At 60.7% G+C, this 45,550-nt stretch carries 44 protein-coding genes and 1 riboswitch; of the genes, 19 read left to right on the forward strand and 25 right to left on the reverse strand.

The annotated features are described in order from the left end of the window. Window positions 1–107: 107 nt before the first annotated feature. The 3 genes from prpC to CEC48_RS24440 all read right to left on the reverse strand — a co-directional run bounded on the left by prpC (window position 108) and on the right by CEC48_RS24440 (window position 3,013). Complete coding sequence (gene prpC, locus CEC48_RS24430) at window positions 108–1,235, reverse strand: 2-methylcitrate synthase (protein WP_088426074.1); 1,128 nt, start codon at window positions 1,233–1,235, stop codon at window positions 108–110. Window positions 1,236–1,409: 174 nt separating this feature from the next. Further along, window positions 1,410–2,303: a methylisocitrate lyase gene (gene prpB, locus CEC48_RS24435; RefSeq protein WP_088426075.1), complete on the reverse strand. Its 894-nt coding sequence runs from the start codon at window positions 2,301–2,303 to the stop codon at window positions 1,410–1,412. Next, window positions 2,300–3,013: a GntR family transcriptional regulator gene (locus CEC48_RS24440; RefSeq protein ID WP_088426076.1), complete on the reverse strand. Its 714-nt coding sequence runs from the start codon at window positions 3,011–3,013 to the stop codon at window positions 2,300–2,302. The genes prpB and CEC48_RS24440 overlap by 4 nt, the downstream gene beginning before the upstream one ends. Window positions 3,014–3,283: 270 nt before the next feature. Between CEC48_RS24440 and CEC48_RS24445 the strand changes: the two genes are divergently transcribed. The 6 genes from CEC48_RS24445 (at window position 3,284) to CEC48_RS24470 (ending at window position 8,651) form a co-directional block, all read left to right on the forward strand. Then, the gene (locus CEC48_RS24445; RefSeq protein WP_088426077.1) at window positions 3,284–3,817 is read left to right on the forward strand and encodes an ATP-dependent zinc protease; all 534 of its coding nucleotides are present in this window, start codon (window positions 3,284–3,286) and stop codon (window positions 3,815–3,817) included. Between the two features lie 5 nt (window positions 3,818–3,822). Next, complete coding sequence (locus CEC48_RS24450) at window positions 3,823–5,355, forward strand: inactive transglutaminase family protein (RefSeq protein WP_088426078.1); 1,533 nt, start codon at window positions 3,823–3,825, stop codon at window positions 5,353–5,355. Continuing rightward, on the forward strand, window positions 5,355–6,341 hold the full coding sequence (locus CEC48_RS24455; RefSeq protein ID WP_088426079.1) for an alpha-L-glutamate ligase-like protein: 987 nt from the start codon (window positions 5,355–5,357) through the stop codon (window positions 6,339–6,341). Before CEC48_RS24450 ends, CEC48_RS24455 begins: the two co-directional genes overlap by 1 nt. Before the next feature lie 80 nt (window positions 6,342–6,421). After that, window positions 6,422–7,765: an aminodeoxychorismate synthase component I gene (pabB, locus tag CEC48_RS24460; protein WP_088426080.1), complete on the forward strand. Its 1,344-nt coding sequence runs from the start codon at window positions 6,422–6,424 to the stop codon at window positions 7,763–7,765. A gap of 227 nt (window positions 7,766–7,992) precedes the next feature. After that, a complete protein-coding gene (locus CEC48_RS24465; RefSeq protein ID WP_088426081.1) occupies window positions 7,993–8,295 on the forward strand; it encodes a type II toxin-antitoxin system HigB family toxin in 303 nt (100 codons plus the stop codon). Continuing rightward, window positions 8,295–8,651 (forward strand): type II toxin-antitoxin system HigA family antitoxin, encoded by a 357-nt coding sequence (locus CEC48_RS24470; protein ID WP_088426082.1) that lies wholly within the window; start codon window positions 8,295–8,297, stop codon window positions 8,649–8,651. Before CEC48_RS24465 ends, CEC48_RS24470 begins: the two co-directional genes overlap by 1 nt. 116 nt (window positions 8,652–8,767) lie before the next feature. Here CEC48_RS24470 and thrH read toward each other — a convergent pair whose 3' ends face one another. Beyond that, window positions 8,768–9,385 carry a bifunctional phosphoserine phosphatase/homoserine phosphotransferase ThrH gene (thrH, locus tag CEC48_RS24475; protein WP_088426083.1) on the reverse strand — a complete coding sequence of 206 codons (618 nt, stop codon included), beginning with the start codon at window positions 9,383–9,385 and terminating at the stop codon, window positions 8,768–8,770. A 152-nt stretch (window positions 9,386–9,537) separates the two neighbouring features. Here thrH and CEC48_RS24480 point away from each other — a divergent pair, with 152 nt between their 5' ends. From CEC48_RS24480 to CEC48_RS24490, 3 genes are all read left to right on the forward strand, one after another. Continuing rightward, window positions 9,538–10,272 carry a phosphoadenylyl-sulfate reductase gene (locus CEC48_RS24480; RefSeq protein ID WP_088426084.1) on the forward strand — a complete coding sequence of 245 codons (735 nt, stop codon included), beginning with the start codon at window positions 9,538–9,540 and terminating at the stop codon, window positions 10,270–10,272. A gap of 352 nt (window positions 10,273–10,624) precedes the next feature. Continuing rightward, window positions 10,625–12,154 carry an NCS1 family nucleobase:cation symporter-1 gene (locus CEC48_RS24485; RefSeq protein WP_088426085.1) on the forward strand — a complete coding sequence of 510 codons (1,530 nt, stop codon included), beginning with the start codon at window positions 10,625–10,627 and terminating at the stop codon, window positions 12,152–12,154. Window positions 12,155–12,167: 13 nt separating this feature from the next. Continuing rightward, a complete protein-coding gene (locus CEC48_RS24490; RefSeq protein ID WP_088426086.1) occupies window positions 12,168–12,896 on the forward strand; it encodes an aspartate/glutamate racemase family protein in 729 nt (242 codons plus the stop codon). Between the two features lie 113 nt (window positions 12,897–13,009). Here the strand turns inward: CEC48_RS24490 and CEC48_RS24495 are convergent, their stop codons facing one another. Further along, window positions 13,010–13,933 carry a LysR family transcriptional regulator gene (locus CEC48_RS24495; protein ID WP_088426087.1) on the reverse strand — a complete coding sequence of 308 codons (924 nt, stop codon included), beginning with the start codon at window positions 13,931–13,933 and terminating at the stop codon, window positions 13,010–13,012. A gap of 114 nt (window positions 13,934–14,047) precedes the next feature. Between CEC48_RS24495 and CEC48_RS24500 the strand changes: the two genes are divergently transcribed. Then, window positions 14,048–14,794, forward strand: a complete 747-nt coding sequence (locus tag CEC48_RS24500) for a 3-oxoacyl-ACP reductase family protein (RefSeq protein WP_088426088.1) — start codon at window positions 14,048–14,050, stop codon at window positions 14,792–14,794. A gap of 120 nt (window positions 14,795–14,914) precedes the next feature. Continuing rightward, window positions 14,915–18,385, forward strand: coding sequence for a PAS domain-containing hybrid sensor histidine kinase/response regulator (locus CEC48_RS24505; protein ID WP_088426089.1), 3,471 nt, complete (start codon window positions 14,915–14,917; stop codon window positions 18,383–18,385). 1 nt (window position 18,386) lies between these two features. On the opposite strand, the gene rmuC is transcribed toward CEC48_RS24505, so the two are convergent. Together rmuC and CEC48_RS24515 are read right to left on the reverse strand one after the other, a co-directional pair. Continuing rightward, window positions 18,387–19,751 carry a DNA recombination protein RmuC gene (rmuC, locus tag CEC48_RS24510; RefSeq protein WP_176438778.1) on the reverse strand — a complete coding sequence of 455 codons (1,365 nt, stop codon included), beginning with the start codon at window positions 19,749–19,751 and terminating at the stop codon, window positions 18,387–18,389. A gap of 175 nt (window positions 19,752–19,926) precedes the next feature. After that, a complete protein-coding gene (locus tag CEC48_RS24515) occupies window positions 19,927–20,250 on the reverse strand; it encodes a hypothetical protein (protein ID WP_026078187.1) in 324 nt (107 codons plus the stop codon). A gap of 844 nt (window positions 20,251–21,094) precedes the next feature. On the opposite strand from CEC48_RS24515, the gene CEC48_RS24525 reads away from it, so the two are divergent. The 3 genes from CEC48_RS24525 (at window position 21,095) to CEC48_RS24535 (ending at window position 23,509) form a co-directional block, all read left to right on the forward strand. Continuing rightward, window positions 21,095–21,319: a hypothetical protein gene (locus CEC48_RS24525; protein WP_003214941.1), complete on the forward strand. Its 225-nt coding sequence runs from the start codon at window positions 21,095–21,097 to the stop codon at window positions 21,317–21,319. Window positions 21,320–21,584: 265 nt separating this feature from the next. Then, window positions 21,585–22,067, forward strand: a complete 483-nt coding sequence (locus CEC48_RS24530) for a hypothetical protein (protein WP_088426091.1) — start codon at window positions 21,585–21,587, stop codon at window positions 22,065–22,067. Window positions 22,068–22,213: 146 nt separating this feature from the next. Then, a complete protein-coding gene (locus CEC48_RS24535) occupies window positions 22,214–23,509 on the forward strand; it encodes an OmpP1/FadL family transporter (protein WP_088426092.1) in 1,296 nt (431 codons plus the stop codon). A gap of 65 nt (window positions 23,510–23,574) precedes the next feature. Here CEC48_RS24535 and CEC48_RS24540 read toward each other — a convergent pair whose 3' ends face one another. From CEC48_RS24540 to cobO, 13 genes are all read right to left on the reverse strand, one after another. After that, complete coding sequence (locus CEC48_RS24540; protein WP_088426093.1) at window positions 23,575–24,126, reverse strand: glutathione peroxidase; 552 nt, start codon at window positions 24,124–24,126, stop codon at window positions 23,575–23,577. A 150-nt stretch (window positions 24,127–24,276) separates the two neighbouring features. Continuing rightward, on the reverse strand, window positions 24,277–25,476 hold the full coding sequence (locus CEC48_RS24545) for an MFS transporter (protein WP_176438779.1): 1,200 nt from the start codon (window positions 25,474–25,476) through the stop codon (window positions 24,277–24,279). Window positions 25,477–25,538: 62 nt separating this feature from the next. Next, the gene (locus CEC48_RS24550) at window positions 25,539–25,943 is read right to left on the reverse strand and encodes a MarR family winged helix-turn-helix transcriptional regulator (RefSeq protein WP_088426095.1); all 405 of its coding nucleotides are present in this window, start codon (window positions 25,941–25,943) and stop codon (window positions 25,539–25,541) included. Between the two features lie 42 nt (window positions 25,944–25,985). Then, window positions 25,986–26,714 carry an adenosylcobinamide-GDP ribazoletransferase gene (locus tag CEC48_RS24555; RefSeq protein ID WP_088426096.1) on the reverse strand — a complete coding sequence of 243 codons (729 nt, stop codon included), beginning with the start codon at window positions 26,712–26,714 and terminating at the stop codon, window positions 25,986–25,988. A gap of 2 nt (window positions 26,715–26,716) precedes the next feature. After that, the gene (gene cobC / locus CEC48_RS24560) at window positions 26,717–27,292 is read right to left on the reverse strand and encodes an alpha-ribazole phosphatase family protein (RefSeq protein WP_088426097.1); all 576 of its coding nucleotides are present in this window, start codon (window positions 27,290–27,292) and stop codon (window positions 26,717–26,719) included. Next, the gene (cobT, locus tag CEC48_RS24565; RefSeq protein WP_088426098.1) at window positions 27,289–28,344 is read right to left on the reverse strand and encodes a nicotinate-nucleotide--dimethylbenzimidazole phosphoribosyltransferase; all 1,056 of its coding nucleotides are present in this window, start codon (window positions 28,342–28,344) and stop codon (window positions 27,289–27,291) included. The genes cobC and cobT overlap by 4 nt, the downstream gene beginning before the upstream one ends. Then, on the reverse strand, window positions 28,341–28,862 hold the full coding sequence (cobU, locus tag CEC48_RS24570; RefSeq protein WP_088426099.1) for a bifunctional adenosylcobinamide kinase/adenosylcobinamide-phosphate guanylyltransferase: 522 nt from the start codon (window positions 28,860–28,862) through the stop codon (window positions 28,341–28,343). The genes cobT and cobU overlap by 4 nt, the downstream gene beginning before the upstream one ends. Window positions 28,863–29,666: 804 nt before the next feature. Continuing rightward, on the reverse strand, window positions 29,667–31,118 hold the full coding sequence (locus tag CEC48_RS24585; RefSeq protein ID WP_088426101.1) for a cobyric acid synthase: 1,452 nt from the start codon (window positions 31,116–31,118) through the stop codon (window positions 29,667–29,669). Continuing rightward, window positions 31,115–32,104 (reverse strand): threonine-phosphate decarboxylase CobD, encoded by a 990-nt coding sequence (cobD, locus tag CEC48_RS24590; protein WP_088426102.1) that lies wholly within the window; start codon window positions 32,102–32,104, stop codon window positions 31,115–31,117. The genes CEC48_RS24585 and cobD overlap by 4 nt, the downstream gene beginning before the upstream one ends. After that, on the reverse strand, window positions 32,097–33,005 hold the full coding sequence (gene cbiB, locus CEC48_RS24595) for an adenosylcobinamide-phosphate synthase CbiB (protein WP_088426103.1): 909 nt from the start codon (window positions 33,003–33,005) through the stop codon (window positions 32,097–32,099). Before cbiB ends, cobD begins: the two co-directional genes overlap by 8 nt. Continuing rightward, the gene (gene bluB, locus CEC48_RS24600) at window positions 33,002–33,652 is read right to left on the reverse strand and encodes a 5,6-dimethylbenzimidazole synthase (RefSeq protein WP_088426104.1); all 651 of its coding nucleotides are present in this window, start codon (window positions 33,650–33,652) and stop codon (window positions 33,002–33,004) included. Before bluB ends, cbiB begins: the two co-directional genes overlap by 4 nt. Next, on the reverse strand, window positions 33,649–35,058 hold the full coding sequence (locus CEC48_RS24605; RefSeq protein WP_088426105.1) for a cobyrinate a,c-diamide synthase: 1,410 nt from the start codon (window positions 35,056–35,058) through the stop codon (window positions 33,649–33,651). The genes bluB and CEC48_RS24605 overlap by 4 nt, the downstream gene beginning before the upstream one ends. Continuing rightward, window positions 35,055–35,666: a cob(I)yrinic acid a,c-diamide adenosyltransferase gene (gene cobO / locus CEC48_RS24610; RefSeq protein WP_088426106.1), complete on the reverse strand. Its 612-nt coding sequence runs from the start codon at window positions 35,664–35,666 to the stop codon at window positions 35,055–35,057. Before cobO ends, CEC48_RS24605 begins: the two co-directional genes overlap by 4 nt. Window positions 35,667–35,745: 79 nt before the next feature. After that, a riboswitch (cobalamin riboswitch) is annotated at window positions 35,746–35,983 on the reverse strand. 99 nt (window positions 35,984–36,082) lie between these two features. Here cobO and CEC48_RS24615 point away from each other — a divergent pair. After that, window positions 36,083–37,396: a sorbosone dehydrogenase family protein gene (locus CEC48_RS24615; protein ID WP_088426107.1), complete on the forward strand. Its 1,314-nt coding sequence runs from the start codon at window positions 36,083–36,085 to the stop codon at window positions 37,394–37,396. A 152-nt stretch (window positions 37,397–37,548) separates the two neighbouring features. On the opposite strand, the gene CEC48_RS24620 is transcribed toward CEC48_RS24615, so the two are convergent. The 5 genes from CEC48_RS24620 to CEC48_RS24640 form a co-directional block, all read right to left on the reverse strand. After that, on the reverse strand, window positions 37,549–38,091 hold the full coding sequence (locus CEC48_RS24620; protein WP_088426108.1) for a C40 family peptidase: 543 nt from the start codon (window positions 38,089–38,091) through the stop codon (window positions 37,549–37,551). Between the two features lie 144 nt (window positions 38,092–38,235). Next, window positions 38,236–38,880, reverse strand: coding sequence for a C40 family peptidase (locus CEC48_RS24625; RefSeq protein ID WP_088426109.1), 645 nt, complete (start codon window positions 38,878–38,880; stop codon window positions 38,236–38,238). A gap of 213 nt (window positions 38,881–39,093) precedes the next feature. Further along, the gene (gene hda, locus CEC48_RS24630) at window positions 39,094–39,798 is read right to left on the reverse strand and encodes a DnaA regulatory inactivator Hda (RefSeq protein WP_010176467.1); all 705 of its coding nucleotides are present in this window, start codon (window positions 39,796–39,798) and stop codon (window positions 39,094–39,096) included. Between the two features lie 217 nt (window positions 39,799–40,015). After that, window positions 40,016–41,089 carry an AI-2E family transporter gene (locus CEC48_RS24635; RefSeq protein ID WP_088426110.1) on the reverse strand — a complete coding sequence of 358 codons (1,074 nt, stop codon included), beginning with the start codon at window positions 41,087–41,089 and terminating at the stop codon, window positions 40,016–40,018. A 53-nt stretch (window positions 41,090–41,142) separates the two neighbouring features. Next, window positions 41,143–42,183 carry a DUF2066 domain-containing protein gene (locus tag CEC48_RS24640; protein WP_088426111.1) on the reverse strand — a complete coding sequence of 347 codons (1,041 nt, stop codon included), beginning with the start codon at window positions 42,181–42,183 and terminating at the stop codon, window positions 41,143–41,145. A gap of 359 nt (window positions 42,184–42,542) precedes the next feature. Here CEC48_RS24640 and purM point away from each other — a divergent pair, with 359 nt between their 5' ends. From purM to CEC48_RS24660, 4 genes are all read left to right on the forward strand, one after another. Continuing rightward, window positions 42,543–43,601: a phosphoribosylformylglycinamidine cyclo-ligase gene (gene purM / locus CEC48_RS24645; protein WP_088426112.1), complete on the forward strand. Its 1,059-nt coding sequence runs from the start codon at window positions 42,543–42,545 to the stop codon at window positions 43,599–43,601. Then, window positions 43,601–44,251, forward strand: coding sequence for a phosphoribosylglycinamide formyltransferase (gene purN, locus CEC48_RS24650; RefSeq protein ID WP_088426113.1), 651 nt, complete (start codon window positions 43,601–43,603; stop codon window positions 44,249–44,251). The genes purM and purN overlap by 1 nt, the downstream gene beginning before the upstream one ends. A gap of 8 nt (window positions 44,252–44,259) precedes the next feature. Further along, a complete protein-coding gene (locus CEC48_RS24655; protein ID WP_088426114.1) occupies window positions 44,260–44,973 on the forward strand; it encodes a DUF3108 domain-containing protein in 714 nt (237 codons plus the stop codon). A 253-nt stretch (window positions 44,974–45,226) separates the two neighbouring features. Then, complete coding sequence (locus tag CEC48_RS24660; RefSeq protein ID WP_088426115.1) at window positions 45,227–45,415, forward strand: hypothetical protein; 189 nt, start codon at window positions 45,227–45,229, stop codon at window positions 45,413–45,415. Window positions 45,416–45,550: the final 135 nt, after the last annotated feature.

A 45,550-nucleotide genomic window follows, 5' to 3' on the forward strand; every position in this document is an offset into this window, starting at 1 on the left:
GGCGGTGTGACAGTCGCCATGTGTGTTGAATGACACACCGCTTTCGCGAGCAAGCCCGCTCCCACATTTTTGATCCGGTTTCACTCCGGGATCAGCGGTTTCTCCACTCAGCGACGTTCGATTGGCACGAACTTGCGCTGTTCAACGCCGATGTACTCGGCGCTCGGACGGATGATGCGGTTGTTGGCGCGCTGCTCGAACACGTGGGCCGCCCAGCCGGTCAGGCGAGAGCAGACGAAAATCGGTGTGAACAGCTTGGTCGGGATGCCCATGAAGTGGTACGCCGAGGCATGGTAGAAGTCGGCGTTGGGGAACAGTTTCTTCTGCTCCCACATGGTCTTGTCGATGGCTTCGGAAACCGGGAACAACACCGTGTCGCCCACCTCGTCTGCGAGTTTTTTCGACCAGCCCTTGATCACTTCATTACGCGGGTCGCTGTCTTTATAGATCGCGTGGCCAAAGCCCATGATCTTGTCCTTGCGCGCCAGCATGCCGAGGGTGCCTTCCACCGCTTCCTGGGCGGAAGAGAAACGCTCGATCATCTCCATCGCCGCTTCGTTGGCGCCGCCGTGCAGCGGGCCGCGCAAGGAACCGATGGCGGCGGTGACGCAGGAATACAGGTCCGACAGGGTCGACGCACAGACACGCGCGGTGAAGGTCGAGGCGTTGAATTCGTGTTCGGCGTAGAGGATCAGCGACACGTTCATCACCTTGACGTGCAAGTCGCTGGGCTTCTTGTCGTGCAGCAGGTGCAGGAAGTGGCCGCCGATGGATGGCTCGTCGGTCACGCAGTTGATGCGCTGGCCGTCGTGGCTGAAGCGATACCAGTAGCACATGATCGCTGGGAAGGCGGCCAGCAGGCGGTCGGTGACATCGCGCTGCACCGAGAAGTCTTTCTCCGGCTCGATATTGCCCAGGAACGAGCAACCGGTGCGCATCACGTCCATCGGGTGGGCGTCGGCGGGGATACGTTCCAGCACTTCTTTCAGCGCCTGGGGCAGGTCGCGCAGTTTGCCGAGCTTGGCGGTGTAGGCGGCCAGTTCGTCTTTGGTCGGCAGTTCGCCGTAGAGCAGCAGGTAGGCGACTTCTTCAAACTGCGCGTCGGCGGCGAGTTCACGCACGTCGTAGCCACGATAGGTCAAGCCGGCACCGGCCTGGCCCACGGTGGACAGTGCGGTCTGCCCGGCAACCTGGCCACGCAGGCCAGCTCCACTGAGTACTTTTGCTTCGGCCATGGTTCTCTCCAATCTTGTATTTATTAGGGAAGCGTCTCGCTGAAGCTTCACACCACCCCTTGCAGGAGCGAGCTTGCTCGCGAAACACTTCAGGGCGCCGCGTTCATTCAGGCTAAGCGCGTTATCGTTAACGATCTTCGCGAGCAAGCTCGCGCCTACAAGTATCAGGGTGCGTTATTTTTTGGCGGCAAACAGCGCGTCGAGCTTCTGCTCGAAGGTGTGGTAGTCGATGCGATCGTAAAGCTCCATGCGGGTTTGCATGGTGTCGATCACGTTCTGCTGGGTGCCGTCGCGACGGATCGCGGTGTAGACGTTTTCGGCGGCCTTGTTCATGGCGCGGAAGGCCGAGAGCGGGTACAGCACGATGGAAATATCCGCAGATTTCAATTGGTCGACTGTATAGAGAGGCGTCGCACCGAATTCGGTGATGTTGGCCAGGATCGGCGCTTTCACACGGGAGGCGAACAGCTTGTACATCTCAAGCTCCGTGATGGCTTCCGGAAACACCATGTCGGCGCCGGCCTCGATGCAGGCCGCGGCGCGTTCCAGGGCCGATTCCAAGCCTTCCACGGCGAGCGCATCGGTGCGGGCCATGATCACGAAGCTGTCATCGGTGCGCGCGTCCACGGCGGCCTTGATGCGGTCGACCATTTCCTGCTGGGACACGATCTCTTTGTTCGGGCGATGGCCGCAGCGCTTGGCGCCCACCTGGTCTTCGATATGGATCGCCGCCGCGCCGAACTTGATCATCGACTTGACGGTGCGCGCGACGTTGAACGCCGAGGAACCAAAACCGGTGTCCACGTCCACCAGCAGCGGCAGGTCGCACACGTCGGTGATGCGGCGCACGTCGGTCAGCACGTCATCCAGGCCGGTAATCCCCAGGTCCGGCACGCCGAGGGAGCCGGCAGCCACCCCGCCCCCCGACAGGTAGATCGCCTTGAAACCGGCGCGCTTGGCCAGCAGCGCGTGGTTGGCATTGATCGCGCCGACCACCTGCAACGGCTGTTCACTGGCAACCGCGTCACGGAAACGCTGGCCGGGAGTAGTGTTGTTCTTGGAACTCATGACTCACCTCGTGATTGGGGAGCGCCGTCCGGGAAGTGACGGGCAATGTTGCGTTTGGAGGCGCCGATATGACGGCGCATCAACAACTCGGCCAGTTCACCGTCGCGATCGGCAATCGCGTCAAGAATGCGGTGATGCTCGGCAAAGGCCTGGCGTGGACGATTGGGGGTGGCGGAGAACTGGATGCGGTACATGCGCACCAACTGATACAGCTCGCCGCACAACATTTGGGTCAGGGTGCGGTTACCGGCGCCTTGAATTATTCGGTAATGAAAATCGAAGTCGCCTTCTTGCTGGTAGTAGCCGACACCGGCCTGGAAGGCCGCATCGCGCTCGTGGGTGTGCAACACCTGGCGCAACTCCTCGATCTCAGCGTCGGTCATGCGCTCGGCGGCCAGGCGGCAGGCCATGCCTTCCAGGGATTCGCGGATTTCGTAGAGTTCGATCAGCTCTTCATGGCTCAAGGACACCACTCGCGCGCCCACATGGGGGATGCGCACCAGCAGGCGCTGGCCTTCCAGGCGGTGGATCGCCTCGCGCAACGGGCCACGGCTGATGCCATAGGTGCGCGCCAGCTCCGGCTCGGAGATCTTGCTGCCCGGGGCGATCTCGCCCTTGACGATGGCGGCCTGGATGCGCCGGAAGACGTTCTCGGACATGGTCTGGGAATCGTCTTGGGCTATCACTGGGGTTTCCAGTTGATCCAGCATATTGTCGACACCTTTAAAAGCAATGCCGCAAAAACTAGCCAATCAGCTCCAGATAGTCAAAGAATAAATACACATTGTCGACAATCGTCTAATAACCAGCCTTGCACCCTATCGGGGCATGGCCGGCTGCCAGCGCTGGCGTCAGAAAACCTTCATGTTAGAATGCCGGCCACTTTTGCCTGCCATCCATGGATGAAAAGGCGCACCAGAGATTGCGCAGCAATGCCAGTCGCCTTGAATTGAACATCGCACGGCGCCGCGTCAGGATTTATGAGACTCAAGCCCTTCCCCCTTTTGCTTCTACTGTTGATACCGGGCCTTGGCGTTGCAGCCGAGAAGACCGTGTATGGGCTCAATGAATACGCCAAGTTGGCCGGCATTGACCTGGAAGTGGCTGCCAAACTCGACACCGGGGCCAAAACCGCGTCCTTAAGCGCCCGCGACATCAAGCGCTTCAAGCGTAACGGCGAGTCCTGGGTGCGCTTTTATCTCGCCATCGACACCGCCCATTCCCACCCCATCGAGCGTCCCCTGGCCCGCGTGAGCAAGATCAAGCGTCGCGCCGGTGACTACGACCCCGATGAAGACAAGAACTACACCGCCCGTCCAGTGATTGCCCTGGACATCTGTATGGGCACGGCTTTACGCAGTATCGAAGTGAACTTGACTGACCGCAGCGCCTTCCAATACCCGCTGCTGATCGGCTCCGAAGCGCTGAAACGCTTTGATGCGCTGGTCGACCCCAGTCTTAAATACGCGGCGGGCAAACCTGCCTGCGCCACCGACGCTCATACCGCTGAGTAATTTGAATGCGCTCTCTTAATCTGCACCTGAAAATCCTGATCGCCGTTTTGGTGGTCCTGGGCATTTCGGTCACCGCCTATCAGATTTTCGTGCTGGGGATTCCCGTCACCGAGGACGCCACCGACGACCTGTGGAACATCGACGCCAAGGTCGAGTTCGTCGCCAACGCGAAGGACCCGGTGAAAATCCAGATGTTCGTGCCGCCCCTGAGCCGCGACTTTGTCAGCCTGAATGAAAGCTTTATCTCGAATAACTACGGCGTGAGCGTCAACCGCCTCGACGGCAACCGCAAGGTCACCTGGTCGGCACGCCGCGCCAAGGGCAACCAGACCCTCTACTACCGCCTGGTGCTGACCAAGCGTTACAGCGGTGAAAAGGTCAAGGTCAAGGGCCCGACCTTCCGCGACAGCATCGCCGTCGATGGCCCGGAAAAACTCGCCGCCGAAGCCCTGTTGGCACCGATCCGCCAGCACTCGGCCGACGTCGAGACCTTTATCAGCGAAGCCATAAAGCGCACCAACAACCTCAACGACGACAACGTGAAGCTGCTGCTGGCGGGCGACCCGTCGACGCCGCACAAGGCCAAGATCGTCGAGTTGCTGCTGTCGATCGCCCACGTGCCGGTGGAAAAGGTCCACACCATCCGCCTGGTGGCCGACCAGCCGCAAACCCCGGAACTCTGGCTGCGCAGCTTCAACGGCAATGACTGGCTGTACTTCAACCCCGACACCGGCGAACAAGGCCTGCCGACCGACCGCCTGCTGTGGTGGACCGGCGATGAAAACCTGATCACCGTCGATGGCGGCAAAAAGGCCATGGTGACCTTCAGCCTCAACAACAGCGAAATGAACGCGATTCGCCTGGCCAAGCTGACGGACGAAAACACCGACGCCAACTTCCTCGAATACTCGCTGTACGGCCTGCCGCTGCAAACCCAGCAGACCTTCATGATCATGGTGATGATCCCGATTGGCGTACTGGTGATCCTGATCCTGCGCAACCTGATCGGCCTGCAAACCCTCGGCACCTTTACGCCGGTGCTGATTGCCCTGGCGTTCCGAGAGACGCAGTTGGGCTTCGGGATTGTGCTGTTCACCATTATTACGGCGCTGGGGTTGTCGCTGCGGTCTTACCTGGAACACTTGAAGCTGCAGATGCTGCCGAGACTGTCGGTGGTGCTGACCTTCGTGGTGGTGCTGATCGCCGCCATCAGCCTGTTCAGCCACAAGCTGGGCCTGGAGCGCGGGCTGTCGGTGGCGCTGTTCCCGATGGTGATTCTGACCATGACCATCGAACGCCTGTCGATCACCTGGGAAGAGCGCGGTGGCGGCCATGCGATGAAAGTTGCAATCGGTACGCTGTTCGCCGCCTCCCTGGCCCACATCATCATGAGCGTGCCGGAGTTGATCTACTTCGTGTTCACCTTCCCGGCGATCCTGTTGATCCTGGTGGGTTTCATGCTGGCCATGGGTCGTTATCGCGGCTACCGCCTCACCGAACTGGTGCGTTTCAAGGCCTTCCTCAAGGCTGACTCGTAATGTTCGGCTTCTGGAAGACCTGGAAGGCCCTGGAAGCGCGAGGGATCATGGGCATCAACCGGCGAAATGCCGACTACGTGCTCAAGTACAACAAGCGCAGCCTGTACCCGATCGTCGATGACAAGATCATCACCAAGGAACGGGCGATGGCGGCCGGTATCCATGTGCCGGAGATGTACGGGATCATTTCCACCGAGAAGGAAATCGACAAGCTCGACGAGATTATCGGCGGGCGCAGCGACTTCGTGATCAAGCCGGCCCAGGGCGCTGGCGGCGACGGCATCCTGGTGATCGCCGACCGCTTTGAAGGGCGCTACCGCACGGTCTCCGGCAAGATCATCAGCCATGAAGAGATCGAGCATCAGATTTCCAGCATCCTCACTGGCCTGTATTCCCTCGGCGGCCACCGTGACCGGGCGCTGATCGAATACCGGGTGGTGCCCGACCAGATCTTCAAAAGCATCAGCTACGAAGGTGTGCCGGACATCCGCATCATTGTGCTGATGGGCTACCCGGTAATGGCCATGCTGCGCTTGCCGACCCGGCAGTCCGGCGGCAAGGCCAACTTGCACCAGGGCGCGATTGGCGTCGGCGTCGACCTGGCCACCGGCCTGACCCTGCGCGGCACCTGGCTGAACAACATCATCACCAAACACCCCGACACCACCAACGCAGTAGACGGCGTGCAACTGCCCAACTGGGACGGTTTCATGAAGCTCGCCGCTGGTTGTTACGAGCTGTGCGGCCTGGGTTACATCGGCGTGGACATGGTGCTGGACCAGGAGAAAGGCCCGCTGATCCTGGAGCTTAATGCCCGCCCGGGGCTGAATATCCAGATCGCCAACGACTGCGGCCTGACCTTGCGCACCCATGCGGTGGAGGCTCGGCTGGAAGAGCTGAAAGCAGCCGGCGTGACGGAAACCCCGCAAGAGCGGGTGAAGTTTGTGCAGGAGATGTTTGGGCATATTCCTGCGGTTGAAGTCTGATACCTCTGCCCATCCCCTCTAGGAGCAAATCCTACAGGGGACTACAATCCCTTCCCCGCGTACCGATGGCTCCGCCCCGCATGTCGACCTGTTCCGTACACCCGCTGCCCTACCGGGCCAACCCTGCCGAGTATTTTGCAGCGATTCGCCATGCGCCCGGCGCCGTGCTGCTGGACAGCGGCCGACCGGCCGCCGAGCGTGGCCGGTATGACCTGCTGAGCGCGTGGCCCGAGACGACACTGACGGTGTGGCCCGACGAAAGCGGCAGCGATTTCCTGCAACGGCTGCGGGAAAACCTGACGTTGTTGGGAGACGCCACGATTCCCGCGCCTTACGAACTGCCGTTTGCCGGTGGCCTGATGGGCTATCTGAGCTACGACTTCGGTCGCCATCTTGAGCAACTGCCACACCTTGCGGTGGATGACCTGCACCTGCCGGACGCGCGCTTTGGTTTGTACGCCTGGGCCTTGATCAGCGATCACCAGGCACAGACCAGCCAACTGGTGTTCCACCCCAAACTGCTGGACAGCGAGCAGCAACGCCTGATCAGCCTGTTCAGTCAGCCGGCCATCAGCGCATCGGCAACCTTCAAGCTGCAAGGCACGATGGCCCCGGACATTACAGCCGAAACCTACGAACACGCCCTCGCCCGCATCCAGGATTACATCCAGGCCGGCGACTGCTACCAGGTCAACTTCGCCCAACGCTTCCGCGCCCCGTGCAGCGGCGATCCGTGGGTAGCCTACTGCGCCTTGCGCGAAGCTTGCCCGACGCCGTTTTCCGGGTTCCAGAGCCTGCCGGGCGAAGGTGCGGTGTTGAGTTTGTCGCCGGAGCGCTTCGTCAAAATCAGCCAGCGCCAGGTGGAAACCCGCCCGATCAAGGGCACCCGGCCACGGGGTGCAACGCCTGCGGAAGATGCCGCGAACGCCGCCGAACTGCTGGACAGCCCCAAGGATCGTGCCGAGAACCTGATGATCGTCGACCTGCTGCGCAATGACCTGGGTCGCACCTGCCGCACGGGTTCGGTGAAGGTGCCGGAGTTGTTCAGCCTCGAAAGTTATCCGAATGTGCATCACCTGGTGAGCAGCGTCACTGGCGAGTTGGCTGACGACAAGGACGCCCTCGACCTGATCGCCGGCAGCTTCCCCGGCGGCTCGATCACCGGTGCCCCGAAGATACGCGCCATGCAGATCATCGACGAGCTGGAGCCAACCCGACGCGGGCTGTATTGCGGCTCGTTGTTGTACCTGGACGTGCGCGGCGAGATGGACAGCTCCATCGCCATTCGCAGCTTGCTGGTCAAGGATGGGCAGGTGTGTTGCTGGGGCGGCGGCGGGATTGTGGCGGATTCGCAGTGGCAGGCGGAGTACCAGGAGTCGCTGACCAAGGTGCGGGTGTTGTTACAAACGTTGGAAAGCCTGTAGCGCACAACCCCTTCTGGCTCTCGGACGGGGAGCCAAGCAGCAGAAAAAACCTGAATCAGTACCGAAGTAGACGCAGTTGAAGGCGCAGGATAGCGTCCGGCTTCGACCGTCCACCAGCCGTCTGTGAAGGATCACATGAAACGACTGCCTACTCGTCAGAAAAGATTTCCGAGATTGCATCTCACCTCAAGCACACCTATCATCTCCCAAACTGGGAGGTTTCAGCGATGCGGATAATCGCTCTATCTACCTTACGAATATTCTGGGAAAGCCATCCCGGCTGTATGGATGCCAAAACGCCGCTGGTCGAGTTGTATCGCCATATGGAAAAAGCCATTTACCCAACGCCACAGGCCCTCAAGGCAGAGCTAAGAACCGCGAGCATTCTCAAAGGCGGCAGGGTTGTGTTCAACATAGGCGGCAACAAGTATCGAGTGATCATGGCGATCAATTATCAGCGACAGCTTGCCTTCATACGTTTCGTGGGGACCCATGCGCAGTACGATCAGATCAATGCGGAGACCGTGTGATGAACATCAAACCTATTCATTCCCAGGAAGAACTGGCCGCTGCGCTCGCGCGCGTCGAACAGATATGGGAAGCGCAAATCGGTTCGCCAGAGGGTGACGAGCTGGAAGTTCTCGCAATACTTATCGAAAAGTACGAAGCAGAGCACTATCCAATGCCGCCTTCGGACCCCATAGAAGCGATTAAATTTCGAATGGAGCAGTTAGGCATGACCGCCCGTGACCTGGAACCTTTTATAGGTCCGAGCGGGCGGGTTTCTGAAGTGCTGAATCATAAGCGTAAGCTGAGCTTGTCGATGATCAAACGCCTGCATGAAGGCTTGCGCATTCCTTATGAGAGTTTGCTTGCAGGGGTTTAGGCTGTGCAGTGGCCACACCGGCCCAATCGCGGGCAAGCCCGGCTCCCACATGGACGCGCGGTCAACATGTGGGAGCTGGCTTGCCTGCGATGAGGCAATCAGCCCCGCTAAATAACTTACAGGCTCAACGGCCGATTCGACGCCTTGATGAACTCTTTCTTCAGATCCTCAAACGTATGCACCGCCGGGAACTGCGGGAACTCGCGAATCACGTTCTCCGGCGCATGGAACAGAATCCCGCGGTCTGCTTCACCCAGCATGGTGGTGTCGTTGTAGGAATCTCCGGCTGCAATCACCCGGTAGTACAGGGTCTTGAAGGCCAACACCGACTGACGCTTGGGATCTTTCTGACGCAGCTGGTAGCTCACCACCCGGTCGTTCTCGTCGGTGATCAGCCGATGGCACAGCAGCGTCGGGAAGCCCAGTTGGCGCATCAGCGGCTGGGAGAACTCATAGAACGTGTCCGACAGAATCACCACCTGGAAACGCTCGCGCAGCCAGTTGACAAACTCGATGGCGCCGTCCAAAGGCTTGAGGGTGGCGATCACTGCCTGGATATCCGACAGCTTCAGCCCGTGCTCATCCAGAATGCGCAGGCGCTGTTTCATCAGCACGTCGTAGTCGGGAATGTCCCGGGTGGTGGCCCGCAAGGACTCAATACCGGTTTTTTCGGCGAAGGCGATCCATATTTCCGGGACCAGCACCCCTTCCAGGTCGAGACAGGCAATTTCCACAAGACACTCCCATTTGAAGTTATTGAGTTGAGCGAGCAAAAGGACTGCCGAACTCTAGCGATTCACGCTGGCCGCCGCAACGCAGGCGGGATTTTGTTACCATCGCCCCCCTATAGAGCGCTAAGCGCCATTGACCTGTAGGAACCGTCCTGATGAACCAAGCCTTCGACGTCGCTGAACTCGCTGCGACTTACGCCAACAAATCCGCCCAGGACATTCTCAAGCTGGCTTTCAGCCAGTTTGGCGACGACCTGTGGATCTCTTTCAGCGGCGCCGAGGACGTGGTGCTGGTAGACATGGCCTGGAAGCTGAACAAGAACGTCAAGGTGTTCAGCCTCGACACCGGCCGCCTGCACCCGGAAACCTACCGGTTTATCGAGCAGGTACGTGAGTTCTATAAGATCGACATCGAGCTGATCTCGCCGGACCAGAGCAAGCTGGAACCCTTCGTCAAGGAAAAGGGCCTGTTCAGTTTCTACAAGGACGGCCATGGCGAATGCTGTGGCGTGCGCAAGATCGAGCCGCTGCGCCGCAAGCTTTCCGGCGTGAGCGCCTGGGCCACCGGCCAGCGCCGCGACCAGAGCCCCGGCACCCGCAGCCAGGTGGCCGCGCTGGAAATCGACACCGCCTTCTCCACCCCGGAACGCACCCTGTACAAGTTCAACCCCCTGGCGCAGATGACCAGTGAGGAAGTCTGGGGTTACATCCGTATGCTGGAGCTGCCGTACAACAGCCTGCATGAGCGCGGTTTTATCAGCATTGGCTGTGAGCCATGCACCCGTGCGGTGTTGCCGAACCAGCACGAACGCGAAGGCCGTTGGTGGTGGGAAGAAGCAACCCAAAAGGAATGCGGGCTGCACGCCGGGAACATCATCAGCAAGGCGTAACACCAGGGCCTAAAACCTGTACACAGAAATGTCACCATCGGTGCCATTTTTGTGTGCACTTATCAAATCCTGCACCGAAAAGTTACATCCTCTCTCGCTGCACCTCTTCTTCAATCCTCTCCCATCTCTGCGCTACAAAATAAATAGCTGTTCAAACGGTCAATTTATATCGCTTTAAATTCAGCCGGTTATTTCCAATCACTCTAAAAACAAAATCCTCAGCCGATTTCCCCGGCGAAAATCTGGCACGCATGTGGCTTAAGGCAAAACACACTTTGTATACAATCAATAAAAAATATACATACACTTTGACGTCAGCCGCTCTCCTGCTGATGTCCAGGAGCCTGCCGGAATGCGTACAAGTCTCCCCAATAACATCGCACTGGATCTGCCCTCCTCCCCCCTGCCCCCCGAGGCCGCGAGTCCCGGCCCGTTGGTACTCAGCCCACGCCTGCACAACAAGGACCTGGCGCCCACCAAGGCCGAAGGCCGACGTTGGGGCCGCTATAGCATCTTTGCCTTGTGGACCAACGATGTGCACAACATCGCCAACTATTCCTTCGCCATCGGCTTGTATGCATTAGGCCTTGGCGGCTGGCAGATTCTGCTGTCCCTGGGGATCGGCGCGGCGCTGGTGTACTTCTTCATGAACCTGTCGGGCTATATGGGGCAGAAGACCGGCGTACCGTTTCCGGTGATCAGCCGCATCAGTTTCGGCATCCACGGCGCACAAATTCCGGCGCTGATTCGCGCGGTGATCGCGATCGCCTGGTTCGGGATTCAGACCTACCTCGCCTCGGTGGTTTTCCGCGTGCTGTTGAGCGCGGTTCATCCAGGTTTTGCCGACTACGACCACAACTCGATCCTCGGCTTGTCGACCCTCGGCTGGGCGTGTTTTGTGGCGATCTGGTTGGTGCAGCTCGCCATCCTCGCCTACGGCATGGAGATGGTGCGCCGCTATGAAGCTTTCGCCGGGCCGGTGATTTTGCTCACGGTGGCGTCCCTGGCCGGTTGGATGTATTTCCAGGCCGACGGCCATATCGCCTGGTCGATCCGCGAGCCACTGACCGGTGGTGAGATGTGGCGCAATATCTTTGCCGGCGGCGCACTGTGGCTGGCGATCTACGGCACGCTGATCCTGAATTTCTGCGACTTCGCCCGCTCCTCGCCATGCCGCAAAACCATCAAGGTCGGCAACTTCTGGGGCCTGCCGGTGAATATTCTGGTGTTCGCCGCCATCACGGTGCTGCTGTGCGGCGGGCAGTTCCACCTCAATGGCCGGGTGATCGAAAGCCCCACGGAAATCATCGCGGCAATTCCCAATACGTTCTTCCTGGTGTTGGGCTGCCTGGCGTTCCTGATCGTGACCGTGGCGGTGAACATCATGGCCAACTTCGTCGCACCGGCTTTTGTGTTGAGCAACCTGGCGCCCAAGTACCTGAACTTCCGCCGCGCCGGGCTGATCAGCGCCACCGTGGCGGTGCTGATCCTGCCGTGGAACCTCTACAACAGCCCGCTGGTGATCGTGTATTTCCTCTCGGGGCTGGGCGCTTTGTTGGGGCCGTTGTACGGGGTGATCATGGTCGACTACTGGTTGATCCGCAAAAGCCAGGTGGATGTGCTGCAGCTGTATAGCGAAGACCCGAAGGGTGTTTATTACTACAGCCGTGGCGTCAATTTGCGCGCCGTAGCGGCCTTTATTCCTGCGGCGGTGATCGCCATTCTCCTCGCCCTGCTGCCCGGTTTCGCCCATGTCTCGCCGTTCTCCTGGCTGATTGGCGCCGGTATTGCAGGGCTGCTGTACCTGCTGTTCGCCAAGCGCCAGCCGTATTACGCCGACGTGAGCGGCGAAAGCATTGCAGTCGATAACGTCAGTCATTAAGTAAGGACATTCCATGCGCATCCTTGTGGTCAACGTCAACACCACCGAATCCATCACCGAGGCCATCGCCAAACAGGCGCGGGCGGTGGCCTCCCCAGGCACCGAGATTGTCGGGCTGACCCCGTTTTTTGGTGCCGAATCGGTGGAAGGCAATTTTGAAAGCTACTTGGCGGCCATCGCGGTGATGGACCGGGTAATGGCCTACGACCAGCCGTTCGACGCGGTAATCCAGGCCGGTTACGGCGAGCATGGCCGCGAAGGCTTGCAGGAGTTGCTCAACGTACCGGTGGTGGACATCACCGAAGCGGCGGCCAGCACCGCGATGTTCCTCGGGCATGCCTACTCGGTGGTGACCACCCTGGACCGCACCGTGCCGCTGATCGAAGACCGGCTGAAGCTGGCCGGTTTGTATCAGCGCTGCGCGTCGGTGCGGGCCAGCGGCATGGCGGTGCTGGAACTGGAAGAAGACCCGCTGCGGGCCATGGAGGCCATCGTGCGCCAGGCCGAACTGGCGATCAGCGAAGACAAGGCCGAAGTGATCTGCCTGGGCTGCGGCGGCATGGCCGGGCTGGATGAACAGATTCGCTACCGCACGGGTGTGCCGGTGGTGGACGGTGTGACCGCAGCGGTGACGATTGCCGAGGGATTGGTGCGGCTGGGGCTGTCGACCTCGAAGATCCGCACGTATGCGACGCCGAGGCCGAAGAAGGTGATTGGCTGGCCCGGAAAGTTCGGACACTGAAGATCCGAAATGTGGCGCTTGCTCGCGAAGGCGGTGTGACAGTCACCAGATGTATCGACTGATCCACCGCCTTCGCGAGCAAGCCCGCTCCCACATTTTGATCCCCGCAAGGATCAAATAGCACTGAACCGCTGCCCCAGCTCGCGCTCGACAAACTGCTCCAGGATGAAATCCACAAACGCCCGGGTCTTGCCGGGCAGCAGTTTGTGTTCGGCGTAGTACAGCGAGATGTTGCCGTCGTCGACGTACCAGTCGGGCAGCACTCGCACCAGTTGGCCGCTGTCGAGGAACGGCACCGCCATCGGCATGCTGACCAGCGCAATCCCCAGGCCTTGGGCGCTGGCGCAGCAGGCGGCGCCGGAGTCGCTCATGGTCATGCGCGGTTTGAGCACCAGCGGGCGCTGTTCGCGGCTGCGGTGGGTCAGTTGCCAGGAACGCACGCGCCCGGTTTGCGGAGAGCGGATCAGGATGCCGTTGCACAGCGACAAGTCTTCGGGCGCGAGCACCGGCTTGCGTTTGGCCAGATACTCCGGTGAGGCCAGCAGGATCCGGTGCGCCGGTGCCAGCTTGCGCGCGACCACGCCTTGGGGCAGCTCAAAACCACCGCCAATCGCGGCATCGAAGCCTTGGCCGATCAGGTCCACCTGACGGTTATCGAAATGCCAGTCGGGATTGATGTCGGGAAAACGCTTTAGAAACTCCCCAAGCAACGGCACCACGTAGCGGGTACCGAACACGGTGCCCATGCTCACTTTCAGCGTGCCTACGGGCCGCCCTTCGGCGCTGGCCAGATTCGCCACGGCGTTTTGAATGACCGTGAGGCTGGCGCTGACTTCTTCCAGGAACAGCTTGCCGGCTTCGGTCAGGGTCAGCCGACGAGTGCTACGCTGGAAAAGCCTTACACCGAGCCGCGCCTCCAACTTGGCCACGCTCTTGCCCACGGCCGCCGGGGTCAGGCTCAGGTGCCGGGCGGCTTCGGCAAAACTGCCACCTTCGGCGCTGCGCACGAAGCATTCGATACTGCCAAAGCTTTCCATATCGCCTCATTCTAAACTTTTGGTTTACACAGACTATAGCAATCACGGTCTACCGGGGGCGCCGAGGGAGGTCGATACTCGACCCCAACCTCAACACACCTTTTGGAGAACGACATGACCACACAGAACCTCAGCGGCAAAGTCGCCTTGATCCAGGGCGGTTCCCGCGGTATCGGCGCCGCCATCGTCAAGCGCCTGGCCGCACAGGGCGCAGCTGTTGCCTTTACCTACGTCAGCTCGGCCGCCAAGGCTGAAGAATTGCAGAACAGCGTGATCAGCGAAGGCGGCAAAGCCCTGGCGATTCATGCCGACAGCGCCGACGCAGACGCCATCCGCAGCGCCGTCAACGCCACCGTCAAGGCATTCGGGCGCCTGGATATCCTGGTCAACAACGCAGGCGTCTTGGCCGTCGGCCCGCTGGAAGATTTCAAGCTGGAAGACTTCGACCGCACCCTCGCCATCAACGTACGCAGCGTGTTTGTGGCCACCCAGGAAGCCGCCCGGCACATGGGCGAAGGCGGCCGCATCATCAACATCGGCAGCACCAACGCCGAACGCATGCCGTTTGCCGGTGGCGGCCCGTACGCCATGAGTAAATCGGCGCTGGTAGGCCTGACCAAAGGCCTGGCGCGCGACCTGGGGCCACGTGGCATCACCATCAATAACGTGCAGCCAGGCCCGGTGGACACCGACATGAACCCGGCAAACGGTGATTTCGCCGAGAGCCTGATCGGCTTCATGGCCGTGGGCCGTTATGGCCACGTGGAAGAGATCGCCAGTTTCGTGGCTTACCTGGTGGGCCCTGAAGCCGGCTATATCACTGGCGCCAGCCTGACCATCGACGGTGGCTTCAGCGCCTAAGCGTGCGCTGCGACAACACACCGCGCTCCGACCTTGGTCGACACTGACTAACGTCAAGCATCATGCGAGACTGTTCGCCCGGGCCGGGAATGCCCGGGCGTTCTTATGTCTGGAGTTCTCATGACGCTGTCCAGCGGGCTGATCGCCGCCGTTGCCCTGGCCTATATGGCCATTATGTTTGCCATCGCCTTTTACGGTGACCGTCGCCATGCGCCGTTGCCACCGCGGATGCGTGCCTGGGTGTATAGCCTGTCGCTGGCGGTGTACTGCACCAGCTGGACCTTCTTTGGCGCCGTAGGTCAGGCGGCCGAACAGTTGTGGGCGTTTTTACCGATCTACCTGGGACCAGTGCTGCTGTTGGTGCTGGCGCCGTGGGTGCTGCAGAAGATGGTGCTGATCAGCAAGCAGGAAAACATCACCTCCATCGCCGACTTTATCGCCGCCCGTTATGGCAAATCCCAATCGCTCGCGGTGGTGGTGGCGCTGATCTGCCTGGTGGGCGTGCTGCCTTATATAGCCTTGCAGCTCAAAGGCATCGTGCTGGGGGTGAACCTGCTGATCGGTGCCAGCGCCGACACCACCGGCACCCGCTCCCAGGACACGGCACTGATCGTGTCGCTGGTACTGGCGCTGTTCACCATTGTGTTTGGTACGCGCAACCTGGATGCCACGGAACACCACCGGGGCATGGTGCTGGCGATTGCCTTTGAATCCTTGGTCAAGCTGTTCGCGTTTCTCGCCGTCGGTGCGTTTGTGACCTACGGCCTGTACGACGGTTTCGACGATTTGTTCAGCCAGGCAATGCTCGCTCCCCGGCTGGAGGAATACTGGAAAGAGACCGTCAACTGGCCTTCGATGGTGGTACAGACCGGCGTCGCGATGATGGCGATCATCTGCCTGCCCAGGCAGTTTCACGTGACGGTGGTGGAGAACATCGACCCGCAGGACCTGCGCCTGGCCAAGTGGGTGTTCCCGGCGTACTTGATCCTCGCCGCACTGTTCGTGATCCCGATTGCCCTCGGCGGGAAGATGCTGCTACCGGGTTCGGTATTGCCGGATTCCTACGTGATCAGCCTGCCGCTGGCCGAAGCCCATCCGGCCCTCGCCGTGCTGGCGTTTATCGGTGGCGCTTCGGCGGCCACGGGCATGGTGATCGTCGCGAGCATCGCGCTGTCGACCATGGTCTCCAACGACATGCTGCTGCCCTGGCTGCTGCGCCGTTCCAGTGCCGAGCGGCCGTTTGAGGTGTTTCGTCACTGGATGTTGTCGGTGCGCCGGGTGAGCATTGTCATCATCCTGCTGCTGGCTTACGTCAGCTACCGGCTGCTGGGTTCCTCTGCGAGCCTTGCAACCATTGGCCAAATTGCCTTTGCTGCCGTGACCCAGCTGGCACCGGCGATGCTCGGCGCGTTGTATTGGAAACAGGCCAACCGACGCGGGGTATTTGCCGGGTTGGCGGCGGGGACGTTCCTGTGGTTCTACACCTTGGTCCTACCGGTCACCGCGAAAAGTCTCGGTTGGTCATTCAGCCTTTTCCCCGGCATGACGTGGCTGCATTCGCACCCGTTGGGCTTGTCCGTCACGTCTCTGACGATGGGCACCGTATTTTCCCTGGCGGGTAACTTCACGCTGTTCGTGTGGGTCTCGATGTTGTCGCGTACACGGGTGTCGGAGCATTGGCAGGCCGGGCGTTTTATCGGCCAGGAGACCAGCCCACGGGCCAGCGCCCGCTCGATGCTCTCGGTGCAGATCAACGATTTGCTCAGCCTGGCGGCGCGGTTTGTCGGCGAAGAACGGGCCCACCAGAGTTTTGTGCGCTTCGCCTATCGCCAGGGCAAAGGCTTTAATCCTAACCAGAACGCCGACAACGATTGGATCGCCCACACCGAACGCCTGCTGGCCGGTGTGCTGGGTGCATCGTCGACCCGGGCGGTGGTGAAAGCCGCCATCGAAGGCCGGGAAATGCAGCTGGAGGATGTAGTACGTATCGCCGATGAAGCGTCGGAAGTACTGCAGTTCAACCGGGCATTGCTGCAAGGCGCTATCGAAAACATCACCCAGGGCATCAGCGTGGTGGACCAGTCCCTGCGGCTGGTGGCGTGGAACCGGCGGTACCTGGAGCTGTTCAATTACCCCGAAGGCTTGATCAGCGTGGGCCGGCCGATTGCCGACATCATTCGCTACAACGCCGAGCGCGGGCTGTGCGGCCCGGGCGAGGCCGAAGTGCACGTGGCGCGCCGCCTGCACTGGATGCGCCAGGGCCGCGCGCATACGTCTGAGCGGCTGTTTCCCAATGGCCGGGTGATCGAGCTGATCGGCAACCCGATGCCGGGCGGCGGGTTTGTCATGAGCTTCACCGACATCACCGCGTTCCGCGAAGCCGAGCAGGCGCTGACCGAGGCCAACGAGGGCCTGGAACAACGCGTGACCGAGCGCACTCATGAACTGTCGCAACTCAATGTCGCCCTGACCGATGCCAAAGGCGTTGCCGAGACGGCCAGCCAGTCGAAAACCCGGTTCCTCGCGGCGGTCAGCCACGACTTGATGCAACCTTTGAATGCGGCGCGGCTGTTCTCCGCCGCCCTCTCCCACCAGAACGAAGGCATGTCGCCGGATGCCCGGCAACTGGTGCAGCACCTGGACAGTTCGCTGCGTTCGGCGGAAGACTTGATCAGCGACCTGCTGGATATTTCGCGACTGGAAAACGGCAAGATCAATCCGCAGCGCCAGCCCTTCGTGCTCAACGAACTGTTTGATACGTTGGGCGCCGAGTTCAAGGCGCTGGCCCAGGAGCAGGGTTTGCGCTTCCGGCTGCGGGGCAGTCGTTTGCGGGTCGACAGCGACATCAAGTTGCTGCGGCGGGTGTTGCAGAATTTTCTCACCAATGCGTTCCGGTATGCCGACGGACCGGTGCTGCTGGGTGTCAGGCGTCGCCGCGGTGAGCTGTGCCTTGAGGTGTGGGACCGTGGTCCCGGCATTCCCAAGGACAAGCAGAAAGTCATCTTCGAGGAATTCAAACGTCTGGACAGTCACCAGACCCGTGCGGAAAAAGGCCTGGGCTTGGGCCTGGCGATTGCCGACGGCTTGTGCCGTGTGCTCGGACATCGCTTGAGCGTGCGTTCATGGCCGGGCATGGGCAGCGTCTTCAGCGTAAGCGTGCCGTTGGCGCGCACTCAGGTCAGCGCACCCGCCAAGCCAGTACTGGAAAACGGCCAACCGTTGAGTGGCGCGCAGGTGCTGTGTGTGGATAACGAAGAAAGCATCCTGATCGGCATGCGCAGTTTGCTGACGCGCTGGGGTTGTGAGGTCTGGACCGCTCGCGACCAGGCGCAATGTGCCGCGCTGCTGGCTGAAGGTGTGCGGCCGCAGTTGGCCCTAGTGGATTACCACCTCGACCACGGCGAAACCGGCACCGAGTTGATGGGCTGGCTGCGGGCGCAACTGGCGGAGCCGATTCCGGGCGTGGTGATCAGTGCCGACGGTCGGCCAGAGATGGTGGCTCAGGTGCATGCGGCGGGGTTGGATTACCTGGCCAAGCCGGTGAAGCCGGCGGCATTGCGGGCCTTGTTGAGCCGGCACCTGCCGCTTTGATTCAGTCAGGCAACTGCGCCACGCCGTCTTCATCGGTCATCGCCCGTTCCAGCAGGTCGGCCGGCAGGCTTTTGCTGGCGCGAGCGCCGAGCAGCTTCAATTGTTCGGTACGGCTGACCAGGTTTCCGCGTCCATCTGTCAGCTTATTGCGCGCTGCACTGTAAGCCTTATCCAACTGTTGCAGACGGTTGCCCACCTCATCCAGGTCCTGGATAAACAGTACGAACTTGTCGTAGAGCCAACCGGCGCGCTCGGCGATTTCCCGGGCGTTCTGGCTTTGCCGTTCCTGCTTCCACAGGCTGTCGATTACCCGCAAGGTAGCCAGTAGCGTGGTCGGGCTGACGATCACGATATTGCGGTCGAAGGCTTCCTGGAACAGGTTCGGCTCGGCTTGAAGGGCCGCCGAAAATGCAGCTTCGATGGGCACGAACAGCAATACAAAATCCAGGCTGTGCAGGCCTTCCAGACGTTTGTAATCCTTACCGGCCAGGCCTTTGACGTGGTTACGCAAAGACAGCACGTGCGCCTTCAGGGCGGCTTGGCCGATCGCTTGGTCATCCTCGCAAACATACTGTTGATAGGCGGTCAGGCTGACCTTGGAATCCACCACCACCTGCTTGTCACCCGGCAACATGATCAACACGTCGGGCTGGAAACGCTCGCCGTCCGGGCCCTTGAGGTTGACCTGGGTCTGGTACTCGCGACCCTTCTCCAAACCTGCGTGTTCCAGCACCCGCTCCAGAATCAATTCGCCCCAGTTGCCTTGGGTTTTCTGGCCCTTGAGGGCGCGCGTCAGGTTGGTGGCTTCGTCGGACAGGCGCAGGTTCAGCTGTTGCAGGCGCTCCAGTTCCTTGGCCAGGGAAAACCGCTCACGGGCTTCGCTCTGGTAGCTTTCTTCGACACGCTTTTCGAACGACTGTATGCGTTCCTTGAGCGGGTCGAGCAGCTGGCCGAGGCGCTGCTGGCTGGTTTCGGCGAAACGCTGCTCGCGCTCGTCGAAGATCTTCCCGGCCAGTTCTGCGAACTGCGCTCGCAGTTCGTCGCGGGAGCCTTGCAGGTCACTGAGGCGTTGCTGATGGCTTTCCTGCTGCTCGCGCAGTTCGGCGCGCAAGGACGCAGACAAGGCATCCAGGCGGCGCAGTTCGGTTTCTTTGGCAGAACGGTCGAGGTTCCAGGCGTGGGCGGCGTCGCGGGCGTTGTCGCGGTCGATCTGCAGCAGCTCGACTTCGCGGCGCACGGCAGCCAGGTCGGCTTGCTTGACGGCGTTGGCTTGGCTCAGGTCGCTGATTTCGTCACGGCTGGCGTCTAACTGTGCGGCGAGTCCTTCCTGGGCCAGTTGCGCGGTGGCCAGGCGCTCCTCTAACAATTCCCAGCCGGCCAGCCGCGCAGTCAGTTTTCGCTGAATCTGCCAGCACAGGCCCAATAGCGGCAATCCAGCACCGGCGAGACCCAGCACAACACTGGTCCAGTCAAAAGCCATAGCGATTCCTGCCGTCACCCGAAAAGAAGAAGGTTAACCAAGCCTGCGCATTGAGGACAGCTCAGTCTTCGATCTGGCCCAGTTCCCGCTGGGCGATGCGGTCGCCGGCGCGGGCGGCCTGGCGCAGCAGGTCGTGGCCGATGCGGCGGTCGCGGGCGTTGCCGCACTCGCGGCACATCAACTGGCCCAGGCGGCTTTGCGCCACCACCACACCCGCGCGCGCCGGTTGCTTGAGCAAATGCCCGGCGAAATGCTTGACGTTGGGGCTGTGGCCCAGGCGCGGGCTATCGAGCAACCACAAGGCAACTTTCAGGGAAAAACGCTTGGGTGCGGTAACAACCTGAGGGCTGTCGGTAACAGAAGGTGATACTGAGCGAAACTTCATAAAGCACTGTGGGACAGAACGGAAGGCGCGCCACTCTACTCTTTTTTTCGTACAGGTAAAGCTGAAAAAACCCTGCACGCCCGTTCTAGAGCAAGCGCTTGGGACAATCCACAGAAGCTGTGGATAACTCAGTGGACAACCGTTCTGTAACTCCCGCAAAGGCCCATGGAACGGGGGCCGCAGTCAAACTGACGATTTTTTCACCAATAAAAAAAAGCTCGATTTTTCATTGACTTAAATTTTAGTTACAGGCACCCGGGAGCCTTGCAGGGCGTATGTCAGTGCGGTTACACAGGGCGCAACCAATGTGCACAACTGCTCCTCTTGCGGTTATATCAACCGTGCTTTTTGGCAGATCGGCCTCCTGGGAATGTTACCGCCGCGCCGGGGCCTGAAAGTTTTTTGACTAGCACACTTCCTTTCCACGTTTCAATCCGTTACTATCCGCAGCGTTAGTACCAAGCTGAAAGTCAATTCTGGTCGAACAACTCCCTCACGGCACCGCCGACAAAAAGGGATCGACCACCTCGAAGGTTTCCAGGTATCACTTGCGACGACACTGCCTTTGAAGAAGCAAAGGGTGTCGCGAAGTTTCCATACTCTGACCGAACCAACCTGCAAATTGATCAGGATCTTCACCCTGGGCCCAGAACCTTTGCCCCTGTTGTGTTGCCTGCCCTCCTAAGTACCTACCTGCCAGCCCAAGCGCGCCAACTTATTAGCGCTTCAAACTGGCTGCTTTGTTCCAGTCGGGTTCTTCGTTCGATCAATGGTGATCAACGTCACTGGAACGTTTTAACGTTGCACGGTTCTTAACCGTGTCATTTGTAGGAACACCAATAATATGTCCACTCAAATCCACACTCAGGATGCCATTCGCACCCTCACCAACGCTTTTGCACCAATGAACTGCCTGATCATGGCCGCTCGCAAAGGCTGCTTCAGCTTTACCCTGGTCAACGAACACGGCATCGCTCGTCACAGCGAACGCCTGTACCCCGATCAATACTCCAGCGCAGAACCGCTGCAGGCCGTGATCGATCGTACTCGCCAGGCACTGGTTGCCTGATCGACCCGGATCGCTGAAACACAAAAACCCCGGTTAAAACCCGGGGTTTTTTATTGCCTGAAATTCAGGCGCGCTAAGTTTAAATTGATATAAACGATATAACTAAATGATGAAAATATTTTAAAAACAGTCCTTTACGTCGTAAATATGACACTACACTTCAACTCAAGCGGCATGATCCGCTTCCGGCGCGCCTGAGATCCGATTCACTGCTGCCAAGCCCCCTCTCAGGTATCGCCGACCAATTTCATGGATTGAGGCTTTTATGGGCATCGCCGCCAGCGAATTGTGTCGTTATGTGATCCGGCCCACCCTGCTGTATCTGGGCCGCCATAACCCGACTGCTGAATCCCTGCTGCTGGGCATTGCCGCCAGCCAGTCGGCACTCGGTTCAGCCTTGCACGACCGCCGCGGCCATGGCCTGTATAGCATCACCGAACCGCGCCACCGTGCACTGTGGGATGACTACCTGGCGCTGGACCCCGAGCGCGCCAGCCTGGTTCGCGGCCTCGCCAGCCAGCATGCCTTCCTCAGCGGGCCGCAGCTTGAGTTGACCGTCAACCTGCGTTACGCCACCGCTATTGCCTGGCTGTTAGTGGAACAACATCGTCCTTCCTTGCCACCGGCCGACGATGTATTGGCGATGGCGCGTATCTGGAAAGAAATATTTCACCCGCAGGGCCGGCTCCGGGATTTCACCCAAGCCTGGCAAACCTGTGTTTCACCCATGAATCATGTCGCTTGTTGACCGGGCGATTTGCAAGATTCGGCTAAAAACGTTGATTTTGGTCGGATTGTCCTACAAAACCGCTCTATCTCCTATGTTTCAGCCTATAGCGCAAACATAAAATTATTGTTACTTTCCGCAGCGGTGATCACCACGGAGTTCTAATAATGAAAAAAGTAATGCTCAAGACGACACTTAGCCTCGCCGTTGCAATGGCATCCTCCCACGTGTTCGCGAGCGGCTTTGCCCTCAACGAACAAGACGTTGCCGGGATGGGTACCGGTTTTGCGGGACGTTCCTCATCTGCCGATAACGCAAGCACCGTTTATGGTAACCCTGCCGGTATGGCTCGCCTTGAAGGCCAGCAGATCACGGGTGGTGTTGCCGCTATCGATGCTACGTCCAATATCAAAGACACGGGCGGGCGCTCCAGCGGTTCCAACAAAGGCGACATGGTCCCTTTCACCGCGGTGCCTTTCGGTTTCTACACCAACAAACTTAACGATCAATGGGCTGTGGGCTTCGGTGTTTATGCACCGTTCGGCCTGAAGACCGACTACGAGCGTGGCTTCCAAGGCCGTGCTTTTGGCAGCAAGAGCGAAGTGGCTGTGATGACCTTCCAGCCGACGGTCAGCTACGCGTTCAATGACCGGGTCTCGATCGGTTTTGGTCCGACCATCAACCGCATCAGCGGCACCCTGGAATCGCAAACAAGCCTTTCGGGCCTGCCAGGCGTAACAGGTAGCGGTGACGCCAAAGTCAAGGTTAAAGGTGATGACACCGCCCTTGGTTTCAACGCCGGCATCCTGGTGCAAGCCACCGACACCACCCGCGTGGGCCTGACCTATCACTCGAAAGTGAAGTACAAGCTCGAAGGCCACACCGATGTAACGCCAAGCGCCGGTATTCCAACTGCCTACCTGGGCGCCGGACGTTACGATGCATCGCTGAAGGTTGACACTCCTGAATCCTGGGACCTGTCGGTCACTCAAGACATGAATGACGCCTGGAAGCTGTATGCCGGTGCGACCTGGACTCGCTGGAGCCGCCTGAAAGACATCACCGTCAATAACGAAGGCGTGACCACCGCCGGTGGCGGACTTGCACCGCGGATCGTCGGCACCATTACCGAGCCGCAGAACTGGCACGACACCTGGGCCTACGCCCTGGGTACTTCGTACCAAGTTACCAAGCAGGTGGTACTGCGCACCGGCCTGACCTTCGACCAGTCGCCAACCAACAACACTGATCGTTCGCCACGTATCCCTACCGGCGACCGGACCATCTTCAGTGTGGGCCTGGGCTATGCCGTGATGGATAACATGACCGTCGACCTGGCTTATTCCTACCTCAAGGAAGAGCCCGTCAAGGTTAATAAAACGAACGCGCTGGGCTCGTCCTACCTGGCGAAGTACGAAAACAGCGCCAACGGTTTCGGCCTGGGTGTGACGTACAAGTTCTGATGTAAAGCGACATAAAAAAGCCCCGCTCTCTTGCAAAAGAGGCGGGGCTTTTTAGTGGGCTTTGATCAGGGCTTTGAAGCCAGCGCCTCTTCCACCGCCTTGATCAAATCCGGGCTATCCGGCTTGGTCAGGCTGGAAAAATTGGCGATCACCTTGCCCTGGCGGTCCACCACGTACTTGTAGAAATTCCACTTCGGCGCGCTGCTCTGCTGCGCCAGGATCTTGAACAGATGCACCGCGTCCGGGCCCTTGACCTTTTGTGGCTCGGTCATGGTGAAGGTCACGCCGTAATTCACGTAACACACCTTGGCGGTTTCTTCACCGGTCTTGGCTTCCTGCTTGAAGTCATCGGATGGCACGCCGATCACTTCCAGCCCCTGGCCCTTGTAGCGCTGGTACAAGGCTTCAAGCCCTTTGAACTGCGGCGCGAACCCGCAGAAGCTGGCGGTATTGACGATCACCAGCGGCTTGCCGGCAAAGCGCTGGCACAGGTCGATGGACTCTTTGGCGCGCAGCTTGGGCAGTTGGCCTTCAAGCAACGGCGGGCAATCGGCGGCCATGGCGACACCGCCAAAAGCCACCATCAGAGCGGGTACTGCAAGCCAACGCATCTGCATGTCAGGTGTCCTTGAAAAGTCTCAGACACAGAACTTAACAGATCGCCATGCCCAACTGCATCAATGCCAGGCCGCCCTGTTGCCAGCCCCACCACGCCAGAAGCAGCAAGACGGCTGCGCCTGCTGCGCCGAGCCAATGCCAGGTCGAATTCATGCCACCCCCATTTGCGCCTGCAAACGTGCCACCGGGCGCTCGCGCACCGGCCAGTTCAAGGCCGCTGCCACCAGGCTCAGGACGATTGCCACCTGCCAGATCAGATCGTAACTGCCGGTTCGATCATAGACCACCCCGCCCAGCCAGCCACCGAGGAACGAACCCAGTTGGTGGAACAGGAACACGATCCCACCGAGCATGGAAAGGTTTCTGACACCAAACAAGGTCGCGACTGTGCCGTTGGTCAGCGGCACCGTGGACAGCCACAAAAAGCCCATCGCCATGCCAAATAGATAGGCGCTGGTTTGCGTCACCGGCGCCCACAGGAAGATCACAATCACCACCGCCCGCAACAGGTACAAACCGGTCAACAAACGTGGCTTGGACATGCGCCCGCCAAGCCACCCGGCGGTATAGGTGCCGAAGATATTAAACAAGCCGATCAATGCCAGCACCGTGGTGCCCACCGAGGCTGGCAAATGCTGGTCCACCAGGTACGACGGCAAGTGCACGCCGATAAACACCACCTGGAAACCGCAGACAAAAAAGCCGAACGCCAGCAGCCAGAAGCCGGAGTGGGAACAGGCCTCCTTCAGTGCTTCACGCAAGGTTTGCTGGCCTGCCATGACCGGCAACGGCCGGTCCTTGAGCATAGCGACCAGCGGCAAGATCAGCGCCACCATCAAGCCCAACGCCAGCAGTGCAGCCGACCAGCCCAGCCAACTGATCAGGCCCAAGGTGCCCGGGACCATGGCGAACTGGCCGAAAGACCCGGCGGCACTGGCGATGCCCATGGCCATGCTGCGCTTTTCCGGCGGCACAGCCCGCCCGACTACACCGAGAATCACCGAGAACGAGGTGCCGGACAAGCCAATCCCGATCAACAAGCCCGCACTCAGCGACAACGACCACGCGGAATCAGACATGCCCATCAACACCAGGCCGGCGGCGTACAGCACCCCGCCGACCAGTACCGCTTTGGTCGCCCCAAAGCGGTCGGCAAGGGCGCCAGTAAACGGCTGCGCCAGGCCCCAGATCAGGTTTTGCAGGGCAATGGCAAAGGCAAAGGTTTCACGGCCCCAGCCGAACTCGGCACTCATGGGCGCCAGGAACAGGCCAAAACCGTGCCGCACGCCCAAGGACAACGCGAGGATCAGCGCACTCCCCACAAGAATCCAGCCGCTGGTGCGCCACATCGAGGTCATTTGTTATTCTCCGCTTACGGGTATATACCCGCTTATCATCGAACAAGCTCGCATCAAGCGAGTTCATCCAGCAAGGCCAACAGGGTTTCGCGCTTTTCGGCGCCCAACTTATCAATCAATTTCTGCTGCGCCGCTTCCCAGGCCGGCAATGCCGCGGCAAGCCGTTCGTGACCCGTCTCGGTCAGCAACACCAGGCGGTTGCGCAGGTCATCACCCTCGACCAGTTGCACCAGGCCTTCGCCCTCCAGTACCCGCAGGTTGCGCCCCAGCGTGCTGCGATCCAGGCCCATGGCATCGGCCAGGCTGGAAATGCTCGGTTGATCGAGGCGCTGCAAATTACACAGCAAAGAATACTGGGCAACGTTGATCCCGAAGCCGTCGAGAGCGCCGTCGTAATGCCTGCTGACGCCACGAGCGGCGCGACGCAGGTTTGTGCATAAACATTGGGAGGCAAGCATGGAGCGTGTATATACCCGGGATTAATGAAATGCAAGAAACTGTTACAGCGCCAGACCGATCAACACTGCTACTTCGAGTAGCTCCAGCAGCGCGCCGGCGGTGTCGCCGGTAGTGCCACCGAGGCGATTGACCATCAATTGGCGCAAGCCGATAAAGCACAGGGCCGCCAGCAACACGGCAATACCGCCGCTGAAACCGCCGATCAAGATACACGCCAAACCGCTGAGAATCAGCACCTGTTGGCCGACGATACGTGGCAAATGATCCGCCAGTGCCTGCCCCAACCCACCGGCGCGTACATACCGCGTGGTGAGAAACAGCGCCAGCATCGACGCGCGGCCAATCAACGGTGCCAGGATCAGCGCGGCGCCGTTGTGTTGCTCGATCAGTGCCACCAACGCGGTGAACTTGAGCAGCAGCACCAGGCCCAGGGTGACCACCGCGATAGGCCCGCTGCGTGGGTCTTTCATGATGGTCAGGGTGCGCTCGCGGTCGCCGAAGCCACCCAGCCAGGCGTCGGCGCTGTCGGCCAGGCCGTCCAGGTGCAGGCCGCCGCTGAGCAACACCCACGCGGTCAACAACAACGCTGCGTGCAGCAACAAAGGCGCGCCCATCAACACCGCGTTCAGGCCCCACAACAGCAGCCCGAACAGCAGCCCCACCAGCGGATAAAACAGCAACGACCGCCCCATTTCCTGTGGCTGCGGCATACCCGGCAAGCGAATCGGCAGGCTGCTGAGAAACTGCAAGGCGATCCAGAACGGCAACATGCTCAGAGTCCTTCCCTTAATACACCATCCGCCTCTACCTGCAGGCTGAATAGACCACCATGGCCGACTTCCACATTCAACAATTGCTCACGGGGCAAACCGCGCGCCTGGGCCAGCAGTAAACGCATGACCCCGCCATGGCTGATCAGCAGCACTCGCTGGCCGTCATACGCCTGATGCAAGCGCGCGACAGTGCCCAACACCCGCGCAGAAAACTGCGACACCGGCTCGCCCTCGGGCGGCGTGAAGCTGTAAGGGTCGGCCCAAAACAGACCCAACGCGTCGGCATCGGTCTCCATCAAGGCTGCTGCACTTTGCCCTTCCCAGGCGCCGAAATGCAGCTCCTGCAAGTCCTTTTCCAGGGTGACCGACAGGTTCAGGCGCGCGCCCAGCTCATCGGCAAACCGCGCGCAACGTTGCAGCGGCGAGCTGACCAGACGGTCCCACGGGCCCTGCTCCACCGCCGCCGCACGCATCTGCTCCCAGCCCTTGGCGGTGAGCGCATCGTCCAGGCTGCCGCGTAGGCCGCCGCCCAGTTCGGTTTCGCCATGGCGCAGCAGGTCCAGATGCAAGGTCATGCCGGACGGTCCGCCACAGCCGCTTCAGCGAAGGTCGCCATCTGCCCGTGCAGCGCGCAGGCCAGGCGCAGCAACGGCACGGCCAGCGCAGCGCCACTGCCTTCGCCCAGGCGCAGGCCGAGTTCCAGCAGCGGTTCGGCGCTGAGGCTTTGCAGCACGTGACGGTGGCCGGGCTCGGCACCGCGGTGGCCGAACAGCAGCCATTCGCGGCAGGCCGGGTTAAGGCGCGTGGCGACCAGCGCGGCGACGGTGCAGATAAAGCCGTCGACCAGCACCACTACGCCCTCTTGGGCACAGGCCAGGTAGGCGCCGACCAGCGCGGCAATTTCAAAGCCGCCGAGGTTGAACAGGGTTTTCAGTGCGTCGTCACGGTCGCCTGCGTGCAGTGCCAGGGCACGTTCGATGACGGCGACTTTGTGGCTGACGCCCTGGGCGTTCAGGCCGGTGCCGGGGCCGGTCAGGTCGCTGACCTGGCAGTGCAGCAGTGCGCAGGCCAGGGCGCTGGCGGCGGTGGTGTTGCCGATGCCCATCTCGCCGCCGATAAACAGCTGCGCGCCGCTCGCAATGGCGCGGTGCACGCTGTCGCGGCCGGCTTGCAGGGCTAGTTGGCCTTGGGCTTCAGTCATTGCCGGGCCGTTGACGAAGTTGGCGGTGCCGGGGCCGATGTTGAGGTGGCGTACGCCGGGCAGGTTCAATGTTGGGGTGATGGTGCCCAGGTCGACCACTTCCAGTTTCGCGTCGAGTTGGCGCGCCAGCACGCTGATGGCGGCGCCGCCGGTGACGAAGTTGTGGAGCATCTGGCCGGTGACTTCCTGGGGGAAGGCGGAAACACCTTCGGCGACGACGCCGTGGTCGCCGGCGAAGATGGCGATCCACAGGTGGTCGACGCTGGGTTTGACCTGGCCCTGGAGGGCGGCCAATTGGACTGCCACGGCTTCCAACCGGCCGAGGGAGCCGGCGGGTTTGGTCAGTTGCTGTTGACGGGCCAGGGCTTGTTCGTGGGCTTGGGTGTCGATTACTTTGCAGGGGTTGAGCCACCAGATGTCGGTCATAACGCAGTACCTTTTAAAGTCAGGGGCAGGCCGGCGACGGTCAGGACGACGCGCTGACAACGTTCGGCCAAGGCTTGATGGAGCCATCCGGCTTCATCGACATAGCGGCGAGTCAATTCGCCCAGCGGGACGACACCCAGTCCGGTCTCGTTGCTGACAAAAATGATTTCTCCTGGGAGGGTGGCCAGGGTTTGTAGCAGTGCCTCGCGCTCTTCCTTTAGACGGTTGGGGTCTTCGAGCATGAGGAGGTTGGTGAGCCATAGGGTGAGGCAGTCGATCAGCAGGCAGCGGTCGTTCGCGGCGTTTTCGCGCAGGGTGCGGGCGAGTTCGAGGGGTTCTTCGATCAGGGCCCATTCGGCGGGGCGGCGTTGGCGGTGGATTGCCACGCGGTCGTTCATTTCGCCGTCCAGGGGTTGGCTGGTGGCTATGTAGGTGACGCTTAGGCCGCTGTCGGTGGCGAGTTTTTCGGCCAGGCGGCTTTTGCCGGAGCGGGCACCGCCGAGGATCAACTGGAGCATGGGTTTTGTCTCTGTTTTTGACGGTGTGTATATCCGTTGTTTTGGTAACGGCTTCGATTGGTTCCGCTCTTACAGCGGCTCACTTTTGAACAGCGCAAAAGTAAGCAAAACGCTCTTGCCCCACCACTCGGCACCTCGCTTGGGCTCGGTGTGCCCTCAGCTCCGGTAGTACTACGCGGGCCGCCGCGACGGGGCGTCCCTGCCCCGTCGCGGCTAAACCGGCGTCCTGCCGGTTTACCCGCTCCGTACTACCTGCGTTCGGCCAGCGTGGTTTAACGGGGCGCCTAAGATCAAGATCAACAGCAGATCAAGAACACAGCGGCCTACCGGCCGGCTTGAGTGGTGTAGAGCAACAGCAAAATCAAAAGTAAAAGCGGGCACGGTCCAAATGTGGGAGCGGGCTTGCTCGCGAAGGTCGTTAACGATGACGATGGTTTTCTGATTCAACGCGGCGCCCTCACGTTTTTCGCGAGCAAGCCCGCTCCTACAGACCCGCTCCTACAGAAAAGCAGCTCTGCTTTCGCTCTGGACCTTGCCCTTGCTTCTAACACTCAGGTCGGCTTTCAGGCCACCGTGCTCTTGATCTGCTGTTGATCTTGATCTACGGGCCCCGTTAACCACGATGGCCGGAATGCGGGCATGCCGAGCCTAGGCGAGGCACCGAGTGGTGGGGCAAAGACCTTTTGGTTACTTTTGGCTGGGCCGGCATTCCGGGCGTTTGCCAAAAGTGACACGCTGTAAGAGCGGAACCCTAAGTAGCCGTTACCGCAGCAACGGATATGTACACAGTCCAATACCAACCACTCATACCCCACACAACGAACGCAACAAACCCGTATCCAAATGCCGCTCTACCAGATCCGCCAACCGCTCAATATCCCGCTCCCGCAACCCGTGATAATCCACCTCTTGCACATCCTCCAACCCAGCCCACCGCAACAAGGCACTGCAAGCCGCCGGTGTCTCAAACACCCCATGCAAATAAGTCCCGAGAATCTGCCCATCCTCACTCTGCGCCCCATCCATGCGCCCATTGTCCAACCGAACCGCAGGCCGCAATAGGCCAGCGCCACTGGTTACGCCAGCGTGGATCTCATACCCACTCACCTCGGCATCCTCCAGCAACAACCGCCCGCGCACATTGCGCAGCTGCTTCTCCTCCTCCAGCGTCGTACTGAACGCCAACAACCCCAACCCGACGCTCGAACCGCAAGGCCCTTCCAACCCAAGCGGGTCATGCACCTGCTCCCCGAGCATCTGCAACCCACCACAAATCCCCAACACCTTCCCGCCATAACGCAAATGCCGAGCCACCGCCGTATCCCACCCATTGGCCCGCAAATACGCCAAATCACTGCGCACACTCTTCGAGCCCGGCAAAATAATCAGATCCGCCGCAGGAATCGCGTGCCCCGGCCCAACAAACTGCAAATCCACCTGCGGATGCAACCGCAACGGATCAAAGTCCGTGTGATTACTGATCCGCGGCAACACCGGCACCACCACCTTGAGCACCTGCGCCGCCTTATCGATCTGGCGCTGGTCGATACCGTCCTCAGCCTCCAGATGCAAATCCATCACATACGGCAACACACCCACCACCGGCTTACCCGTACGCGCCTCCAGCCAATCCAGCCCCGGCTGCAACAGCGCAATGTCCCCGCGAAACCGATTGATGATGAACCCTTTGACCCGCGCCTGTTCAGTCGGCGACAACAATTCCAGCGTGCCCACCAAATGCGCAAACACCCCACCACGATTGATATCGGCAATCAGCAACACCGGGCAGTCCACCGCCTCGGCAAAACCCATGTTGGCAATGTCATTCGCCCGCAGATTGATCTCGGCAGGCGAACCCGCGCCCTCGACCATCACCACCGGATACGCCGCACTCAACCGCGCATGGGAGGCCAACACCGCCTGCATCGCGATGGCTTTGTAATCGTGATAAGCCACGGCATTCATGGTGGTCACGGCGCGCCCGTGAATAATCACCTGGGAACCGGTGTCGCTGTTGGGCTTGAGCAGCACCGGGTTCATGTCGGTGTGGGGCGCCAGGTTCGCCGCCTGGGCCTGCACCGCCTGGGCCCGGCCGATCTCGCCACCTTCGGCGGTCACGGCGCTGTTGAGCGCCATGTTCTGAGGCTTGAAGGGCACCACCGGGATGCCCTGGCGCACCAGCCAGCGGCAGAGTGCGGTCACCAGGGTGCTTTTGCCTGCATCGGAAGTAGTGCCCTGCACCATCAAGGTACTCATGCGGCTTCCTTGTAGGTGCTCAGCGCCTGTTCCAGCCGCAGCCAGTCGGCTTCAGTGTCCGGCAGGCCGAACCGCAGGCTGCTGTTGTCGACAAACAGGCGCAGCAGAATGCCGCGCTGGGCCATGAATTCATGCAACTGCTCCGCCCGGTCCGTGATCATCCACTGGAACAACGCGCAGCCACCGTGGGGCCGCAGGCCATGGCGTTCAAGCACGTCAAACAGGCGCCGGCTGGCCGACTCGCAACGCAGCCGCTGTTGCGCATGGCCGCCGGTATCGCGCAGGCACACTTGCCCAAGCACCCGCGTCGGCCCGCTGACGGCCCATGGCCCCACCTGTTCGGCGAGCAGCTTGAGCAGCTTGCGCTCGGCCAGCACAAAACCCAACCGCACCCCGGCCAGGCCGAAGAATTTGCCAAACGAGCGCAGCACAATCAGGCCGACTTGATGGGCCTGGCTCGCAAGACTCAACTGCGGGGTGATGTCCATGAAGGCTTCGTCCACCACCAGCCAGCCACCACGCTGGGCCAGGCGTGCATGCCAGTCCAGCAGGCGTTGCGGCGCAAGGCTCAGGCCGGTGGGGTTGTTGGGATTGACCACCACCAGCACGTCGAGGCTGTCGAGGAAGAAGTCGACTTCCTGCTCCAGCACTTCACGCACGATGTAGCCGGCGCGGCGCCAGGCTTCGGCGTGTTCGGCGTAACACGGCGACAGCACGCCAACCTTGCCCGCCCGACGCAGGCGCGGCAGTAACTGGATCGCGGCCTGGGAGCCGGCCACCGGCAGCACATGGGTCGCGCCGTAATACTCGCAGGCAGCCTGTTCCAGGCCGTCATCGGTTTCAGGCAGGCGTGCCCAGGCCCGCAGCGGGATTTCCGGGACCGGGAACGGCCACGGCGCCAGGCCACTGGACAGGTCCAGCCAATCGGCCTCAGGAATGCCGTACTGCATTGCCGCCTTGCGCAAGCGGCCACCGTGCTCAAGCATAAAATTCAGCCCCCACACACAGGATCAGCAACCACAGCCACACGCCGCGTTGCACCAGTTGCCAGCCACGCTCGATGGAATCGGCATCCGCGGGTGGGCCTTCGCCCAGTTGCGGGCGCTGGTGCAGTTCGCCGTGATAAATCGCCGCGCCGCCCAACTCCACGCCAAGGGCGCCCGCACCTGCCGCCATCACCGGGCCGGCGTTGGGGCTGTCCCAGGTCGGGCCCTGGGTGCGCCAGCATTTGAGCGCCAGGCGGGTTTTTCCCAGCAGCGCGTAGGTCATTGCCACCAGGCGTGCCGGAATGTAGTTGAGCACGTCGTCGATCTTTGCCGCCGCCCAGCCGAAACGCTCAAAGCGTTCATTGCGGTAGCCCCACATGGCATCCAGGGTGTTGCTCAGACGATAGAGCACCACGCCGGGCACGCCGGCGACCACAAACCAGAACAGTGCGGCGAATACCGCATCGCTGCCGTTTTCCAGCACCGACTCGGTGGCCGCGCGGGCGACTTCTGTTTGGTCCAGTTCACTGGTCTGACGGCTCACCAAGTAGCTGACGCGTTTGCGCGCCTCGTCCAGGTCATCGCTGCGCAGCGCTTGTGCTACCGGCAGCACGTGTTCGCCCAGGCTGCGCATGCCAACGGCGCAATACAGCGCGAGGATTTCCACTACCCAACCGATGTAGGGCGCCCACGACAGGGCCGTGGCCAGCAGGGTCAACGGCACCACCGCGATCACCCACGCGGTGACGCCATGACTGCGCCAGCCACGGCCGCCGGAGTTGAAACGCTGCTCGATGCGCCCGGCAAAATTGCCGAACGCCACCAGCGGATGCCAGCGCCTGGGCTCGCCCAGCAGCGCATCCAGCGCTACGGCAGCGACACTCAGCAAGGCCACACTCATTGACTCACTCCCCAAAAATTCTCATACAACATGTCACTTAGCGGACGTGGTTCGGTCCAGCCTTCGAGCTGCAACATCGGTGCCGGGTAGAACTCGGTCACCGGGCCCAGGCACAACACAGCCAGTGGCTTGGCACCGGGCGGCAGGCCGAGCAGGTCGGCCAGGGCCTGGGGTTCAAACAGCGAGACCCAGCCCATGCCCAGCCCTTCGACGCGGGCCGCCAGCCATAGATTCTGGATCGCACAGGACAACGACGCCATGTCCATTTCCGGCAAGGTGCGGCGACCGAAGATATGCCGCTCGCGGTCGTCCATCAGCGCAGCCACCAGCACTTCGGCGCAGTCGTTGATGCCTTCGACCTTGAGCTTCATGAACTGGTCGGAGCGCTCGCCGAGCGCCTCGGCGGTGCGCACGCGTTCTTCTTCCACCAGTTGCTGGATTTGGCCGCGCAGGTTGCGGTCGCTGATGCGGATAAACCGCCACGGCTGCATCAGCCCGACACTCGGCGCCTGGTGCGCAGCTTGCAGAAGGCGCTGGAGCAATTGCGGCGCGACGCTGCCGCCACTGAAGTGGCGCATGTCACGGCGTTCGGCGATGGCGCGGTAGACGGCGGCGCGGTCGGCTTCGGGAAAGGCGTTGTCAGTCATGGCCTCTTCGCGAGCAAGCCCGCTCCCACATTAGAGTTTTGGTGTGCAGCAGACTGGGAGTCGACTCGGTTCAATGTGGGAACGGGTTTGCTCGCGAAAGCGGTTTCCTGGTCCGGCGCAAACAGTGCAGCCACCGCTGTCGGGTTGGACGGGAAATAAAAGTGCACGTAGGACGCCGTCATCCGGCCCTGACGGTAAACCGCCTCGGCGCCGCGCCCGCCATTCGGGCTCAGGCCCCGGGCAATCGGCTGCCATTCGGTGCTGGTCAGCGAATGATGGTAGGTGTGGCCGCGCAACAGGCCTTCGGGCAGTTCGACATTTTGCAGGGCCAACGCCGCCAGACGTTTCTGCATTACGGCATCGCCCTGGAGCAAGCCGACCAGTTCAGCACGGGTGCCGTCGACATCGGTGAGCGAGTCCAGCAGATAGAGCATGCCGCCGCATTCAGCCAGCAGCGGTTTGCCGGCGGCGTGATGAGCGCGGATGGCGTCGAGCATCGGGGTATTTTCCGACAGCGCCTGGTGATGCAATTCCGGGTAACCGCCGGGCAGGTACAGGCTGTCAGCTTCGGGCAACGCGCTGTCACGAATCGGCGAGAAGAAGCGCAGTTCGGCGCCCATCGCCCTCAGCAGGTCAAGGCTGGCGCCATAGGTAAAGGCGAAGGCTTCGTCGCGAGCCACCGCAATGCGTACGCCGGCCAGCAACGGTTGGGCCTCGATCACTTCAGGCGCGGCGAATTCCACCGGCGGTGGCAGCGCTACCTCGCAGCTGCTGCCCAGGGCTTGGGCGGCAGCATCGAGGCGTAAGTCGAGGTCGTTCAGTTCACTGGCTTGCACCAGGCCAAGGTGGCGGCTGGGCAATTCAATGCCGGTCTCCCGGGACAGTGCGCCGTACCAGCGCAGGCCTTCGGTAAGGCTGCCTTCGAGCAATTGCGCATGGCGCAGCGTGCCGACGCGGTTGGCCAGTACGCCGGCAAACGGCAGGTCCGGCTGGTAGCGCGCCAAGCCCAACGCCAGGGCGCCAAAGGTCTGGGCCATGGCCGTACCGTCGATCACCGCCAGTACCGGCACGCCAAAGTGCCGCGCCAGGTCGGCGCTGGACGGTGTGCCATCGAACAGGCCCATCACGCCTTCGATCAGGATCAGGTCGGCTTCCCCCGCCGCTTCCCACAGCAACCGGCGACTTTCCTGCTCGCCCACCATCCACATGTCCAATTGATACACAGGCGCACCACTGGCGCGCTCGTGGATCATCGGGTCGAGAAAGTCCGGGCCGCATTTGAACACTCGCACCTTGCGCCCCAGGTTGCGGTGCAAGCGGGCGAGCGCGGCGGTGACGGTGGTTTTGCCCTGGCCGGATGCCGGTGCGGCGATCAGGACAGCAGGGCAATGACGGGGCTGATTCAAAGTTCGATGCCTTTCTGTGCCTTGATACCGGCCTGGAAGGCGTGCTTGAGCATACCCATTTCCGTCACAGTGTCGGCCATTTCGATCAATTCGGGTTTGGCGCCACGGCCGGTCACCAGCACGTGCTGCATTGGCGGGCGGGCTTGCAGGTCGCTGAGCACCTGGTCCAGATCGAGGTAGCCATGCTTGAGGGCGATGTTCAGCTCATCCAGCACCACCAGGCCGATGTCTGGGTTCTGCAGCATTTCCCGCGATACCGCCCAGGCGGCTTCGGCGGCAACGATGTCACGCGCGCGGTCCTGGGTTTCCCAGGTAAAGCCTTCGCCCATCACGTGGAAGCGCACCTGCTCGGGGAAACGGCGGAAGAACAGCTCTTCGCCGGTGCTGTTGCGGCCCTTGATGAACTGCACCACGCCACACTGCATGCCGTGGCCCATGGCCCGTGCCAGCATGCCGAACGCGGAGCTGCTCTTGCCCTTGCCGTTGCCGGTGAGCACCAGCAGCAATCCGCACTCGTTGGGTGAGTTGGCAATGCGCTCATCAATCACGGCTTTTTTGCGCAGCATGCGCGCCAGGTGGCGTTCGTCACGATCGGGGGATTCAGTCATGGCAGCTCTCCGTTGGGGCTGGACAAAAACGGCGGGCAGGAAAAAGACACATACAGACAGCCAAGCATCGCCCACCGTGATGCTGTTGGATGGATCAGGCCGGTCTCCGGGCTCATGAGTGACATGCAATGCCGAGGGTGCGCCTTCCCATATCGCGAGCGATACAGTGGCTTAAGGCACCGTCTTGACTCATTTACCGTTGCGGGGGCAGCGCCGGAATCGTGGCTGCACTGTAGAAAAGTGCGCTCACTCACCGGCTTCCCTGTTTCACTCAGTCGGCGCGTACGCCACAGAGCACCTGAAACAAGCCGCGAAGGTTAGTGGGTTGGGGGTGGAGCGTCAATTAAAGCCGGACACGCGCGTGAACCATCGGGTCGCTACACGCCTCTACCCCTACAGGTATTAAGGAGAAAACCATGCACAAGACCCGACTCGCCCTACTGATTATGGTCGCCGGCACCCTCGCCGCCTGCGGTGAAAGCTCTACCCTGCAAGTGTCCGAAGGCACCGGGCCCTCGCCCAAACTGCCGGAACCGAACAAAACCCTGATCCCCACGGTGAATATCGCGCCGGCCATTGGCTGGCCCGAAGGCGCCAAGCCGACCCCGGCGGCGGGCACCCAAGTGGCGGCGTTTGCCGAAGGCCTGGACCACCCGCGCTGGCTGTATGTGCTGCCCAATGGCGATGTGCTGGTGGCGGAAACCAATGCGCCGCCCAAACCGGACGACTCCAAGGGCATTCGCGGCTGGGTGATGGAGAAAGTCATGGGGCGCGCAGGGGCTGCCGTGCCGAGCCCGAATCGCATCACCCTGCTGCGGGATGCCGACCACGATGGCGTGGCGGAAACCCGCACGGTGTTCCTGGAGAACCTGAACTCGCCGTTCGGCATGACGCTGGTGGGCAACGACCTGTATGTCGCCGATTCGGATAAGTTGCTGCGCTTCCCTTATCAGCCAGGCGAAACCTCGATCAAGGAAGCCGGCACCACAGTGGTCGACCTGCCGGGCGGCAGCATCAACCATCACTGGACCAAGAACGTGGTCGCCAGCAAAGACGGCAGCAAGCTGTACGTCAGCGTGGGCTCCAACAGCAACGTTGGGGAAAACGGCCTGGAAGCGGAGCAAGGCCGGGCCGCGATCTGGGAAGTGGACCGCGCCACCGGCCAGCATCGCATCTTCGCCTCCGGCCTGCGCAACCCCAACGGCATGGCGTGGGAACCGCAAAGCGGCAAGCTGTGGACGGCAGTCAACGAGCGCGATGAAATCGGCAGCGACCTGGTGCCGGACTACATCACCTCGGTCAAGGATGGCGCCTTTTACGGCTGGCCGTTCAGTTACTACGGGCAGCACATCGATGTGCGGGTTAATCCACAGAACCCGGACCTGGTGGCCAAGGCGATTGCACCGGACTATGCAGTGGGCCCGCACACGGCGTCCCTGGGGCTGACCTTTGCCGACGGCAGCAAGTTACCGGCACAGTTCAGTAACGGCGCGTTTATCGGCCAGCATGGCTCGTGGAACCGCAAGCCCCACAGTGGCTACAAGGTGATCTTTGTGCCGTTTGAGGCAGGCAAGCCCAAAGGCCAGCCGGTGGATGTGCTGACTGGGTTCCTCAACAGCGATGAGAAAGCCATGGGCCGCCCGGTAGGCGTGGTGATCGACAAGCAGGGGGATTTGTTGGTGGCAGATGATGTGGGGAACACGGTGTGGCGGGTGTCGGCGGCGAAGTAGCCGACTTCGTAAACACCACAACATAAAGGTGGGAGCGGGCTTGTGTGGGAGCGGGCTTGCTCGCGAATGCGGTGTGTCAGTCACCGAATGCATCAACTGAAAGACTGCATTCGCGAGCAAGCCCGCCCCCCCACATCTGGCTTAGTATTTTCCTACGGATTGCGGGCCAGGTGTTCCGCCGGCAATACGCGCTTGGCGCTCAGGTAGGCGTTCTGCCAATAGGCCTTGGACAGCGTGTCCAACTTCACCGTACCGCCGGTTTGCGGCGCATGCACAAAGCGCCCTTCGCCTACATAGATCCCGGCGTGACTGACCTGCGAGCCGCCGCCGGTGGCGAAGAAGATCAGGTCGCCGGTTTGCAGGTTGTTTTCACTCACGTCCTGGGCGCGCATCACGATCAACTCGCGAGTAGTACGCGGCAGGGAGATGCCGGCGGCATCACGGTATACAAAACCGATCAAGCCACTGCAATCAAACCCCGAGTCCGGCGTATTGCCGCCCCAGCGATAAGGCGTGCCGACCAGGCCAAGCGCACGGAAGAGCACGTCTTCGGCAGCAGGCGAGAAACTTTGGGAGGCATAAGTGTTGAACACCGGCTTGGGCTTGACGGCCACGGGAGCAGGCGGAGGACGACTTGCGCAGGCGCTGAGCAGCGCGGCGCAAACGAGAAGAATTAGGCGGGCCGAGGTCGACATGGGCAGAACAATCCTGATCTGGATGCGGCTTTCGCTGCCGAACGCTGAAAACCAGAACGCGCAAGCAAAGCTCGCGCGATCGATTTACAACAATGTCCAGGGATTCTAGCGCTTACACGTCAAACTTCAAGTATCACTTTAACTTTACTTGCTAGCAGTAACGGTAGTCGGGGCCATCGCGAGGGCGCGCTTGGCTTCGATGAAGGTTTTGCTCCAGTAGCTGTCACCCAGGTTATCGACTCGCACACCACCGCTGCGGCGGCTGCTGGAGTGGATAAACTGGTTGTCGCCCAGGTAGATACCGGCGTGGCTGACACGACCACGGCCCGCAGTGCTAAAGAAAAGCAGATCACCTGGCTTGAGGTTGTTTCGTGCGACCAACGGTGCATTTACGTTGATCATTTCGCGGGTGGAGCGCGGCAGATTCATGCCGGCTTCCTCACGGAACAGGTAGCCGATGAAACCGCTGCAGTCGAAACCGGCTTCAGAGGTACCGCCGAAACGGTAACGGGTACCGATCAGGGACATGCCGCGTTCGAGAATGCTGTCGGCCAGAACTGGAAGCTGGTAAGGCTTGGCGCCGGAGAAGTCGGCGAGTTCTTTTTCGGTAGCCTGCTCTTCTTTATAGAAAGCTTCCTGATAAACAGTGGAAGACTGAGATGCTACGAATTTTGCCTGGGACTGTTGTGCTGGTTTTTGCTGCTCAGCCACGTTTTGAGTGTGGGTGGCGCAACCAAACAACAGGGTAACGAGTGCGAGAGGCACGAGGGGTGCGAAGCGATTTAGCATGGGCACGACCGTGGCTGATGTGTAAAGAAGCCGAGACTATGCCCTCTATCACATCGATTTGCAAATTCAATCGTGATCTATGTGACTTCTTGTTTGGACTATGACATCTAAGCCCTTAACACCCTATGCAACCCATTTGCGTGGCCAATCCGGCCAAAACGCGAGTTTTCTGGCGCCTGGAATTTGCCGAGAGCCCCGGTTTTAAAGGGCCACCTACCAGCCCAGGGTTTCTTTAAGGAAGGGAATGGTGAGCTTGCGCTGGGCCTGCAAGGAGGCCTGATCGAGCTGTTCGAGCAAGTCGAACAATGCGCTCATGCTGCGGGTGCCACGGGTGAGGATAAAATGCCCAACTTCGTCAGTCAGGTGCAACCCGCGACGGGAAGCACGCAGTTGCAGGGCACGCAATTTGTCTTCGTCGGACAACGGGCGCATCTGGAAGATCAGCGCCAAGGTCAGCCGCGACTTGAGGTCGGCCAGCTTCACCGGCAACTCACGGGGCGAGGTGGATGCAGCAATCAACAAACGCCGGCCGCTGTCACGCAAGCGGTTGAACAGATGGAACAGCGCCTCTTCCCAATCCGCCCGCCCCGCTACCGCCTGCAAATCGTCGAGGCAGACCAACTCGTATTGCTCAAGGTTGTCGAGGATCTCGATACCGCGGTCCAGCAGCTCCGCCAGCGGCAGGTAAACCGCCGGTTCACCCATCTGCTCAAAGCGCAGGCAAGCGGCCTGCAACAAGTGGGTACGCCCCACGCCGTCCTTGCCCCAGAGGTAGATCAGGCTTTCGGTCCACCCGGCGTCGGCTTCGCAGAGCCGCTCGACATAGCCGAGTGCAGCGGCATTGGCGCCTGGGTAGTAATTGATAAAGGTTGCGTCGTCACGCAGACGCACACCTAGGGGCAGCTGAATCGGTTTCATGCTGACTGAACGGTTCCAATCGAACCGTTAGTGACCTCTGTGTAAAGTTTGCAAAGTTTATACCCGTGACGCCGGGCGCACAATGCAGCAGACCACAAGCAAAATCAAAGGTTTGCGTTAACTTGTTGGATTTGGTGAGGATTGTTTGACGCAATGGCGAAACGCCAGAGCCGATAAACGACAAACCCGGCCTTAAGCCGGGTTTGTGATGCTGCGGTTATAACTCCGGTTCGTCGACGCCGGCGTACATGTCCGAGTCTTTATACAAGTCGTGCACATGGCGCACCAGCACCATGATCACCGCCGCCACCGGCAGCGCCAGCAGGATGCCGGTAAAACCGAACAGCTCGCCGCCTGCCAGGATCGCGAAGATCACTGCTACCGGGTGCAGGCCGATCCGGTCGCCCACCAGCAACGGCGTCAGCACCATGCCTTCCAGGGCCTGGCCGACCATGAACACCGCAACAATCCCGAGCATCGGGTACAGGTCGCCGTGGAACTGGAACAGCCCGGCCACCAGCGCCGCACCGATACCAATCACAAAGCCCATATACGGCACGATGGCCGCCAGGCCGGCGATCAGGCCGATCAACAGACCCAGCTCCAGGCCGATTGCCATTAGCCCCGCCGCGTAAATAATCCCCAGCGCCAGCATCACCAGCAATTGGCCACGGACGAAGGCGCCAAGCACCTCATGGCATTCCCCGGCCAGGGAGACGATGCGCTCCTCACGGTCGCGCGGCAGCAGGCTGCGGATCTTGGCCATCATGATGTCCCAGTCCCGCAGCAGGTAGAACGCTACCACCGGGATCAGCACCAGGTTGGTCAGCCAGCCGATCAGCGCAAGGCTCGAAGCGGTTGCCTGGCTGAGCACCACGCCGACGATGTCGGTGGTCTGGCCCATGTGCTCGCTGATGGCGGCCTTGACCTTGTCGAACTTCCAGAAACCGTCTGCCAGCCCCAACTTGGCCTGCGCCCACGGCATGGCCGTGTGTTGCAGCCAGTCGAGCATTTGCGGCGCCAGCTCATAGAGCTTGAACAATTGCTTGGCCAGCATCGGCACCAGCACCAGCACCAACGCGGTGATGATCAACGTGAACAACGCAAACACCGCCACCACGCCCCAGGTACGTGACAGGCCGACCTTTTCCAGGCGATCCACCACGGGATCGAACAGATAGGCCAACAGCAATGCGACCAGGAACGGCGTCAGGATCGAATGCAGCAGGAACACAAAAACGCACAGCAGGACAATCCCGCCAATCCACACCCAACGACGCGTATCCGCCATAAACCACTCCATCTGTTATTTGCTTCCTGCTTCTATATAAGGAGGAAGAGTGCTTACCAATGAAAACGTAGTTGCGGGGTCGGCTCGACCGGCGCCGGTTGTGCACCTTCCACCACCGGCTGCGGGGCCGGAGCCTCACCTGCCGGGACTTCCTGCAACTTGGCCAGGCTTAACTGGGTGCGCAACTGCTCAGCGCTGCCATTCACCCGATAAACGATGCGAGTGCCGTCCACGCGTACCGGCTGGGCACCAAACGGCTCCAGCAGATGGCCCAGGGCGGCGTAATGCTCCAGGTTCATGCCCTGCACTTCCAGCAATTGATCGCTGGTGGCAGCGCCAGCCTTGACCGCAAAGCGTGGCGCCAGGCGTTCGCTGACGGCCAGCAGCACGGCGTCGGCCAACGCCGCAGTGTCTGTGCCAGTGGCGGTGCCCTGCTCGCTTTTATCACCCAGCCACAGGCGCCATTTGGCCGACCATTGGCCGCCGTCTTCACGGGCATGCACCGCCAGCAAGGCATCCGCGCCGTAACGTTCGGATGCAGCGCGCAGCGGTGTGGCGTCGGGGCTTTCAAGATTCGGGGCGGTGGCGACGATTTGTTCGTTCAGGTCACCCAGCGGCAGGCGCAACGGCAAACCACGGTGCTGGGCTGCGCGGCGCAATGGTTGGGCGACAGCCTGGCCGTCGCCGACCAGGCTGCTGCCTTCGACGGAATCGTTCAACCACCAACCAAGGATCGAAGGCCGGTTGCTGCCCCACAGCGCCAACCCTGCGCCACGCAAGGCGCGGTCGGTGCTGACCGGGTCGAAATCCACTTGCAGGCTTTCCGGAGGGCCGGCGTCGTAGCCGTATTGGCTGATGATCTGTTGCGGGTCCTTGCGGATCGCCGCCAGGCCCGGGCCATCGGCGGCCTTGGCGTCGCCGGTCAGGCGGATCACCAGGGTTTGCAGGGCGCGCTGGGTAGCCTGGTCACGCTCCTGGGGAGACTGACTGCTGACCGGTTCCAGCACTTGATAGAGGCCATTGAGGGTTTCGGCATGACTCGCCAGGCTGACCAATGACAAACAGCCCACAAAAAAATATTTACTCAGACCCATGAAAAAAGATTCCCGAACGGCAAATAAGCGGTTGGAACAGACCGCGTGAACACTATTGAGCAAGGCTGTGACCACAGCGACCGGCAAAACATTCACAGGGTCTCGGTAAGTTTTTGTACTGTCATAACGATAGCGAGTTAAAGGCTATACCTTAATACGGCCCGTGACCGACTCGATTAGCGATTTTTTTAACAGCTATTGCCCCTGCCCGTCGGCCCGAGGATGGCCGCTGCCCCTCAAGCCTGATAAAATCGCGCGCCTTCGCAGACCGTCAATGGCAGGCCATGCTGAAACTTCAGGTTTCAGTACACCCGCCGCATTCGGTCGTTACCCAGAAATCCCCCCTAAAGGCCTGGATCATGAGCAAGCAACCCTCCCTGAGCTACAAGGACGCCGGTGTAGACATCGACGCCGGTGAAGCATTGGTCGAACGCATCAAGAGCGTCGCCAAGCGTACTGCGCGCCCCGAAGTCATGGGCGGCCTGGGCGGTTTTGGCGCCCTCTGCGAGATCCCGGCCGGCTACAAGCAGCCTGTATTGGTCTCCGGCACCGACGGTGTGGGCACCAAGCTGCGCCTGGCATTGAACCTGAACAAGCACGACAGCATCGGCATCGACCTGGTTGCCATGTGCGTGAACGACCTGGTGGTGTGCGGCGCCGAGCCGCTGTTCTTCCTTGACTACTACGCCACCGGCAAGCTCAACGTCGAGACCGCTACCCAAGTGGTCACCGGCATCGGCGCTGGCTGCGAACTGTCCGGCTGCTCCCTGGTCGGTGGTGAAACCGCTGAAATGCCAGGCATGTACGAAGGCGAAGACTACGACCTGGCCGGTTTCTGCGTCGGCGTTGTAGAAAAATCCGAAATCATCGACGGCTCCAAAGTCGCTGCCGGTGACGCCCTGCTGGCCCTGCCATCGTCCGGCCCGCACTCCAACGGCTACTCGCTGATCCGCAAGATCATCGAAGTGTCCGGCGCCGACATCGAAACCATCCAGCTCGACGGCAAGCCTCTGACCGACCTGCTGATGGCTCCGACCCGCATCTACGTGAAGCCGTTGCTCAAGCTGATCAAGGACACCGGCGCAGTCAAGGCCATGGCCCACATCACCGGTGGCGGCCTGCTGGACAACATCCCGCGTGTACTGCCTAAAGGTGCCCAGGCGATTGTCGACGTGGCCAGCTGGCAGCGCCCGGCAGTCTTCGACTGGCTGCAAGAGAAAGGCAACGTCAACGAAACCGAAATGCACCGCGTACTGAACTGCGGCGTGGGCATGGTGATCTGCGTGGCTCAAGAGCACGTTGAAACCGCGTTGAACGTACTGCGTGAAGCCGGCGAGCAGCCTTGGGTCATCGGCCAGATCGCTACCGCTGCCGAAGGCGCGGCCCAAGTTGAGCTGAAGAACCTCAAGGCTCACTAATGTCCGCAACCTGTGATGTCGTGGTGCTGCTTTCCGGCACCGGCAGTAATTTGCAGGCCCTGATCGACAGCACGCGTACCGGCGACAGCCCGGTGCGCATCGCTGCGGTGATCTCCAACCGCAGCGACGCCTACGGCCTGCAACGCGCCAGGGACGCGGGTATCGACACCCGCTCCCTGGATCACAAGGCTTTCGAAGGCCGCGAGGCCTTCGACAGTGCCTTGATCGACCTGATCGACACCTTCAATCCCAAGCTCGTGGTACTGGCCGGCTTCATGCGCATTCTCAGCGCTGACTTCGTGCGCCACTACAATGGGCGCCTGCTGAATATCCACCCGTCCCTGCTGCCCAAATACAAAGGGTTACACACCCACCAGCGTGCCCTGGAGGCCGGCGACACCGAGCATGGCTGCAGCGTGCACTTTGTCACCGAGGAACTCGATGGCGGGCCTCTGGTCGTACAGGCAGTAGTTCCGGTAGAGTCTGCGGACTCGGCGCAGACGCTTGCGCAACGGGTTCACACCCAGGAACACAGGATTTACCCGCTGGCTGTTCGCTGGTTCGCTGAGGGGCGGTTGATTCTTGGCGACCACGGTGCATTATTGGACGGTCAGTTACTGGCGGCCAGCGGCCACTTGATTCGAACCTAGGAGACTTTATGCGTCGCGCCCTGCTCTTCGCTTTTGCGCTGTTCGCCTTGCCTGCCGTGCAAGCGGCAGACCTTCACCCTTTCTCCGCCAGCTACACCGCCGACTGGAAACAGTTGCCCATGAGTGGTTCGGCAGAACGCAGCCTGACCAAGAATGACAACGGCACCTGGACCTTGAATTTCAAGGCCTCCATGATGATCGCCAGCCTGACTGAAACCAGCGTGATCCGCTTCGACAAGGACGCCTTGCAGCCGCAGAGCTACACCTTCGAACGCGGTGGCCTGGGCAAGGCGAAGAAGATCAACCTGGACTTCGACCGTACGGCCAACAAGGTCACCGGCTTCGAAAACAAGGACCCGGTCAATGTCGCCCTTGAAAGCGGCATGATGGACAAGTCGACCTACCAGCTTGCCCTGCAGCGCGACGTGGCCGCTGGCAAGAAAAGCATGAGCTACCGCGTGGTTGAAGGGACAGACACCGACACCTACGACTTCCGCGTGATCGGCCCGGAAAAGGTCCAGACCAAAGCCGGCTCGATCGATGCGATCAAGGTCGAGCGCGTACGTGACCCGACTCAAAGCAAGCGCATTACCCAAATGTGGTTTGCCAAGGACTGGGGCGGCATCCTGGTTGCCCTGCGCCAAGTCGAGACCGACGGCAAGGAATACAACATCATGCTGCAAGACGGCACCGTTGACGGCAAGGCTGTCAAAGGCAGCTGATCCTCTGCGCAATAAAAGAGCCTCGCTGATGCGGGGCTTTTTTTCGCCTGTCACCTGACGCCAACATGAAACTTTTGTCATAAAACTCAGCGCCCTGCGACGCAATGTCGCTATTTACGCGGGCTCGCGCGATTACGCCACTTTTTGTAAAGGTGTGTTGCAAATCCTGGTTATTTACTTAGCAAGCTAACAAATCATATAACAAAGGCCTGCGACGCCTTGCCGCAGGTCAACCAGAGATTGGAGCAAGCAGATGACTGTAAAAGTAACTGAACGCGACGATGAGCATATGTCCCACGAAGCATTAGCCCACGGGATTCACATCTGGGATGTACACCAGCAAGACCTGCTGGTCGGCATGTTTCACGACGAGACCGAAGCTCATAATTATAAAAACGAGCTCGAGACCCTCGAGATGAAACGCCAGGCGCAAAGCTCCTGAAACTCTGAAATCCTGTAGACACCCGGCCCCACGCAGCTGGAGTGTTTATAAACACAAACCCCGCCTTTATGAGCGGGGTTTGTGTTTTTGGGGGGTGGGGGTTGGCGGGCTTCAGGGGGCGCTTCGCACCCCAGC

It is taken from the genome of Pseudomonas sp. K2I15, assembly GCF_002204795.1.
GTDB lineage: Bacteria > Pseudomonadota > Gammaproteobacteria > Pseudomonadales > Pseudomonadaceae > Aquipseudomonas.

Bases quoted from the DNA above. Each gene is read 5' to 3' on its own strand.
- purM (WP_088426112.1), top strand. From the start codon at position 42,543: ATGAGCAAGCAACCCTCCCTGAGCTACAAGGACGCCGGTGTAGACATC.
- CEC48_RS24440 (WP_088426076.1), bottom strand. From the start codon at position 3,013: ATGCTGGATCAACTGGAAACCCCAGTGATAGCCCAAGACGATTCCCAG.
- bluB (WP_088426104.1), bottom strand. From the start codon at position 33,652: ATGACTGACAACGCCTTTCCCGAAGCCGACCGCGCCGCCGTCTACCGC.
- CEC48_RS24550 (WP_088426095.1), bottom strand. From the start codon at position 25,943: ATGCTTGCCTCCCAATGTTTATGCACAAACCTGCGTCGCGCCGCTCGT.
- cobC (WP_088426097.1), bottom strand. From the start codon at position 27,292: ATGACCTTGCATCTGGACCTGCTGCGCCATGGCGAAACCGAACTGGGC.
- CEC48_RS24585 (WP_088426101.1), bottom strand. From the start codon at position 31,118: ATGAGTACCTTGATGGTGCAGGGCACTACTTCCGATGCAGGCAAAAGC.
- CEC48_RS24515 (WP_026078187.1), bottom strand. From the start codon at position 20,250: ATGAAGTTTCGCTCAGTATCACCTTCTGTTACCGACAGCCCTCAGGTT.
- CEC48_RS24615 (WP_088426107.1), top strand. From the start codon at position 36,083: ATGCACAAGACCCGACTCGCCCTACTGATTATGGTCGCCGGCACCCTC.
- CEC48_RS24480 (WP_088426084.1), top strand. From the start codon at position 9,538: ATGAACCAAGCCTTCGACGTCGCTGAACTCGCTGCGACTTACGCCAAC.
- CEC48_RS24490 (WP_088426086.1), top strand. From the start codon at position 12,168: ATGCGCATCCTTGTGGTCAACGTCAACACCACCGAATCCATCACCGAG.
- CEC48_RS24450 (WP_088426078.1), top strand. From the start codon at position 3,823: ATGCGCTCTCTTAATCTGCACCTGAAAATCCTGATCGCCGTTTTGGTG.
- CEC48_RS24625 (WP_088426109.1), bottom strand. From the start codon at position 38,880: ATGCTAAATCGCTTCGCACCCCTCGTGCCTCTCGCACTCGTTACCCTG.
- CEC48_RS24455 (WP_088426079.1), top strand. From the start codon at position 5,355: ATGTTCGGCTTCTGGAAGACCTGGAAGGCCCTGGAAGCGCGAGGGATC.
- CEC48_RS24525 (WP_003214941.1), top strand. From the start codon at position 21,095: ATGTCCACTCAAATCCACACTCAGGATGCCATTCGCACCCTCACCAAC.
- CEC48_RS24640 (WP_088426111.1), bottom strand. From the start codon at position 42,183: ATGGGTCTGAGTAAATATTTTTTTGTGGGCTGTTTGTCATTGGTCAGC.
- CEC48_RS24500 (WP_088426088.1), top strand. From the start codon at position 14,048: ATGACCACACAGAACCTCAGCGGCAAAGTCGCCTTGATCCAGGGCGGT.
- cobT (WP_088426098.1), bottom strand. From the start codon at position 28,344: ATGACCGACATCTGGTGGCTCAACCCCTGCAAAGTAATCGACACCCAA.
- CEC48_RS24540 (WP_088426093.1), bottom strand. From the start codon at position 24,126: ATGCAGATGCGTTGGCTTGCAGTACCCGCTCTGATGGTGGCTTTTGGC.
- prpC (WP_088426074.1), bottom strand. From the start codon at position 1,235: ATGGCCGAAGCAAAAGTACTCAGTGGAGCTGGCCTGCGTGGCCAGGTT.
- CEC48_RS24530 (WP_088426091.1), top strand. From the start codon at position 21,585: ATGGGCATCGCCGCCAGCGAATTGTGTCGTTATGTGATCCGGCCCACC.
- hda (WP_010176467.1), bottom strand. From the start codon at position 39,798: ATGAAACCGATTCAGCTGCCCCTAGGTGTGCGTCTGCGTGACGACGCA.
- CEC48_RS24620 (WP_088426108.1), bottom strand. From the start codon at position 38,091: ATGTCGACCTCGGCCCGCCTAATTCTTCTCGTTTGCGCCGCGCTGCTC.
- CEC48_RS24655 (WP_088426114.1), top strand. From the start codon at position 44,260: ATGCGTCGCGCCCTGCTCTTCGCTTTTGCGCTGTTCGCCTTGCCTGCC.
- CEC48_RS24555 (WP_088426096.1), bottom strand. From the start codon at position 26,714: ATGTTGCCGTTCTGGATCGCCTTGCAGTTTCTCAGCAGCCTGCCGATT.
- cobD (WP_088426102.1), bottom strand. From the start codon at position 32,104: ATGCTTGAGCACGGTGGCCGCTTGCGCAAGGCGGCAATGCAGTACGGC.
- CEC48_RS24445 (WP_088426077.1), top strand. From the start codon at position 3,284: ATGAGACTCAAGCCCTTCCCCCTTTTGCTTCTACTGTTGATACCGGGC.
- CEC48_RS24635 (WP_088426110.1), bottom strand. From the start codon at position 41,089: ATGGCGGATACGCGTCGTTGGGTGTGGATTGGCGGGATTGTCCTGCTG.
- purN (WP_088426113.1), top strand. From the start codon at position 43,601: ATGTCCGCAACCTGTGATGTCGTGGTGCTGCTTTCCGGCACCGGCAGT.
- CEC48_RS24465 (WP_088426081.1), top strand. From the start codon at position 7,993: ATGCGGATAATCGCTCTATCTACCTTACGAATATTCTGGGAAAGCCAT.
- CEC48_RS24485 (WP_088426085.1), top strand. From the start codon at position 10,625: ATGCGTACAAGTCTCCCCAATAACATCGCACTGGATCTGCCCTCCTCC.
- CEC48_RS24660 (WP_088426115.1), top strand. From the start codon at position 45,227: ATGACTGTAAAAGTAACTGAACGCGACGATGAGCATATGTCCCACGAA.
- CEC48_RS24470 (WP_088426082.1), top strand. From the start codon at position 8,295: ATGAACATCAAACCTATTCATTCCCAGGAAGAACTGGCCGCTGCGCTC.
- pabB (WP_088426080.1), top strand. From the start codon at position 6,422: ATGTCGACCTGTTCCGTACACCCGCTGCCCTACCGGGCCAACCCTGCC.
- CEC48_RS24545 (WP_176438779.1), bottom strand. From the start codon at position 25,476: ATGTGGCGCACCAGCGGCTGGATTCTTGTGGGGAGTGCGCTGATCCTC.
- cobU (WP_088426099.1), bottom strand. From the start codon at position 28,862: ATGCTCCAGTTGATCCTCGGCGGTGCCCGCTCCGGCAAAAGCCGCCTG.
- cbiB (WP_088426103.1), bottom strand. From the start codon at position 33,005: ATGAGTGTGGCCTTGCTGAGTGTCGCTGCCGTAGCGCTGGATGCGCTG.
- cobO (WP_088426106.1), bottom strand. From the start codon at position 35,666: ATGACTGAATCCCCCGATCGTGACGAACGCCACCTGGCGCGCATGCTG.
- CEC48_RS24505 (WP_088426089.1), top strand. From the start codon at position 14,915: ATGACGCTGTCCAGCGGGCTGATCGCCGCCGTTGCCCTGGCCTATATG.
- CEC48_RS24535 (WP_088426092.1), top strand. From the start codon at position 22,214: ATGAAAAAAGTAATGCTCAAGACGACACTTAGCCTCGCCGTTGCAATG.
- CEC48_RS24495 (WP_088426087.1), bottom strand. From the start codon at position 13,933: ATGGAAAGCTTTGGCAGTATCGAATGCTTCGTGCGCAGCGCCGAAGGT.
- prpB (WP_088426075.1), bottom strand. From the start codon at position 2,303: ATGAGTTCCAAGAACAACACTACTCCCGGCCAGCGTTTCCGTGACGCG.